General features: G+C 59.5%; 60 protein-coding genes, 1 pseudogene and 1 other annotated feature (1 of these 62 running past the window's edge). Of the genes and pseudogenes, 31 read left to right on the forward strand and 30 right to left on the reverse strand.

Annotated elements, in window-relative coordinates; all coding sequences use genetic code 11:
* Both WA367_RS02195 and WA367_RS02200 read left to right on the forward strand, forming a co-directional pair.
* Window positions 1-3097: Ig-like domain-containing protein (locus tag WA367_RS02195; protein WP_336055166.1), on the forward strand; the 3097-nt coding region annotated here is incomplete at its 5' end.
* 410 nt (window positions 3098-3507) lie between these two features.
* The gene (locus WA367_RS02200; RefSeq protein ID WP_336055167.1) at window positions 3508-3891 is read left to right on the forward strand and encodes a DUF2794 domain-containing protein; all 384 of its coding nucleotides are present in this window, start codon (window positions 3508-3510) and stop codon (window positions 3889-3891) included.
* 36 nt (window positions 3892-3927) lie between these two features.
* Here WA367_RS02200 and WA367_RS02205 read toward each other — a convergent pair whose 3' ends face one another.
* The gene (locus tag WA367_RS02205; protein ID WP_336055168.1) at window positions 3928-6141 is read right to left on the reverse strand and encodes an esterase-like activity of phytase family protein; all 2214 of its coding nucleotides are present in this window, start codon (window positions 6139-6141) and stop codon (window positions 3928-3930) included.
* Between the two features lie 218 nt (window positions 6142-6359).
* On the opposite strand from WA367_RS02205, the gene WA367_RS02210 reads away from it, so the two are divergent.
* Entirely contained in the window at window positions 6360-7052 is a 693-nt protein-coding gene (locus tag WA367_RS02210) for a DUF1013 domain-containing protein (RefSeq protein ID WP_336055169.1), read from the forward strand.
* Window positions 7053-7066: 14 nt separating this feature from the next.
* On the opposite strand, the gene WA367_RS02215 is transcribed toward WA367_RS02210, so the two are convergent.
* Window positions 7067-7522: a thermonuclease family protein gene (locus WA367_RS02215; protein ID WP_336055170.1), complete on the reverse strand. Its 456-nt coding sequence runs from the start codon at window positions 7520-7522 to the stop codon at window positions 7067-7069.
* A gap of 55 nt (window positions 7523-7577) precedes the next feature.
* A complete protein-coding gene (locus WA367_RS02220; protein WP_336055171.1) occupies window positions 7578-7802 on the reverse strand; it encodes a DUF1674 domain-containing protein in 225 nt (74 codons plus the stop codon).
* Between the two features lie 127 nt (window positions 7803-7929).
* Here WA367_RS02220 and htpX point away from each other — a divergent pair, with 127 nt between their 5' ends.
* The 4 genes from htpX (at window position 7930) to purH (ending at window position 13789) form a co-directional block, all read left to right on the forward strand.
* On the forward strand, window positions 7930-8907 hold the full coding sequence (gene htpX, locus WA367_RS02225) for a zinc metalloprotease HtpX (RefSeq protein ID WP_336055172.1): 978 nt from the start codon (window positions 7930-7932) through the stop codon (window positions 8905-8907).
* Window positions 8898-10274 (forward strand): RsmB/NOP family class I SAM-dependent RNA methyltransferase, encoded by a 1377-nt coding sequence (locus WA367_RS02230; RefSeq protein ID WP_442935515.1) that lies wholly within the window; start codon window positions 8898-8900, stop codon window positions 10272-10274. Before htpX ends, WA367_RS02230 begins: the two co-directional genes overlap by 10 nt.
* 97 nt (window positions 10275-10371) lie before the next feature.
* Window positions 10372-12090: a heparinase II/III family protein gene (locus WA367_RS02235; protein ID WP_336055174.1), complete on the forward strand. Its 1719-nt coding sequence runs from the start codon at window positions 10372-10374 to the stop codon at window positions 12088-12090.
* Window positions 12091-12175: 85 nt separating this feature from the next.
* Window positions 12176-13789, forward strand: a complete 1614-nt coding sequence (gene purH / locus WA367_RS02240; RefSeq protein ID WP_336055175.1) for a bifunctional phosphoribosylaminoimidazolecarboxamide formyltransferase/IMP cyclohydrolase — start codon at window positions 12176-12178, stop codon at window positions 13787-13789.
* Between the two features lie 69 nt (window positions 13790-13858).
* Here purH and WA367_RS02245 read toward each other — a convergent pair whose 3' ends face one another.
* The 14 genes from WA367_RS02245 to WA367_RS02310 form a co-directional block, all read right to left on the reverse strand.
* Entirely contained in the window at window positions 13859-14710 is an 852-nt protein-coding gene (locus WA367_RS02245; protein ID WP_336055176.1) for a universal stress protein, read from the reverse strand.
* Window positions 14711-14712: 2 nt separating this feature from the next.
* The gene (locus WA367_RS02250) at window positions 14713-16197 is read right to left on the reverse strand and encodes a SulP family inorganic anion transporter (protein ID WP_336055177.1); all 1485 of its coding nucleotides are present in this window, start codon (window positions 16195-16197) and stop codon (window positions 14713-14715) included.
* Between the two features lie 66 nt (window positions 16198-16263).
* Window positions 16264-16319: a sequence feature (sul1 is cis-regulatory element that is thought to sense ions involved in sulfur or methionine metabolism; They are found in Alphaproteobacteria), on the reverse strand.
* Between the two features lie 68 nt (window positions 16320-16387).
* A complete protein-coding gene (locus tag WA367_RS02255; RefSeq protein WP_336055178.1) occupies window positions 16388-16780 on the reverse strand; it encodes a DUF4112 domain-containing protein in 393 nt (130 codons plus the stop codon).
* Window positions 16780-16938: a YqaE/Pmp3 family membrane protein gene (locus WA367_RS02260; RefSeq protein WP_036485617.1), complete on the reverse strand. Its 159-nt coding sequence runs from the start codon at window positions 16936-16938 to the stop codon at window positions 16780-16782. The genes WA367_RS02255 and WA367_RS02260 overlap by 1 nt, the downstream gene beginning before the upstream one ends.
* A gap of 69 nt (window positions 16939-17007) precedes the next feature.
* The gene (locus tag WA367_RS02265) at window positions 17008-18780 is read right to left on the reverse strand and encodes a DEAD/DEAH box helicase (protein ID WP_336055179.1); all 1773 of its coding nucleotides are present in this window, start codon (window positions 18778-18780) and stop codon (window positions 17008-17010) included.
* 128 nt (window positions 18781-18908) lie between these two features.
* Window positions 18909-19313, reverse strand: a complete 405-nt coding sequence (gene arsC / locus WA367_RS02270; protein ID WP_336055180.1) for an arsenate reductase (glutaredoxin) — start codon at window positions 19311-19313, stop codon at window positions 18909-18911.
* An 11-nt stretch (window positions 19314-19324) separates the two neighbouring features.
* Entirely contained in the window at window positions 19325-20389 is a 1065-nt protein-coding gene (arsB, locus tag WA367_RS02275; protein WP_336055181.1) for an ACR3 family arsenite efflux transporter, read from the reverse strand.
* Window positions 20386-20910 (reverse strand): arsenate reductase ArsC, encoded by a 525-nt coding sequence (locus WA367_RS02280; protein WP_336055182.1) that lies wholly within the window; start codon window positions 20908-20910, stop codon window positions 20386-20388. The genes arsB and WA367_RS02280 overlap by 4 nt, the downstream gene beginning before the upstream one ends.
* Before the next feature lie 10 nt (window positions 20911-20920).
* Complete coding sequence (locus WA367_RS02285; protein WP_336055183.1) at window positions 20921-21253, reverse strand: ArsR/SmtB family transcription factor; 333 nt, start codon at window positions 21251-21253, stop codon at window positions 20921-20923.
* 136 nt (window positions 21254-21389) lie between these two features.
* Window positions 21390-22217, reverse strand: coding sequence for a ferredoxin--NADP reductase (locus tag WA367_RS02290; RefSeq protein WP_336055184.1), 828 nt, complete (start codon window positions 22215-22217; stop codon window positions 21390-21392).
* Window positions 22218-22487: 270 nt separating this feature from the next.
* Complete coding sequence (rpsP, locus tag WA367_RS02295; protein WP_336055185.1) at window positions 22488-22895, reverse strand: 30S ribosomal protein S16; 408 nt, start codon at window positions 22893-22895, stop codon at window positions 22488-22490.
* An 87-nt stretch (window positions 22896-22982) separates the two neighbouring features.
* Window positions 22983-23303 (reverse strand): chorismate mutase, encoded by a 321-nt coding sequence (locus WA367_RS02300; RefSeq protein WP_336055186.1) that lies wholly within the window; start codon window positions 23301-23303, stop codon window positions 22983-22985.
* Between the two features lie 12 nt (window positions 23304-23315).
* On the reverse strand, window positions 23316-24869 hold the full coding sequence (gene ffh, locus WA367_RS02305) for a signal recognition particle protein (RefSeq protein ID WP_336055187.1): 1554 nt from the start codon (window positions 24867-24869) through the stop codon (window positions 23316-23318).
* 287 nt (window positions 24870-25156) lie between these two features.
* Window positions 25157-25834 (reverse strand): DUF1236 domain-containing protein, encoded by a 678-nt coding sequence (locus WA367_RS02310; protein WP_336055188.1) that lies wholly within the window; start codon window positions 25832-25834, stop codon window positions 25157-25159.
* Between the two features lie 195 nt (window positions 25835-26029).
* Here WA367_RS02310 and WA367_RS02315 point away from each other — a divergent pair, with 195 nt between their 5' ends.
* Window positions 26030-26845: a lytic murein transglycosylase gene (locus tag WA367_RS02315; protein WP_336055189.1), complete on the forward strand. Its 816-nt coding sequence runs from the start codon at window positions 26030-26032 to the stop codon at window positions 26843-26845.
* A 251-nt stretch (window positions 26846-27096) separates the two neighbouring features.
* Here the strand turns inward: WA367_RS02315 and WA367_RS02320 are convergent, their stop codons facing one another.
* The 4 genes from WA367_RS02320 to WA367_RS02335 all read right to left on the reverse strand — a co-directional run bounded on the left by WA367_RS02320 (window position 27097) and on the right by WA367_RS02335 (window position 29941).
* Window positions 27097-28320 carry an argininosuccinate synthase gene (locus tag WA367_RS02320; protein ID WP_336055190.1) on the reverse strand — a complete coding sequence of 408 codons (1224 nt, stop codon included), beginning with the start codon at window positions 28318-28320 and terminating at the stop codon, window positions 27097-27099.
* 146 nt (window positions 28321-28466) lie between these two features.
* On the reverse strand, window positions 28467-28967 hold the full coding sequence (locus tag WA367_RS02325) for an invasion associated locus B family protein (protein ID WP_336055191.1): 501 nt from the start codon (window positions 28965-28967) through the stop codon (window positions 28467-28469).
* Between the two features lie 258 nt (window positions 28968-29225).
* Window positions 29226-29603, reverse strand: a complete 378-nt coding sequence (locus WA367_RS02330; RefSeq protein WP_336055192.1) for a YkvA family protein — start codon at window positions 29601-29603, stop codon at window positions 29226-29228.
* 47 nt (window positions 29604-29650) lie between these two features.
* On the reverse strand, window positions 29651-29941 hold the full coding sequence (locus WA367_RS02335) for a 4a-hydroxytetrahydrobiopterin dehydratase (RefSeq protein ID WP_336055193.1): 291 nt from the start codon (window positions 29939-29941) through the stop codon (window positions 29651-29653).
* A gap of 39 nt (window positions 29942-29980) precedes the next feature.
* Between WA367_RS02335 and WA367_RS02340 the strand changes: the two genes are divergently transcribed.
* Window positions 29981-30499 carry a low molecular weight protein-tyrosine-phosphatase gene (locus tag WA367_RS02340; RefSeq protein WP_336055194.1) on the forward strand — a complete coding sequence of 173 codons (519 nt, stop codon included), beginning with the start codon at window positions 29981-29983 and terminating at the stop codon, window positions 30497-30499.
* On the opposite strand, the gene thpR is transcribed toward WA367_RS02340, so the two are convergent.
* Both thpR and WA367_RS02350 read right to left on the reverse strand, forming a co-directional pair.
* Complete coding sequence (thpR, locus tag WA367_RS02345) at window positions 30403-30999, reverse strand: RNA 2',3'-cyclic phosphodiesterase (RefSeq protein WP_336055195.1); 597 nt, start codon at window positions 30997-30999, stop codon at window positions 30403-30405. The two genes, WA367_RS02340 and thpR, sit on opposite strands and share 97 nt — an antisense overlap.
* A 39-nt stretch (window positions 31000-31038) precedes the next feature.
* Window positions 31039-31746 (reverse strand): arylesterase, encoded by a 708-nt coding sequence (locus tag WA367_RS02350; protein ID WP_336055196.1) that lies wholly within the window; start codon window positions 31744-31746, stop codon window positions 31039-31041.
* Between the two features lie 77 nt (window positions 31747-31823).
* On the opposite strand from WA367_RS02350, the gene WA367_RS02355 reads away from it, so the two are divergent.
* From WA367_RS02355 to WA367_RS02370, 4 genes are all read left to right on the forward strand, one after another.
* Window positions 31824-32519, forward strand: coding sequence for an ABC transporter ATP-binding protein (locus tag WA367_RS02355; RefSeq protein WP_336055197.1), 696 nt, complete (start codon window positions 31824-31826; stop codon window positions 32517-32519).
* A gap of 112 nt (window positions 32520-32631) precedes the next feature.
* Window positions 32632-35130 carry an ABC transporter permease gene (locus WA367_RS02360; protein WP_336055505.1) on the forward strand — a complete coding sequence of 833 codons (2499 nt, stop codon included), beginning with the start codon at window positions 32632-32634 and terminating at the stop codon, window positions 35128-35130.
* 210 nt (window positions 35131-35340) lie between these two features.
* Window positions 35341-36081 (forward strand): Bax inhibitor-1/YccA family protein, encoded by a 741-nt coding sequence (locus WA367_RS02365; RefSeq protein ID WP_336055198.1) that lies wholly within the window; start codon window positions 35341-35343, stop codon window positions 36079-36081.
* A 100-nt stretch (window positions 36082-36181) separates the two neighbouring features.
* Complete coding sequence (locus WA367_RS02370) at window positions 36182-36760, forward strand: GNAT family N-acetyltransferase (protein WP_336055199.1); 579 nt, start codon at window positions 36182-36184, stop codon at window positions 36758-36760.
* 3 nt (window positions 36761-36763) lie between these two features.
* On the opposite strand, the gene WA367_RS02375 is transcribed toward WA367_RS02370, so the two are convergent.
* Entirely contained in the window at window positions 36764-37744 is a 981-nt protein-coding gene (locus tag WA367_RS02375; protein ID WP_336055506.1) for an NAD(P)H-quinone oxidoreductase, read from the reverse strand.
* Window positions 37745-37899: 155 nt separating this feature from the next.
* Here WA367_RS02375 and WA367_RS02380 point away from each other — a divergent pair, with 155 nt between their 5' ends.
* Together WA367_RS02380 and WA367_RS02385 are read left to right on the forward strand one after the other, a co-directional pair.
* Window positions 37900-38094: a DUF1192 domain-containing protein gene (locus WA367_RS02380; RefSeq protein WP_336055200.1), complete on the forward strand. Its 195-nt coding sequence runs from the start codon at window positions 37900-37902 to the stop codon at window positions 38092-38094.
* Window positions 38095-38194: 100 nt separating this feature from the next.
* Entirely contained in the window at window positions 38195-39445 is a 1251-nt protein-coding gene (locus WA367_RS02385; protein ID WP_336055201.1) for an MFS transporter, read from the forward strand.
* Between the two features lie 116 nt (window positions 39446-39561).
* Here WA367_RS02385 and WA367_RS02390 read toward each other — a convergent pair whose 3' ends face one another.
* Entirely contained in the window at window positions 39562-39741 is a 180-nt protein-coding gene (locus tag WA367_RS02390; protein WP_336055202.1) for a YdcH family protein, read from the reverse strand.
* A gap of 163 nt (window positions 39742-39904) precedes the next feature.
* Here WA367_RS02390 and WA367_RS02395 point away from each other — a divergent pair, with 163 nt between their 5' ends.
* The 3 genes from WA367_RS02395 to WA367_RS02405 all read left to right on the forward strand — a co-directional run bounded on the left by WA367_RS02395 (window position 39905) and on the right by WA367_RS02405 (window position 41855).
* Complete coding sequence (locus WA367_RS02395) at window positions 39905-40162, forward strand: YdcH family protein (protein WP_336055507.1); 258 nt, start codon at window positions 39905-39907, stop codon at window positions 40160-40162.
* Between the two features lie 128 nt (window positions 40163-40290).
* A complete protein-coding gene (gene purE, locus WA367_RS02400) occupies window positions 40291-40782 on the forward strand; it encodes a 5-(carboxyamino)imidazole ribonucleotide mutase (protein WP_336055203.1) in 492 nt (163 codons plus the stop codon).
* Window positions 40779-41855 (forward strand): 5-(carboxyamino)imidazole ribonucleotide synthase, encoded by a 1077-nt coding sequence (locus WA367_RS02405; protein WP_336055204.1) that lies wholly within the window; start codon window positions 40779-40781, stop codon window positions 41853-41855. Before purE ends, WA367_RS02405 begins: the two co-directional genes overlap by 4 nt.
* 16 nt (window positions 41856-41871) lie before the next feature.
* Here the strand turns inward: WA367_RS02405 and WA367_RS02410 are convergent, their stop codons facing one another.
* Window positions 41872-42267 (reverse strand): lysozyme inhibitor LprI family protein, encoded by a 396-nt coding sequence (locus tag WA367_RS02410; RefSeq protein WP_336055205.1) that lies wholly within the window; start codon window positions 42265-42267, stop codon window positions 41872-41874.
* Between the two features lie 209 nt (window positions 42268-42476).
* Between WA367_RS02410 and ykgO the strand changes: the two genes are divergently transcribed.
* The 3 genes from ykgO to WA367_RS02425 all read left to right on the forward strand — a co-directional run bounded on the left by ykgO (window position 42477) and on the right by WA367_RS02425 (window position 43668).
* Window positions 42477-42602, forward strand: a complete 126-nt coding sequence (ykgO, locus tag WA367_RS02415) for a type B 50S ribosomal protein L36 (protein ID WP_007008283.1) — start codon at window positions 42477-42479, stop codon at window positions 42600-42602.
* An 80-nt stretch (window positions 42603-42682) separates the two neighbouring features.
* On the forward strand, window positions 42683-43267 hold the full coding sequence (locus WA367_RS02420; protein ID WP_336055206.1) for a hypothetical protein: 585 nt from the start codon (window positions 42683-42685) through the stop codon (window positions 43265-43267).
* A gap of 80 nt (window positions 43268-43347) precedes the next feature.
* A complete protein-coding gene (locus tag WA367_RS02425) occupies window positions 43348-43668 on the forward strand; it encodes a hypothetical protein (RefSeq protein ID WP_336055207.1) in 321 nt (106 codons plus the stop codon).
* Window positions 43669-43736: 68 nt separating this feature from the next.
* Here WA367_RS02425 and pyk read toward each other — a convergent pair whose 3' ends face one another.
* Together pyk and WA367_RS02435 are read right to left on the reverse strand one after the other, a co-directional pair.
* Complete coding sequence (pyk, locus tag WA367_RS02430; RefSeq protein ID WP_336055208.1) at window positions 43737-45173, reverse strand: pyruvate kinase; 1437 nt, start codon at window positions 45171-45173, stop codon at window positions 43737-43739.
* On the reverse strand, window positions 45170-45679 hold the full coding sequence (locus tag WA367_RS02435) for a DUF1036 domain-containing protein (RefSeq protein ID WP_336055209.1): 510 nt from the start codon (window positions 45677-45679) through the stop codon (window positions 45170-45172). Before WA367_RS02435 ends, pyk begins: the two co-directional genes overlap by 4 nt.
* Window positions 45680-45854: 175 nt before the next feature.
* Here WA367_RS02435 and WA367_RS02440 point away from each other — a divergent pair, with 175 nt between their 5' ends.
* Together WA367_RS02440 and WA367_RS02445 are read left to right on the forward strand one after the other, a co-directional pair.
* Window positions 45855-46664, forward strand: a complete 810-nt coding sequence (locus tag WA367_RS02440; protein ID WP_336055210.1) for an N-formylglutamate amidohydrolase — start codon at window positions 45855-45857, stop codon at window positions 46662-46664.
* Window positions 46664-46966, forward strand: coding sequence for a DUF1244 domain-containing protein (locus WA367_RS02445; RefSeq protein WP_336055508.1), 303 nt, complete (start codon window positions 46664-46666; stop codon window positions 46964-46966). The genes WA367_RS02440 and WA367_RS02445 overlap by 1 nt, the downstream gene beginning before the upstream one ends.
* 3 nt (window positions 46967-46969) lie before the next feature.
* Here the strand turns inward: WA367_RS02445 and WA367_RS02450 are convergent, their stop codons facing one another.
* Entirely contained in the window at window positions 46970-48175 is a 1206-nt protein-coding gene (locus WA367_RS02450; protein WP_336055211.1) for an NAD(P)/FAD-dependent oxidoreductase, read from the reverse strand.
* 171 nt (window positions 48176-48346) lie between these two features.
* On the opposite strand from WA367_RS02450, the pseudogene WA367_RS02455 reads away from it, so the two are divergent.
* From WA367_RS02455 to WA367_RS02465, 3 genes and pseudogenes are all read left to right on the forward strand, one after another.
* A pseudogene (locus WA367_RS02455) lies at window positions 48347-48460 on the forward strand (GapR family DNA-binding domain-containing protein); the annotation flags it as partial.
* A gap of 168 nt (window positions 48461-48628) precedes the next feature.
* A complete protein-coding gene (locus WA367_RS02460; protein ID WP_336055212.1) occupies window positions 48629-48886 on the forward strand; it encodes a DUF2312 domain-containing protein in 258 nt (85 codons plus the stop codon).
* Between the two features lie 343 nt (window positions 48887-49229).
* Window positions 49230-49520 carry a hypothetical protein gene (locus WA367_RS02465; protein WP_336055213.1) on the forward strand — a complete coding sequence of 97 codons (291 nt, stop codon included), beginning with the start codon at window positions 49230-49232 and terminating at the stop codon, window positions 49518-49520.
* 118 nt (window positions 49521-49638) lie between these two features.
* On the opposite strand, the gene WA367_RS18140 is transcribed toward WA367_RS02465, so the two are convergent.
* Window positions 49639-50064 (reverse strand): DUF6634 family protein, encoded by a 426-nt coding sequence (locus WA367_RS18140; protein ID WP_442935516.1) that lies wholly within the window; start codon window positions 50062-50064, stop codon window positions 49639-49641.
* 180 nt (window positions 50065-50244) lie between these two features.
* Here WA367_RS18140 and WA367_RS02470 point away from each other — a divergent pair, with 180 nt between their 5' ends.
* The 5 genes from WA367_RS02470 to qatD form a co-directional block, all read left to right on the forward strand.
* The gene (locus WA367_RS02470) at window positions 50245-50478 is read left to right on the forward strand and encodes a helix-turn-helix transcriptional regulator (RefSeq protein WP_336055509.1); all 234 of its coding nucleotides are present in this window, start codon (window positions 50245-50247) and stop codon (window positions 50476-50478) included.
* 467 nt (window positions 50479-50945) lie between these two features.
* Window positions 50946-52712, forward strand: coding sequence for a KAP family P-loop NTPase fold protein (locus tag WA367_RS02475; protein ID WP_336055214.1), 1767 nt, complete (start codon window positions 50946-50948; stop codon window positions 52710-52712).
* The gene (locus tag WA367_RS02480) at window positions 52709-53473 is read left to right on the forward strand and encodes a hypothetical protein (RefSeq protein ID WP_336055215.1); all 765 of its coding nucleotides are present in this window, start codon (window positions 52709-52711) and stop codon (window positions 53471-53473) included. Before WA367_RS02475 ends, WA367_RS02480 begins: the two co-directional genes overlap by 4 nt.
* Window positions 53466-54785, forward strand: coding sequence for a Qat anti-phage system QueC-like protein QatC (gene qatC / locus WA367_RS02485; protein ID WP_336055216.1), 1320 nt, complete (start codon window positions 53466-53468; stop codon window positions 54783-54785). Before WA367_RS02480 ends, qatC begins: the two co-directional genes overlap by 8 nt.
* Window positions 54782-54995 carry the beginning of a Qat anti-phage system TatD family nuclease QatD gene (gene qatD, locus WA367_RS18145; RefSeq protein WP_442935517.1) on the forward strand. The gene runs 530 nt beyond the window's last position, so 214 of the gene's 744 nt are visible here — the first part of the coding sequence; its start codon is at window positions 54782-54784; its stop codon lies beyond the right edge, outside the window. The genes qatC and qatD overlap by 4 nt, the downstream gene beginning before the upstream one ends.

A 54995-nucleotide genomic window follows, 5' to 3' on the forward strand; every position in this document is an offset into this window, starting at 1 on the left:
GCCGGCCACAAGTGTGACCATCGACACCAATGAAGGCGGTGCTGATGTCACCCCGCCGCCGGTGATCGAGGCAATTGTTGAGGACACGGGTCATGCGAATGATGACGGCATCACCAAGGAAAATGTGATTCTGGTTACGGGTTCTTCTGATGAGGATGACGGAGCCGAGGTTGCCGTAACGATCCGGGATAGCGCCAATGCGGTGGTCGCAACGCTGACGGCGACCGTTTCCGGTGGAGTGTGGTCAACCGGCCAGACCGGTATCCTGAGCGACGGTGCCTATACGATCACAGCCACGCAGCGCGATGCCGCGGGCAATGATCCGTCCGCTGCATCAGATCCGTTCACCATGGTGATCGATACCAATAATGGCGGAGCCAATCCGACGCCCGCACCGACGGTGACGGGAATAGACCAGGATGATGGTCTTGATCCCAATGACGGCATCACGAGCGACCAGACGCTGTACTTCCTTGGTACTGCCGAGGCCAATGCGGTTGTTCATGTTTTCCTGGATGGGGTGGAGATCGGGTCAGTGATCGCCGAACCGACAGGTGCCTGGCGCTACGATCACACCGGTACAACGTTGAATGACGGAGTTTATCAGGTATCCGCACAGCAGGTGGATGCTGCGGGCAATGACGCTTCCCCACGCTCGGAAGAGTTCCAAGTCGTGGTCAGTACCGCGCTTCCGACGGTCTCCATAGAGATGATGTCCAATGATTTTGGCCTTCCGGGAGACTTCATCACCCATGCGACCGAAACGCAGATCAGCGGATCAGCCACACCAAATTCTCTAATCGACATTCAGGTCGACGGAGTTTCGGTCGCAACAGCTGTTGCTGACGGCAATGGGTTCTGGACTTCCGATCTGATCGATCTTTCAGCTTATCAGGTAGGGGATCAGCCCGAAATCACGGCTGTAGCCACCGGGCCGAACGGCAAGACGAATGAAGACGTTCAGGCGATAACCATTGAACGCAATATCTCTGACATCGGGCTGTTGCCGGAGGGTATGGTTCGCAAGCTGGTTGGCGATCATGCAGCTGACCAGTTGGGTAGCAGCATCTCTGCAATTGGCGACATCAACAATGATGGCTTCGAGGATTTTATCGTCGGCGCGAGAGGAGATGATCTGGCCGGAACCAATGCCGGTACAGCCTATGTGGTCTTCGGGAAAGCCGATGGCAGGTTCTTTGAAGGGTCTGTTGCCGATCTGACACCTGAAGACGGCTTCGTCTTCAGAGCATTTGAAGGTGGAAGCCGCTTTGCAGAGACGGTGTCGCGGTTGGGCGATATCAATGGGGATGGCATAGACGATTTCGGGGTCGGCTCCCCCGGCGAAAACGCGCGGAACAGGACAGATTCAGGTGTAGGCTATGTGATCTTCGGCCAGGATTCGGCAGATGCCAGCGCCTGGGGAAGTCTTGAAGGCGGTCGCCAGGTGCTGCGGGCAAGCAACATCCGTGCTGCGCACGGCTTTGTCGCCATGGGGCGTGAGGGCATAAACTCCGACGAAACCCGCGGTGACCAGTTACGCATTGCCGGATATGTCGGTGACATCAACAATGATGGCATCGCCGATATCGTGATGAGTGCACCTGGCGCGGATTTCGGCACGCGGCTCAATTCTGGCGACATCGTGGTGATATTCGGCAAGTCGGGAGCGAATGGATCTGCCTGGGTGACCGATGGAACGCCCGCCCGCCCTACTTACGGCGCTGGCACCGTTTCTTCAGCGAACGGTTTCAACATCACGGGAGATTTCGATCTCGCAAATCTGAATTCCTTCATGAACTCGGCGGGGGACATCAATGGAGACGGCATCAATGATCTCGTTTTCGGTTCCTACAAGGGATCGATAGGGGCCGCAAATTCGGGAACACTGTATGTCGTATTCGGCAAGGCGGGTGCCGGTGGCGGTGCTGCTGTGGGAAATGATTTTGCCAATGCACAGTGGAATGGTCCCCGGCTCAATCTTCGCCAAATGTCTTCATCCGATGGTTTCCTGATAGCCGGCGACACGCCGAATGCCGCCATGCGGCACGGCTGTATCGGCGACCTGAATGGCGACGGAATTGCAGATGTGCACGGGTTCTCCGACTCGGCACTTGGTGGACGGGGAGCTGTCTATGTGGTCTGGGGTCGGACCGATGGCAGCTGGGGCAGTATCGAAAATGGCCGGGCAGTTGTGCGAACAGCCAATCTGGCTCCAGAAGACGGGATGATCGTACGCGGCATCTCCGGCATCAACATCAAATCCGTGTCGGTAGAGGGGGATGTAAACGGCGACGGGCTGGATGACATGGTGATCGGTGCCGAAACATCTTTCGGCAAGGGTGTGGTCTACGTGCTTTACGGGGACAATGACTTCAGCTGGGCGCCAACTGAAAATGGCCGTCGCATCGTAGATCTGATCGATCTGCCCCGAGACAAGGGCTTTCTCATCCGGGGAGAGAGCGACGGCGATTTGACCGGCAGCTCGGTGGATGTCGCCGATCTCAACGGAGATGGATATGCCGACATACTCATGGGTTCGCGTGGCCTGGATGAGGGAGGGCTGGCCGACCGCGGAGCCGCCTATGTCGTGTTCGGTCAATCTGGTGACTTTGCAGTAGGCATAACCGACGTGGGAACGGCGGGTGCAGACTGGCTGGCAGGCACGGACTATGGTGATGTGCTCATTGGTGAGGGCGGTGCCGATCATCTGCTTGGCTTTGGTGGTGACGACATGATTACCATCAGCGATCTCGAATTCGCGAAGATCGATGGCGGGTCAGGCCAGGACGTGCTTCGCCTTGATGGTGGCGGGCTTGATCTCAACCTTTCGGAAATCGAGAACGAAAGGCTGACTGGCATTGATGGTATCGATCTGACCGGTGCTGGCACTGACAGCGTACAGCTGAGCGAACAGGACGTGCTCGACATGTCGGATGCGGGGCTCGTGAAGCTTCGTGGCGACATCGACGACAGTGCCACTGCCTCGGGCTTCACGGATAGTGGCGCTGACCAGACCGAGAATGGCGTCACCTATGATGTCTACACTTCCGGCGCCGCTACGCTCTGGATCGATCAGCAGCTGAGTGTGACGATCTGACCTGGTTTTAATGGCGGCGCGTTCTGTGCCGCCATTTCAGGACCCTTTGCTCCACTCAAAAAAACGCCGGTTCGGCCATTTGGCCACCGGCGTGATGGGAGATCGATGCCCGGCAATCATGGGCATCAGGTTGCCAGAGAATGGTTCGACCCGGCTGCAGCCCCGTGGGCGGGGGGGCTTGGGGGGTACGGAAGCCACATCCGAATCGAACCGTCTCAGGCAACAATTGGATCGTGGCTGCAGAATTTGGCGGGAGATTGGGCAGATCAAGGCGAGAATGTGGTGGCCCATCACCAAATCATTCGCTTCATTTCACGTCGTGAGCCGACCTGTTATCGGTGCAAAGTCTTGCAATCGACTGCATGAGAGGTCACCTTTTACATGACAAACTCATGAAAGGTGCGTGCTTCATGACAGATTTTGCGAGCGGCGAGGACGCTCAGCCATCCTCCAACCTGGTGCGCCTGTCGGAGGCCCGGGCGCAGCGGTTTCAGCCACCGGTTACCTTTCATCGCCGCGAGCTCGACCAGATCCTGCGGCTTTACGGCCAGATGGTGGCCGCGGGCGAGTGGCGTGATTACGCAATCGATCATCAGAAGGATCTTGCGGTGTTTTCGGTCTATCGCAGAACAAGCGAAGTGCCGCTTTTCCAGATCGTGAAGAACCCGAAACTGGCGCGCAAGCAGGGCGCCTATAGCGTGGTCGCAGCCGGGGGCGCGATCCTGAAACGCGGGCATGAACTGCCGCGGGTGCTTTCGGTGTTCGACAAGAAGCTGAAAGTCGTACGCGCCTGAGTGAGGAAGGGGCGGCCCGTGACCGCCCCGTAATGATCAGTTGACCGCGTTGATCGGACCCAGATTGACGAAGATGGTCTCGCCGGAGGAATCGTCCACGCCGTCATTGTCGGTGACGAAATATGCCGTGCCGGCGCGATCGATGGCAAAGCCTTCGATCTTGTCGACCACATAGCCGTTGGTTGCAGCCTTCATGTCGGGCAGAAGGTCGCGCACGAGCGTCTTTTCCACCACCGGCAATTCCCCGCCGAGTTCAGCGGGCTCGAACCCTTCCAGCTCAACCGCGTAAAGTCGCTTGATGCGGGCGGCATCGCCGATCTGGTTGTCACGCTCGACAATATAGAGCTTGCCTTCATGGGCCGTGACTTCGGAAAGACCGACCCAGCCGGCTTCCGGCTTGTCCAGCGGGTAGTGGACGGCAGCCCAGCTTTCATCGGACGGCTTGTAGGTGACGAGCTTGACCAGACCTTCCGCGTCGTCATTCCATTCGCGCTGGATCGCCATGACGAGCATTCTATCCTCACCTTCACCCACAATGGTTACGCCTTCCATCCCGAAGCGCTTTTCCTGGGAGAGGAGGGCTGCGGGCAGGGCGATTTCCTCGCTGATCTCGCCGTCGGCATCAACATGCAGAAGAGCGTGTGGCGTGAGTTTCGCGTTGTTGCCTTCCGAGGCCAGCCAGAAGCCGCCATTGCCGTCGGCCACGATCCCCTCAAGATCAAGCTTCTGGGCCGGATTGCCATTGCGCGTTACCACCAGCTTCCCGGTGATGCGGGCTGGTTTGGTCGTGGCATCTACCGTGAAGATCGCCGGCTGGTTGGTGTAGAAGGAGTCGTTGATGGCATAGAGCTTTCCATCGGTGGCCGGATCGGCGGACAGGCCCGAGAGCGCGCCCCAGCCGATGGGCTGGCCGTCCTTCATCTGCGAAACGATAGTCGGATAGGCGGTTTCGCCGTCCTGAAGCTCGTAGATCATGACGTGGGAACGGGCAGCGCCATCCTCGACCAGATCGGCCTCGTTTGCCGTCACCAGAAGGTTGCGCTGCGGGATCGCAACAAGGCCTTCCGGACCGACGCCAGACGGCAGAACCTGAACGAATTCCGGTGCCTCGCCTGTATCACGATAAACGGCAACGAGCGAAGCGCGCTCGAGAGCGACGAAAATGTAGGTCTCGCCGCCGATTTCGGCGACTTCCAGACCTTCCGGCTCGGCACCCTTGGCGTCGGAGCGCTTGTCGGGATAGTGGCCTGCAAGGGCTGCCTGATGTTCGAGGTCCGATCCGGAATCAAACAGCACGTCTCCGTTTTTGGAGAAGATCGTGAAGCCGCGCGATCCGCCCTGGTAATCGCCCTCATTGGCGGCGACAAAGCGGTCATTGTCCAGCCACTTCACCGCATCCGGTTCGCGGGCGGTTTCCGGCATGGTCTCGGTGAAGAGGATGGCACCGTCGTCCTTGAGATCGATGTTCTGAGCCGAAGACTTGCCTGCCGAAAAGTGGCTGACGATCTCGCCGCTCTCGGCGCTGACAACGGCAAAATGGTTGTTCTCCTGCAGAGAGACAACGATCTCGTTGGCGTCGTTGAAGTCGACAAATTCCGGCTCGGGATCCTGTGCGCCGACTTCGGCAAGACCGGTCAGTTCCACCGTCTTGACGCTGTCGCAATCGGGAGCATTGTTCTCCATGTTGAAGACCTGCAGCACGCCTGCAGGAAGCTGCGGCAGGGCGCCGTCATTCAGATCCTCATCGCGCTCGTTTTCGATGGCGACAGCCAGGAACCGGCCATCCTTGCTGAGAGCAAGCGAATCCGGCTGGCCTGCCAGTTCGCAGGTCATTTCGGCTTCACGTCCCGCAATGTCGATGACGGCCAGCCTGCCGGAGGGTGCGGTGTAGCTTTGCGAGGTGTTGATGCCGGCAAGCGCCTTGTTGCCGGAAACGACGACCGAGGTCGGTTCGCCTTCAAGCTTCACCACGCCACCGGCCTTCGGGTTCTGCGCATCACTGATGTCGACAAAGCCAATGGCACCAAGCGGGCTGTCGGAATAGATCAGGGTGTTGCCGTCGGCGGTCGCTGCGATGATTTCCGACGAGGTTTCGGTCGCCTGATCCATGTCCGCGGGCAGATTTGCCGCGACGGGAAATGTTGCGATGCGATTGAATGCCTGTTCCGCCATTGCGGGACTGGCAGTGCCGGCAAGCAAGGTGGCTGCCATTGCGCCGAGCATGAATTTCCTGGTGTAGTAGCTGGACATTGTCGTCTCCCTCGCCAATTTGAAGATGGCGGAATCTGGAAGACGTGAATTGCAGTTGCGTGACCGGCGATGACAGATCGATGACAGCGCACAACAAGCGCGCGACGCCAGTCATTGCGATACCGGGCAAATGCGGTTATAGGTGAGGCGATTTCCCTACATTGGTGGTTATACCACCGTCCGCCCCGGGAAGGCGGGCGAAGAGAAGGATTTATGCCATGGCCAATACGCTACTCATGCCCAAGGCAACCGCCGTCTGGCTGGTGGACAATACGGCGCTGAGCTTTGACCAGATTGCCGAGTTCTGCAAGCTGCACCCGCTTGAAGTCAGCGCCATTGCCGATGGCGATGCCGCGCAGGGCATCAAGGGCATGGACCCGGTCATCACCGGCCAGCTGACGCGCGAAGAGATCGCGAAGGGCGAGAACAATCCCGATTACAGGCTGAAGCTTTCCGAGCCGAAGGTTCGCGTACCGGAGACCAAGCGCAAGGGCCCGCGCTACACGCCGCTTTCCAAGCGCCAGGACCGCCCCAACGCCATTCTCTGGCTGGTGCGCAATCATCCGGAACTGAAAGACGCCCAGATTTCGCGCCTGGTCGGCACGACCAAGAACACGATCGAGCAGATCCGCAACCGCACGCACTGGAATTCGGCCAATCTCACGCCGATGGACCCGGTGACGCTGGGGCTCTGCTCGCAGATCGATCTCGATATCGAGGTGCAGAAGGCAGCCCGCTATGCTCCGCAGACCGAGCAGACGGACGAGACGCTGCTTCCGGCATCCGAAACCGAGAAGCTGTCGCTTGACGATCAGGCACCGGAAGAGAAGGAGCTGGATGCAGACGCGGTCTTCGCCAAGCTGTCATCGCTTCGCGGCAACACGGATGACGAGGACGACAGCGAAAGCTGATCGTCCCTGCCTGCTCAGCCACCTGCAAACAGGTGACAGGCGCGTTCACGCTTGCCGCCCTCATAAGGGCGCACGGCAGCGTTTTTGAGCAGGTATGAACTCACCGCCAAACCATTCCTAGTGGCCGCGTCAGCTATGACGCGGCCATAATATTTTCCGCCCTCGATATTGCTGATGGTGATGCGGCGGCCGCCAATAAGCTCTTCCAGAACAGTGCGAGAGGTTATGCCGGCGAGCTTTTCAGGTGCGCAGGAGCTTCTGATCTCGGGCGCATCAATCCCGCGCAACCGCACGAGCACCTGCACTGTCTGGCCCGGCCAGATATGAGCACGAGCCTCGAACGTATCGCCATCTAGAACACGAATGACATCCGCGGGTACCGGACCCGGCAGCACATCATCATCGCCTGCGAGGGAGAGAACGGGCTGGCCGAGCAGGATGAGGACGGGAATCAGAAGGCGAAACAGCATGATAGGACCATATTCCTATCATGCCCCCTCTGCAAGCAACTTCAGATCACGCTTGTCAGAAATCCGTCGCGATGCCTTTTACTTCCCAATCGCCATAGCGAACGGGCTCAGGACCCTTGCGGCCGCCCAACTCGCGGGGCATGGCCTTCAACTCCGCCTCACGTGCGGCACGACGCGCTTCGGCTTCTGCCAATGCCCGCCTGGCTGCGGGGGTCAGCGCGCGGGGCGCCTTCTGGTCGGTATCGGCGCCGTTCTGGGGCTTTTCAGGTTCGTTCATCATGAGATCGGCCCAATATTGATAAACAGTCTGCCTCTGGCCATCTATAGGTCAGGTGTCTGCAGGCGTCGAGCATTGCAGACAGGTTTCAGCCGGTGGGGGCTTCTCAGCCTTATTCTGGAGTGTCCTTATGAACATGATGCGCACCGCAATGCTTCTCGCCGTAATGACGGCCCTTTTCATGGGGGTTGGCTACTTGCTGGGCGGGACCGGGGGCATGATGATCGCGCTCGCGATTGCCGCCGCGATGAACCTTTTCAGCTACTGGAATGCGGACAAGATGGTTCTGCGCATGCACCGCGCGCAGGAGGTGAGTGAGCGCAATGCGCCGGAATATTACGGCATCGTGCGCGACCTCGCGAAGAATGCCGGCCTTCCCATGCCCAAGGTCTACATCATCGACAATCCGCAGCCCAATGCCTTTGCGACGGGACGCAACCCCGAAAACGCCGCCGTGGCTGCCACGACGGGGCTTCTCCATGCTCTGAACCATGAGGAAGTGGCGGCGGTCATGGCGCATGAGCTGGCGCATGTTCAAAACCGCGACACGCTCATCATGACGATCACCGCCACGCTTGCCGGTGCAATATCCATGCTCGGCAATTTCGCGCTCTTCTTTGGCGGGGGGCGCAACAACAACAATCCTTTCGGCTTCATCGGCATTCTGGTCGCGATGATCGTTGCGCCTTTCGCGGCGATGCTGGTTCAGATGGCGATCAGCCGGACGCGTGAATATTCCGCCGACCGTCGTGGTGCGGAAATCTGCGGCAACCCGATGTGGCTGGCTTCGGCCTTGCGCAAGATCGCCATGGGTGCGAAACGGCAGGTGAATGTGGATGCTGAGCGCAATCCCGCGACTGCGCACATGTTCATCATCAATCCATTGAACGGACAGCGCATGGACGGCCTTTTCTCCACCCACCCGAATACCGAGAACCGTATTGCCGCCCTGCAGGCCATGGCGCAGGAGATGGGTCCGGCACCGCAAGGCTGGTCCCATAGCGGGTCGCAGCAGAGCGGCCCGTCGGGGCCATGGGGCGCAGGCCCGGCTGGTGATGAACGCCCCGCGCAGAAGCGCGATACCGGCTTCAAGGGGCCGTGGTCGTGAGCAAGGCGCACGGGCGCGAGAACAGGCAAAAGCAAAAACCGGTCTCCAGCAAAAAAAAACCCGGACTTGATGCGCGTCGCGTGGCAACGCGGCTGTTGGGAGCTGTCGTTGATGCGCGGTCTTCCCTTGACGCGCTGACCGACAGCGAGCATGGCCATCCGCAATATGTGGCGCTGGAGCCGCGTGATCGCGCTCTCGTGCGCGCGATGCTGGTGACGGCACTGCGGCGGCGTTGCGGCATCGAAAAGGCGATCACGCAAAGGCTTGACCGGCCCTTGCCGGGCAATGCCCGCTCGCTGAGCCACATCCTGCATATTGGCGCGGTCCAGATATTGTTTCTCGACGTGCCGGACAGCGCTGCGGTTGATCTTGCGGTCACGCAGGCGAAATCCGACCCGCGCAACAGTCGGTTTAGCGCGCTGGTCAATGGCGTGCTGCGCAATATTGCGCGGCGCAAGGATGCCATTCTGACAAAAATTGATGCTGTCATGGATGCGCCGGAATGGTTCGCCGAGCGATTGCGGCAGGCTTACGGGCCAGAGACGGCGGAGGCCATTCTTGCCGCGCATCGCGTGGAAGCGCCAGTTGATTTCACGGTCAAGTCATCCCCTGAGCGCTGGGCGGAGGCTTTCAGCGGTACGGTCTTGCCCAATGGTTCGGTACGGGTGAACAAGCTGGAAAAGGCTGTCCCGGAACTCGAAGGCTTCGAAGAAGGCGAATGGTGGGTGCAGGATGCAGCGGCAAGTTTGCCTGCCATGCTGGTGGATGCAAGGCCCGGTATGCGCGTGCTCGACCTTTGTGCAGCGCCCGGCGGCAAGACGGCACAGCTTGCACATGCGGGTGCCAGGGTCACCGCAGTTGATCTTTCAGCAAGCAGGCTGAAGCGACTGGATTCCAATCTTCAGCGCCTGAGGCTTGAGGCCGAGACGCTGAAGGCAGACGGCCTGACGCTGACGGCGGATGAGCCATATGACGCCATCCTGCTCGACGCTCCGTGTTCCTCGACAGGCACCGTGCGGCGGCATCCGGATGTGCCATGGACGAAGACTCTTGAAGACATCGAGAAACTGGCAGAACTACAGCGCAAACTGCTTGAACATGCCGCAACTCTGGTGCGCACGGGTGGTCGGCTGGTCTTTGCAAACTGTTCGATCGATCCCCTTGAAGGGGAAGAGGTTGTGCGTGCGGTTCTGGCCGGTGAGCACGGATTGGAGCTTTCTCCGATCACGCCATCCGAACTGCCGGGGGCGGCCCATTTCATCACCACGGAAGGCTATCTGCGCACGCTGCCAGGCATAGCGCCTGCGCATGTCGACGAGCTGCAGGCGGTGGATGGCTTCTTTGCCGCAAGGTTCATCAAGCGGTAGCGCGTTTCTGCCCGACATGTTTTGCCTTCGCACAACTGCTTGAATCATATAGAGTCTTGTGCGGATACGGGGCAATTGATTCAAATAGGTGTGGCCAGTGCAGACGGCAGGGAGCCAAGCTCCTGTTCTTTGGGGTCTTGCGGCACGCCAGGCTTGGCGGCGCCTGCGCCGTCGTCTGCGCACGGGCCCGGTCTATCGCTGGCGCTATACGGGACGCACGCCGGAGCGTGTGCTGATCGCGCCCCCCGATCTGCGCCTGGCCGATCCGGAAGTTGCGCGCGAGATCTATCATGGGCGATTTCTGCTTGCGGGGCAGTTGATCGAGACCGGCGGCCAATCGCCTTTTCATCTTGATGTGCGCCACCGCGGCTGGCTTGAGGAGCTTCACGGTTTTCGCTGGCTGCGTCATCTCAATGCGGCCCAGTCGGATCTGGCATCGGCCAATGCACGTGCGCTGGTGGGCGACTGGATAAGCCTTTACGGTCGGCGCATTGGCGGTCTTCCGTGGGACCCGGCGATCACCGCCCGTCGTATTATTGCCTGGCTGCAACATTCGGCCGTCGTCTTGCAAGGCGCGGATCTCGCCTTCTACCGGCTCTATCTGAAGATGCTGGCAATCCAGATGCGCTATCTGCGGGCCATGACGCCAGAAATGGGGGAGGGTGAAGAAAAGCTCAGGGCACGGATCGCGCTGGCTTTTGCCGCACTTTCCCTGCCCACGCCGGTTTCCTCCCTGCGGTCGGCAACGCGCAATCTGAATTTCGAGCTGGAAGAGCAGATATTGCCCGATGGCGGACACATATCCCGCAATCCGCGGGCGGTGATGGAGCTGTTGGCCGATCTTCTTCCGCTACGCCAAACCTATGCCAGTCAGGCCGAACCGCCGCCGCCTGCGCTGCTTGGGGCGGTGGAGCGCATGCTGCCCTGCCTGCGCTTCTTTCGCCACGCAGACGGATCGCTTGCCCGCTTCAATGGCATGGGCATCACCGTTCATGACCGGGTGGCGGCGATCTTGCGTCACGACGATACCGGCGGTGCTCCGCTGCTGCATGCCACCCATTCAGGCTATGAGCGTCTGCATATGGGCGGCACGACGGTTCTGGCCGATACCGCGGCCCCTCCGCCTGCCGAACTTTCGGAAGTTGCACATGCGGGTTGCCTCTCCTTCGAGATGTCGTCCGGCCGCCACCAGTTCATCGTAAATTGCGGTGTGGACAGTTTTGGCGCGGACGCCTTCCGCGCGCTTTCGCGAGCAACGGCTGCACATTCCACGGCCACGATCAACGACACCTCGCAGGCGCGGTTCACGCTAGCCTCCGGTTGGGAGGGCTGGGTCGGCACGCCGCTGGTCGGCGGGCCGAGAAAGGTAGAATGCGAGCGGCTGGATAATGATGGCGTGCATGCCTTTGTGGCGAGCCATGATGGCTATGTCTCACGCTTCGGCCTCGTCCACGAGCGGGAACTGGCGCTTTTGCAGAAAGGCGCGCTGTTGCAGGGCGTGGACCGATTTCACCTGCCTGACGGGACACCGGCTGCGCGTGGTTCCAGCCACTCGATCGCGGTGCGCTTCCACATCCATCCCGATATTGAACTTTTCAAGGATGATGAGGGCCGTCTGATCCTGGCGGGTGAGGCAACCGATACCTGGGTCTTCACCTCAGAGGGGGTCGAGCCGGTTGTGGAGGAATCCATCTTCTTCGCCGCCATTGCCGGACCGACCAGAAGCCGCCAGATCGTGCTTCACTTCAAGGCGGCCGAATGCCCGGAAATCCGCTGGCAGTTTCTCAAGACCAACAGCTTTTCTGCCGCAGGGTAAGCTCAGGCCCGCGGCAGCCTTGATTCGAGGGGGAACTGTGCTAACCCGTGCCCTCGCGAACCTGCCTGCCGACCGGAGTACCCTGATGGCCGTCCAATCCAAGAATATACCCGCCCCTGATCTCGTTCCCGTACGCCGCGCGCTGCTTTCGGTTTCCGACAAGGAGGGCATCGTCGATCTGGCGCGGGCACTGGTGGCCAAGGGTGTGGAGCTCGTCTCGACAGGCGGAACCTCCAAGGCGCTGTCAGATGCCGGTCTGGCCGTGCGCGATGTCTCCGATCTGACGGGCTTCCCGGAAGTCATGGATGGACGCGTCAAGACGCTGCATCCGGGCGTGCATGGCGGTCTGCTTGGCATCCGCGATGATGAAGAGCATCGCCAGGCCATGGCCGAGCACAATATCGCGCCGATCGATCTGGTGGTGATCAATCTCTACCCCTTCGAGGAAGTGCGCTTTTCAGGTGGCGATTATCCGGCAACGGTGGAGAATATCGATATTGGCGGCCCGGCCATGTTGCGCGCGGCGGCAAAGAATCATGCCTATGTCGCGGTGGTGACCGATCCGGCTGATTATTCGCGCGTTCTGGAGGCGCTGGAGGAGGGCGATGGCAAGTTGCCCTATCGCTTGCGTCAGGAGCTCGCAGCAAAGGCCTATGCGCGGACCGCGGCCTATGACAGCGCTATCTCGCAATGGTTTGCCGAGCAGCTCGACATCGAGCAGCCGACATGGCGCGGTTTTGGCGGGCGCCTGAAGGAAGTCATGCGCTATGGCGAAAACCCGCACCAGGCGGCCGGCTTCTATGTCACCGGTGACAAGCGGCCGGGTGTCGCCAATGCGCGCCAGCTTCAGGGCAAGCAGCTGTCCTACAACAATATCAACGACACGGATGCCGCATTCGAGCTGGTGTCGGAATTCGACCCGGCGAAGACCGCTGCCGTTGCCATCATAAAGCACGCCAATCCCTGTGGTGTGGCTGAGGCTACGACGATCGCGGAAGCCTATCGCAAGGCGCTCGCCTGTGATCCGGTTTCGGCTTTTGGCGGCATTATCGCCTGCAACCGCGCCCTTGATGCGGAAGCGGCGAGCGAAATCGTGAAGATCTTCACCGAGGTCATCATCGCGCCGGGTGCCAGTGACGAGGCACAGGAGATCATTGCGGCGAAGAAAAACCTGCGGCTGCTTCTGACGGATGGCATTGCGGATCCCCGCGAAAAGGGTTTGACGGCCAAAACCGTGGCTGGCGGTCTTCTGGTGCAGACGCGGGACAATGGCAGTGTGGACGATCTGGACCTGAAGGTCGTGACCAAGCGCGCGCCAAGCGAGCAGGAAATGGCGGACCTGAAATTCGCCTTCCGCGTCGCCAAGCATGTGAAATCCAATGCCATCGTCTATGTGAAGGATGGTGCGACTGTTGGCGTGGGTGCAGGCCAGATGAGCCGCGTCGATTCCGCCCGCATTGCCGCACGCAAAGCGGAAGATGCCGCGCGCGAGGCCGGTGGCGAGCCGCTCACCAAAGGTTCGGTCGTCGCCTCCGACGCATTCTTCCCCTTCGCCGACGGGCTGCTCTCAGCCGTGGAAGCAGGCGCCACCGCCGTCATTCAGCCCGGCGGATCAATGCGTGACGACGAAGTCATCAAGGCGGCCGACGAGCACGGCATCGCCATGGTCATGACAGGCATGCGCCATTTCCGGCATTAGTTTGCTTTCATAGGAGCGAAAAAAAGGCCCGCATAGCGGGCCTTTTTGCATGCAGAAAAGTTACTGCGCCTAGCGATAGAGCATTACCGGGATCTTGCAGGAGCGCAGCATTTCGGTGGTTGTGGAGCCGATGATGAGGCTGCGGATGCGGGAGTGGCCGTGGGTGCCCATGACCAGGAGGTTGATGCCTTCCTGTTCGACGCGTTCGGCGATGACCGCCTCCACGTGGCCTTCAACGATCTCGGCTTCTGCGGCTATGCTGCCGCCGGAAAGCGTGGCGCGGGCGTCTTCGATGCGCTTTTCGTTCTCGGTGGTCTTGTCGCCGACCATCAAGAGCTTGATCTGCAGGCCCGCATAGAGCGCGCTGCGGGACATGGCGTCCACCGCCTTGAGGCTGTTGACGCTGCCATCGAAGGCGACCAGCACCTTCTCGATCGGCTTGAAGGCGCGTGAAGCGACAAAGACGGGCTTGGTGGCCGCGCGCACGACGCGCTCCAGATTGGAGCCCAGATGCAGCTTGGCGAAATCTGCCGCCTCGCCACGCTTGCCGATCACGAACATGTCGGTTTCGGCTTCCAGGGCTTCGAGCGTTTCCAGCACGTCGCCGTGGCGCAGCTTGGTGGTGACCTTGTCTGCGCCGGAAAGATGCGCCATTCCGGCTGCATCTTCGAGAATGGCACGGCCACGTTTCTGGGCGAGTTTCGCGCGCTGCTCATCCAGCTCGGAAAGCTCCTGCAGCAGGGTCGTGCGTGCGCCGAGCGCCAATGCGCCGGACAAGTCTGACGGTACGCTGGCTGCCTCGCGGCGGCCAAGAACGTGCATCAGCTCAAGTTCCGCCTGCAGGCGGCCCGCAGCCCAGGCGGCGTGGTCACACACGCTCTGAGAATAGATGGAGCCGTCTACGAATGCTCTGATCTTCATGGTCAATGCCCCATCAGTTTTTCCAATGCGCCCGGTTTGTCATGGACACCAAGCTTGTCGACGATTGTCTCGGAGGCCTCGTTCATGCCGATGATCTCGACCTCCGCGCCATCGCGGCGGAATTTGAGCACGATCATGTCCAGTGCCGCAACGGAAGAAATGTCCCAGATATGGGCGCGGGAGACGTCGATGACGACTTTCTCGAGCGCTTCCTTGAAGTCGAAGGCGGCGTTGAAGTCTTCAACTGAAGCAAAGAAGAGCTGGCCTTCCACGACATAAGTCCGCTTGCGCCCGTCCTCGGAGAGCGAGGAGGTGACGCGGAATATCTGCGCGATCTTGCCGGCAAAGAAGATGCCCGAAAGGAGCACGCCGACCAGCACGCCGATTGCCAGATTATGCGTGAAGACAACGAAGATGACGGTCGCCAGCATCACGATGGAGGAGGAAAGCGGGTGCTCGCGCAGGTTCTTGATCGAGGACCAGGAGAAGGTGCCGATCGAGACCATGATCATGATGGCCACCAGTGCGGGCATCGGGATCTGGCTGACCCAGTCGCCCAGCACCACCACCATGATGAGCAGCAGAACGCCCGCCGCGAAGCAGGAGAGGCGTCCGCGACCACCGGACTTCACGTTGATCATCGACTGGCCGATCATGGCGCAGCCTGCCATGCCGCCGATGAAGCCGGTTGCCGTGTTGGCCAGGCCCTGGCCGATACATTCCTGGTTCTTGTCGGACGGGGTGTCCGTCAGTTCGTCGACCAGCGAAGCGGTCATAAGCGATTCAAGAAGGCCAACTGCGGCAACCGCTGCCGAATAGGGCAGGATGATCTGCAGCGTCTCGAGGTTCAGCGGGATGTCCGGGATCAGGAAGATCGGGAAAGTATCGGGCAGATCACCCATGTCGCCGACCGTGCGTACGTCAAAGCCGAAATACATGGAAAGCGCGGTGAGAACGACGATGCAGACCAGCGGCGAGGGGATGGCGGTCGTCACGCGCGGGAATAGATAGATGATGGCAAGCCCGGCAGCGACCAGCACGTAGGTGAGGTTCGGCACACCGATCAGTTCGGGAAGCTGCGCCATGAAGATCAGGATCGCCAGCGCATTGACGAAGCCCGTCATCACCGAGCGGGAGACAAAGCGCATCAACTGGCCGAGCCTCAGGAAACCGGCAAGGATCTGCAGAAGACCGGCAAGCACGGTGGCTGCCAGCAGATATTGCAGCCCGTGCTCCTTCACCAGCGTGACCATGAGGACAGCGGTTGCAGCCGTTGCCGCGGAAATCATGCCGGGACGCCCGCCGGCGATGGCGGTGATGACGGCGATGGAGAAGGAGGCATAGAGCCCAACCTTCGGGTCGACGCCCGCAATGATCGAGAATGCAATGGCTTCGGGAATGAGCGCAAGCGCCACGACGAGACCGGAAAGAAGGTCGGCGCGGATATTGCCGAACCATTGGTCGCGGTAATGGGTGAGTGAAAACATCTGTCGTCCAGCACAGCTTGAGCCCCGCCGCGCTTCATGCGCAGAAGTAGACGAGGCATATATCTGATTATGCCGGCGGATAAGCGGCCGGCAGAGCCACCCGGAATTTCACCGGGTCCAGGATGGATGGCAGATGTTTAGCGGCAACTGTTTTGCAGCGCAACAAGGCAGGCTGCATGGCTGGGTTGCGTTAGGTGTTTCGGGAGTGTTGCCGCTCCAGATGGGTGCGTAGCAGGCGGATATTGCGTTTGTTTGCCTTGAAGAAGACGTCGAAGACGGTGCCGGCCACGGGTATCGAGCCGATCACGAAATCGAGGCCTGCATTGCCGGCCATTTTCACCAGCACATTTTGCGGTGCGCCCATTTTGGCGGCACGGTAGATTATATAGGCGGAGATCAGGCCCGTTGCTCCGTCGCCGATGACCGGCAGAAGGCTGGCGACGCCGTCTATGCCGAAGGTGAAGGGTGTGCCCTTGATGCCCCAGCGTGAATCCAGAAGTGTCGCCAGGCGATCAAGTTCGGCGAGGCGGGGATCTTCGATCGGCTGTGGTGAGCGGGTTTTGTGGGACACGCGGCTGTGCATCACTTCTTCACGATTACCCAGATGGCGTGAATGATGCCCGGGACATAGCCCAGCAGGGTCAGGAGCAGGTTCAGCCAGAAGTGCAGGCCGATACCGACCTGCAGGAACACGCCAAGCGGCGGGATCAGGATGGCGAGGAGTATGCGGATGACGTCCATTGCTGTTGCTCCATTTCAGTTGAAGCTACAACGCATGTCATCCGATTTTGCTCCGATGCCTGCGGTTTCCTAGTCGAAGCTCTTGCGCGCCTTCTTGGGGCGGCCTGCGTTTTCGCGCGGGCGGTCCTTCCAGTCGGACTTGCCTGCACCACCCTTTCGGTGGGGCTTCTTGGCAGGTTTCCCACGGGGACCGTCATTGTCGAAACTGCGCCTGGGACCGCCGGGACGACCGCCAGATGGAGGGCCATCGACTGCTTTGACGCGAATCGTGTCTTCCAGCATCTTTTTCGGGCCGATGGCCTTCAGGAAACTGTCGGCAGAGCCAGCCTCGATCTCGACAAAGGTCTCCTGCTGCTCCATGCGGATCGCGCCGATCTCGCGTTTGGAAATCTTGCCTTCGCGGCAGAGGAGCGGGAGGAGCCAGCGTGGCTCGGCATTCTGCTTGCGGCCCACCGAGAGGGAGAACCAGCGGCTTTCCGCAAAGCCGTCGCGCATCTTGCGTTCGGGACCGGTCGAGGGCGCGCCGGGCGCGACTTCCATGATGTCTTCAGGCGCAGAGCGGTTGCCGCGATAAAGCCGAACGAATGCCGCGGCCACCTGTTCGGCGCCGTGGCGCCTAAGAAGCTGGCTCACGAAATCCTGCTCTTCTTCCGCGATTGGCTGCGAAAGCGATGGATCTGCCAGAAGTCGCTCATTGTCGCGTTCGATCACCATTTCGGCGGAGGGCGGGGTTGCCCATTCGGCCTGGACCTTGGCGAATTTCAGAAGACGCTCGGCCTTTCGCTGCGCATTCTTCGGAACGATGATGGCACTGACGCCCTTGCGGCCGGCACGGCCGGTGCGGCCCGAGCGGTGAAGGAGGGTCTCGGCATTGGTCGGCAGATCGGCGTGGATGACCAGTTCCAGATTGGGCAGATCAATGCCGCGGGCGGCAACGTCTGTTGCAATACAGACGCGGGCGCGACCGTCACGCATGGCCTGAAGCGCGTGAGTGCGTTCGTTCTGGCTCAACTCGCCGGAGAGAGCGACAACGGAAAAGCCGCGATTGTTGAAGCGGGCCGTCAGGTGGTTTACCGCAGCACGCGTTGCACAGAAGACGATGGCATTGGCTGCCTCGTAGTAGCGCAGGACATTGATGATTGCGTTTTCACGGTCGGCGGGAGCGACAGTCAGCGCGCGATACTCGATATCGACATGTTGGCGCTGCTCGCCCTGTGCCGTGATGCGAAGCGCGTCGCGCTGATAATTGCGCGCGAGATCGGCAATGGCGCGGGGCACCGTAGCGGAGAAGAGGAGTGTGCGACGGTCTTCGGGCGATTCGCCGAGGATGAATTCCAGATCCTCGCGAAAGCCGAGATCAAGCATCTCGTCTGCTTCGTCGAGCACGACCGCCTTCAGTTCCGAAATATCCAGCGCGCCGCGCCGGATGTGGTCGCAAAGACGACCGGGCGTGCCGACCACGATATGGGCGCCGCGCTGCAGCTCGCGCCGCTCGGTGCGCATGTCCATGCCGCCGACGCACGAGACGACGCGCGCACCGGTGTCGGCATAGAGCCACTCAAGCTCGCGCATGACCTGGAGGGCCAGTTCACGGGTGGGAGCGATGGCCAGCGCCTTGGGTAGGCCTGCAGGGCCGAAGCGTTCTTCGTCGCCGAGCAGGGTTGGCGCGATGGCAAGGCCAAAGGCCACGGTCTTGCCGGAGCCGGTCTGGGCGGAAACAAGCGCGTCGCGGCCGGACATTTCCGGCTCGAGCACCGCCTTTTGCACCTGGGTGAGGGTTTCATAGCCACGATTGGCCAAGGCCCGGCCAAGGGCAGGCGCGATGCCTTCAAATTCAGTCATATATCCACTTTCGGAAAGGGTTCCGCGCGGGCCTGACGCGCCGCGCCCACGCGTCGTCAAACGCGCGTGTTGGCGCTCATGTAGTGCCTATCGTGACAAATGTACAGGCAAATCGCGCGTGGCCCGCCTCAACGTGGGCGGACCACCTCGCCATCTTCCTTGGTGAAGGACGCGATCGCGCCCTCGTCCAGGAGCTCGAGAACCGTCTCGGAGGGACGGCACAATTTCGCACCCTTGTTCGTCACGACGATGGGGCGATTGATGAGGATCGGGTGCTCCATCATGAAGTCGATGAGCTGGTCATCGCTCCACTTGTCTTCGCCAAGACCCAGTTCCTCATAGGGCGTGCCCTTCTGGCGCAGGAGCTCGCGGGGCGTGATCTGCATTTCTGCCAGAAGCTGCACGAGACGCTCCCGCGTCGGCGGCTCCCTCAGATATTCAATCACTGTCACGTCTTCGCCGGCTTCCTGCAGCATGGCGAGCACATTGCGGGAGGTGCCGCATTTCGGGTTGTGGTAGATGGTTGCGGACATCTTAGTTTTCCTTATTCGAACCAGTGGCGGGTGCGGTTAGCAAAGGCAACCAGCGACAGCATGACGGGTACTTCGACCAGCACACCCACGACGGTTGCAAGTGCCGCACCGGAATTCAGCCCGAACAGGCTGATGGCGACGGCAACCGCCAACTCGAAGAAGTTCGAGGTGCCGATGAGGGCACAGGGGGCGGCCACGTTGAAAGGCACGTTCCAGGCCTTGGCTGCGCCATAAGCAAGGAAGAAGATGCCGTAGGACTGGATGAGAAGCGGCACCGCGATCAGGACGATGATGAGCGGTTTCTCCACAATCACATCGCCCTGAAAGCCGAAAAGAAGCGTGACGGTGGCAAGCAGGCCGAGGATCGACCAGGGCTTCAGCGTTTCCGTAAAGGCAGAGACGGCTGCCGCGTCGCCGTTGGAGCGCTGGAGCAGGCGATGGCGCACATAGGCACCGGCAGCAAGCGGGACCACGACATAAAGCAGCGTGGACAGGATCAGCGTATCCCACGGCACCGCGATGTCGGTCACGCCAAGCAGCAGTGCAACGATGGGTGCGAAGGCGAAGACCATGATGACATCATTCACCGAAACCTGCACGAGCGTGTAGGTCGCATCACCGCGTGTTAGCTGGCTCCAGACGAAGACCATGGCCGTGCAGGGAGCCGCACCAAGCAGGATCAGGCCAGCGATATAGTGTTCGGCGTCTGCGGGCGGGATCAGGCCGGAGAAAACATAGGTGAAGAAGAAGACGCCAAGGGCGGCCATGGTGAAAGGCTTGATCAGCCAATTGACCACAAGGGTCAGCACCAGCCCCTTTGGTCGGTCACCGATATGTTTGAGGCTGGCGAAGTCGACATTCACCATCATCGGGAAGACCATGGCCCAGATCAGGATGGCCACGACAAGATTGACCGAGGCAAACTCAATCTCCGCCAGAAACTCGAAAAGGCCGGGCAGCAGATTGCCGAGCAGGATGCCTGCCAGGATGCAAAGCGCGACCCAGACCGAGAGATATTTCTCGAATGTGCCGATGCCGCCGGCGGGCGCGTCAGAGGAAAGGGCGTGGTCGGTCATGCGGGCTCCGGAGCGTCCTTGGAGGAAGTCTGGCTGCCGATTTCATCAAGGCGGCGCTGGAGAGACAGGCGGTCCAGCGTGGCGAGCGGCAGGGCGGTGAAGATGGAAATGCGGTTGTTGAGCATGCGATAGGTATCGGCGAAGGCGAGGCGCCGTTCCGCCTCGGTGCCGGTTGCAGCGGCCGGATCTGGCAGGCCCCAATGGGCCGTCATCGGTTGGCCTGGCCAGACGGGGCAGGCCTCTTCGGCGGCGCTGTCACAGAGGGTGAAGACGAAATCGAGTTTCGGCGCATCGGGATTGGCAAACTCGGCCCAGTCCTTGGAGCGGGCAAAACTGATGTCGTGATTGAGCTGGACAAGGAGGTCGACTGCGAATGGGTGGACCGTTCCCTTCGGATTGGAGCCGGCAGACCAGGCCTTGAACCTGTCCCGTCCGACGCGGTTGAGGATGGCTTCTGCCAGAATGGATCGGGCAGAGTTGCCGGTACACAAAAACAGGACATTGAAGGGTGTCTCACTCATGATGGTGTTCCTAGCACTCGCAGGTAATGGCCTCGATGACAGGGCGGCACAGTTCAGGCTGGCCGTTGCAGCAGTCTTCCATCACAAAGGAAAGCAGGCTGGCGAGCCCGCTCATGTCGGCGCGATAGATGATTGTGCGGCCGTCGCGTTCGGCGGTGACCAGTTCCGCCTGCACAAGGATCTTCAACTGGGCTGACAGCGTGTTCTGCAAAATGCCGGCACGCTCGGCGAGGCGGCCCGCTGATATGCCTTCAGGACCCGCCTTTATCAGCAGGCGGAAGACATGCAGTCGAGTTTCGTGACCGAGCGCGGCGAAGGCTGAAACTGCTTTATGCTGATCCATCGATATATCCAGAAATATGGAATAATTGGATTGCTAGCAGTGCCGAGACTGTTGCGCAAGGAAGATTTGGCGGGAAAGCAAAAAAGGCGCCGTGCCGGGGCACGACGCCAGATCCAATGGCAACCTGTTTTGCGGTTCAGCCGACGAAAGCGCGCTCGACCACGAAGTCGGCGGGAGCGGCATTGGAGCCTTCCTCGAGGCCGGCCTTTTCAACCAGGTTCTTTACGTCCTTCAGCATTTCCATAGAGCCGCAGATCATGACGCGGTCGTTCTCGCGGCTCAGGGGCTCTGTTCCAAGATGGCGGAACAGTTCGCCATTTTCGATCAGGGTCGTGATGCGGCCCATTACCGGCGATTCCTCGCGGGTGGTGGAGGTGAAATGGTGCAAGCGACCTTCGGTCAGTTCGCCGATCAGCGGATCGTTGCGGGTCGCCTCGATCAGTTCCTTGCCATAGTCCAGCTCCGCGACATCGCGCGTGGTGTGGGTCAGGATGATCTGATCGAACTTCTCATATGTATCCGGATCGCGGATGAGGCTTGCGAAAGGCGCAATCCCGGTGCCGGTAGAGAACATATAGAGGCGCTTGGCCGGGGTGAGCGCATCATTGACCAGCGTGCCTGTCGACTTCTGGCGCATCAGCACCGTGTCGCCGGGCTGGATCTTCTGCAGATGCTGGGTCAGCGGACCTTCAGGCACCTTGATGGAGAAGAACTCCACTTCCTCGTCCCAGCTCGGGCTTGCGATGGAATAGGCGCGGAAAACCGGCTTCTCGGCATTGGGCAGGCCGATCATCACAAATTCGCCGGAGCGGAAGCGGAAGGTCTGCGGGCGCGTGATGCGGAAGGAGAACAGCCGATCCGTGTAATGTTTCACCGAAACGACACGCTCGGCATAGACGCCAGCGGGAATGGGGAATTCCAGCTTCTGGTCGGACTCGATCTTGTTCGTCACGGCGGTGTTCATCGCTATTGTTTTCCTTTCGGACGATCGGCTTTGGGTCGCATTTAGGACGTCTGCGCCACTTTGCCAGAGATCGTCGGGATCATCTTAGGCATGAGGGGCGCGACCATACCCGCGCCAAAATCGCAGAAATGCCTATACCAGCTCTGCCGTTGAAAGAAGGTTTGACTTTCCAGCTTTGAGCTGCCCGGCGGAATAATCGTCGTTTTCGAGGGGATACAGCCCCTGAAACGGAAGATGGCGGGTGATTGACCCGCCATCAATACCTGCAGCTTATTCGCTTGCAGCTTCTTCGGCAGGAGCCTCGTTGGCTGCTGCTTCCGCTTCGGCTGCTGCAGCCTTGGCTTCTTCTTCAGCCTGCTTGGCAGCGTCGATGCGCTCCTGAGCCTTCTTGCCCGGCTTTGCCTTGTTCGGGTTGGAGCGCTCAGGACGCTCTGCAAGGCCGGCATCTGCGAGGAAGCGCAGCACGCGGTCAGTCGGCAGGGCGCCGTTTTCGAGCCAATGCTTGATGCGCTCTTCGTTGAGCTTCACACGCTCGCCATCCTTGGGCAGCATCGGGTTCCAGGAACCGACCTGCTCGATGAAGCGACCGTCGCGCGGTGCACGAACATCAGCCACAACGAGGTGGTAGTAAGGACGCTTCTTGGAGCCCGCGCGGGCCAGACGGATTTTCAGTGCCATGTTTTCTTCCTTTCGATAATGGCTGTTCCGGCCTCTTGGGCCGGGATTGCGCTGGGGCGAGCCAAGCTGCCCCGTATAGTTGCGGGGTCAGGTCGCAGCCTTCTCCCCTTCGCCGTTCCCGTGGCTCTCAGCGATTGCCTCGTGGTGGCGGATGACTTCCTTCACGATGAAGTTCAGGAATTTTTCTGCGAAATCGGGATCGAGATTGGCGTCGTCGGCCAGACGGCGCAGACGCTCGATCTGCTGGGCCTCGCGGGCCGGATCGGCAGGCGGAAGGTCGTGCTCGGCCTTGAGGTGGCCCACCGCCTTGGTGCAGCGGAAGCGCTCCGCCAGCATATGGATAAGGGCGGCGTCGATATTGTCTATCGATGCGCGCAGTTCCAGAAGCTTTGCCTTAGCCTGATCCATGCCCTCTCCCCCTTATTTCTTCTTCGGCAGGCCGGGTAGGCCGCCTGGAAGTCCTGGAAGACCACCGCCGCCAATGCCGGGAAGGCCTTTTGGCAGGCCGCCCTGGGGCAGGCCCTTGCCAAGACCTGCGGCTTCGGCCTGTTTTTGCAGGGCTTCAAGCTGCTTGGGGTCCATCTTGGACAGGTCGGGCATGCCGCCCATGCTGCCAAGGCCCATCTTGCCGGCCATGCCGCCCATGAGGCCGCGCATCATGCCGCCCTTCTTGCCCTTGCCGCCCATGGCTTTCATCATGTCGGCCATCTGGCGGTGCATTTTCAGAAGCTTGTTGATCTGGGCCGCATCCGTGCCGGAGCCGGCGGCAATGCGCTTTTTGCGGCTATGCTTCAGGAGTTCGGGATTCGAACGCTCCTTCGGCGTCATCGACTGGATGATGGCGATCTGGCGGCCAAACATCTTGTCGTCGAGACCGGCGGCAGCCATCTGATCCTTCATCTTGCCCATCCCGGGCATCATGCCCATGATGCCGCCCATGCCGCCCATTTTCTGCATCTGGCGAAGCTGATCGGCGAGGTCGTTCAGGTCGAACTTCCCCTCCTGCATCTTCCTCGCCATCGCGGCGGCTTTTTCCTGGTCGATGGTCTCGGCAGCCTTTTCGACGAGGCTGACAATATCGCCCATACCGAGAATGCGGTCTGCGATGCGCTTGGGATGGAATTCCTCCAGCGCGTCCATCTTCTCGCCGACACCGATCAGCTTGATCGGCTGGCCGGTGACCGCACGCATGGAAAGCGCGGCACCGCCACGGCCATCACCGTCCATGCGGGTGAGGACGAGGCCGGTTATGCCCACGCGCTCGTTGAAATTGGTCGCGAGATTGACTGCGTCCTGACCGGTAAGCGAATCGGCCACCAGCAGGATTTCATGCGGATTGGCCGACTTCTTGATGTCGGCCATCTCGACCATCAGCGGCTCGTCGATATGGGTGCGGCCGGCGGTATCGAGAATGACGACGTCATGACCGCCGAGCTTTGCTGCCTGAACGGCGCGCTTGGCGATGTCGACAGGAGTCTGACTTGGCACGATGGGCAGGGTGGCCACATCGATCTGTTCGCCGATCTGCTTGAGCTGCTCCTGGGCTGCGGGACGACGGGTGTCGAGGGAGGCCATCAGGACCTTCTTGCCCTGGCGCTCCGTCAGGCGCTTGGCGATCTTGCCGGTGGTGGTGGTCTTACCCGAACCCTGCAGGCCGACCATCATGAGGACAACGGGGGCAGGCGCATTGAGATCGATGGTCTCGCCTTCCGATCCCAGCATCTCGACAAGCTCGTCATGGACGATCTTGACGACCATCTGGCCAGGCTTCACCGACTTCAGAACTTCGGCGCCGACCGCCTTCTGCTTCACGCGGTCGGTAAAGGAACGCACGACATCAAGCGCGACATCCGCCTCGATCAGCGCACGGCGCACTTCGCGCAGCGCGGCGGAGACATCGGTCTCCGAAAGTGCGCCGCGGCCTGTCAGGCCATTCAGGATGGAGCCAAGGCGCTCCTGAAGCGATTCAAACATCCGCGTTCCTCATGATCTCGAGTCAGTCTGACCCGAGAAGTAATGGTTCCGCGCTCAGGCTTAAACCCTTGCGAACAGCCGAAAAGCACCCGGGGGCGCATCGCGCTGCCGGGTGTTGACCTCCAGGATCACCATCGATGTCATCGAAGACAGGCGCCCTGGTCGGTTGCTCGGAGTTTGCACTCGTCGCGGAAAGTTCAGCGCTCTAAACAGGAATTGCGCGCTTGAGTCAAGAAAAACGCCGCCGAAGGGAATCCGGCGGCGCTTTTAGCTCAAGTTGGAACCGATTAACGCATCACATAGACGATGCGGCGGCTCTCCGGCTCAACCAGTACCGGCTGACCGTTCACATAGACATACCGGTACTCGTAGTCCGGGATCTCACGGATCTCGACCGTCTCCGGCAGGCCTGCGCCGACAACCACTTCACCTTCGAGATAAACCGGCTCTACGGCGTTGGATTGAACATAGGTACGAACCTCGGCCGGTGGTGCGGAGATCGTATCGACTGCGCCACCTGCAACAGCACCTGCTGCGCCGCCGACAACTGCCCCAACGGGGCCACCAATGATCGCGCCTGCAACTGCGCCTGTGGTGGCACCGGCTGCAGCGCCGGCACCGGTGCTGGCGGTGGATTCATAGGTTACAGCCGGTACGGCGGTGGCCGGACGTTCGGTTAGAACAATGGTCTCGCCGCTATCGAAGGATGCGGTGAGATAGTCGGAATATGCCCAGCCCTCGACACCGTCATGCGAAACACGGCACCACTTGCTGCCGTCGATGCAGCCACCGACATTTGCGTCTTCGCTGGCGCCGATTACACCGACCACCTCATACTGCGGACCGGGGCCTGAACGGATATTGAGGTCGGTGGTGGCCTTGGCCATGACCTCGGCGGCAGCCATACCGGACATGGCTACCAATGCCGCACCGGCAATGCCGGCCTTGAGTGCGAAAGTCTTCATGAGAATTCTCCTTCTCCAGAACCAATGAGCCATCGAACTATCTTGAGGGGCTTCCGGTTCCCTGTGTCTCGAAGAAGTCACGCCTGAAGCACAATCGCGCCGCAATCGGAGGTCATCTGCCGCACTTCTGGTGACTTTGTGCCAGAAGGCTGGCAACATCGCGACAAATCAATTTCATCGATCAAGGAGAGAATCATGGCTTTGCGGGGCAGGATGGCACTTGCTGCCACAGTGGTAGCAGGTGCGTTGCTTGCGTCAGGTGGGGCATATGCCGCGCAATGCGGCAACAACGCTGCAGGCTTTGAAAACTGGAAAGCGCAGTTCACCCAGGAAGCGGCAGCTCGTGGTGTGGGCCAGCGCGCCCTGGGCGCGTTGAAGCAGACGCGCTATGCTAAGAAGACCATTGCCGCCGACCGCGGCCAGAGAAGCTTCAAGCTTTCGCTGGAAAGCTTCATGCAGAAACGCGGAGCCAATGCGATCATCTCTCGTGGCAAGAGCATGAAAAAGAAGCATGGCAAGATGCTGGCCAATATCGAGCGCCGCTACGGCGTACCGGCCGGCCCGCTTCTGGCGATCTGGGGCATGGAAACCGGCTTTGGCGGGTTTCTTGGCAACCAGAACATCCTCTCTGCGGTTGCAACGCTTGCTTATGACTGCCGCCGTTCAGAGTTCTTCACCGGCCATCTCTATGGGGCGCTGACCATGATCGACCGCGGCATGATGAGCCCGGATGCCAAGGGTGCTGCTCATGGCGAAATTGGTCAGACGCAGTTCCTGCCCGGCAATGCGCTCAAATATGGCGTTGATGGCAATGGTGATGGTCGCGTCGACATGATCCGTTCGTCAGCCGATGCACTGGCCTCGACCGCAAACTTCTTGCGCGCCCATGGCTGGCGTGCCGGTGCCGGTTACCAGCCAGGTCAGCCGAACTTCCGGGCTATCCAAGGCTGGAACGCCGCTGGTGTCTACCAGAAGGCCATCGCCATCATCGCCAAGGAAATCGATGGGTGAGGAGCGGTCGGCCCGGCAGGGCCGATCAATCGACAAAGATTTGTCGATTTAAGCGACGAACGCCCGGAGCCATAGCGTAGGGCCGGCAGAGCGCTCCGCGCAGCGGACAGAAAACCAATGATTTGGCTTTCTGAGCGACGAACGCCCGGAGCCATAGCGTAGGGCCGGCAGAGCGATCGGCCCGAAGGGGCGACAAAAAAAGCCGGGGGCATCGCCTCCGGCTCTTTTCGTTGAGTGCTTGAGCCTGCCGATTACCGGCCGCGCTTTCTTGCCGCCAGCGTACGCAGGCGCAGGGCGTTCAGCTTGATGAAGCCGGCTGCGTCTTTCTGGTCATAGGCGCCCTGATCGTCCTCGAATGTCACGAGGGCGTCGGAATAGAGGGATTTGTCGGACTTGCGGCCGGTAACGATGACATTGCCCTTGTAGAGCTTGAGGCGGACTTCGCCTTCCACGTCTTCCTGGCTCTTGTCGATGGCTGCCTGCAGCATCTCGCGCTCAGGCGAGAACCAGAAGCCGTTATAGATGAGCTCTGCATAGCGCGGCATCAGCTCGTCCTTCAGGTGAGCAGCGCCACGGTCGAGCGTGAGCGATTCCATCGCGCGGTGGGCTGCGAGCAGGATGGTGCCGCCGGGGGTCTCGTAGACGCCGCGGGACTTCATGCCGACAAAGCGGTTTTCGACGAGGTCGATGCGACCGATGCCGTTGTCGCGGCCCAGATCGTTCAGGCGGGCGAGGAGCGTTGCCGGCGACAGCGCTTCTCCGTTGATGGCAACCGCATCGCCCTTCTCGAACTGGATCGTGATCTCGGTCGGCTCGTCGGGAGCGTCAAAGGGCGAAACGGAGCGCTGGTGAACATATTCCGGAGGCTCGGCCCATGGATCCTCAAGCACCTTGCCTTCCGAAGAGGAGTGCAGAAGGTTGGCATCTACGGAGAAGGGGGCTTCGCCCTGCTTGTCCTTCGGCACCGGAATCTGATGTGCCTCGGCGAAGTTCAGAAGGTCGGTGCGGGACTTGAAGGTCCAGTCACGCCAGGGGGCAATCACCTTGATGTCGGGGTTCAGCGCATAGGCGGAAAGTTCGAAGCGAACCTGATCGTTGCCCTTGCCGGTTGCACCGTGAGCAATAGCATCAGCTCCGGTTTCTTCTGCGATTTCGACGAGGCGCTTGGAAATGAGGGGGCGGGCGATGGAAGTGCCCAGCAGATAGACGCCCTCGTAGAGCGCATTGGCCCGGAACATCGGGAAGACGAAGTCGCGTACGAACTCCTCGCGAACATCCTCGATGTAGATTTCCTTGATGCCGAGCAGTTCGGCCTTCTTGCGCGCGGGCTCCAGTTCGTCGCCCTGACCAAGATCGGCGGTGAAGGTCACGACCTCCGCGCCAAGCTCCGTCTGAAGCCATTTGAGGATGATGGAGGTGTCCAACCCGCCCGAATAGGCAAGCACGACCTTCTTTACGTCTTTGAGATCAGCCATGGTCTTTTCCGGTATTGTGGTGCCTGGTGCCCCAGATCGCCGGTGCGGCGAGTGAAGAATTCGGCCCGACTTTTATCAGGAAAAGACGCGGGAGCAAGACAAGCTGCCCGTGCAAGGGTTCGGGGCGCCGGGGCGCCCCGAAGGATTTACTTGCAGTTCTGGATCGCGTTGAGTGCTGCAGTGACACCTGAAAGCGAGAAGGTGTAGCCGGTATCATTGCCTCGGCCGGACTTGGCAGCGATCTTCATGTCGGCACCGGCCTTCATGGCCGCAACAAGCTGCGGCTCCTCAGCAGCATTTTCCAACCAGGCGGACTTGCCCTGGGTAAACATGGTGAAGCTGCGGTTGCCGACCGTGACGGTGACCTTGGAGCCTTCCTGAAGAGTGTAATCGGCAATGAACTGCGGCTCGTACGCCACGTTCTGGCCCGGCTTCTGGCTGACGAAGAAGAAGATATCGCCGTGATTGAGGCTCGCCGGGGTCTTTGCCTTCGGCACGCTCATGACATAGCAAACCTTGCCGTTGTCGGACTGGTAGCTGTAGACGCCCCAGTCATTGTGCTGGGAAACCGCCTTGGCCTGAGCGAATGCCGAACCACCCGTGGCGACAGCGGCGAGAAGAATGAGCGACGAGATAATTCCACGCATTTTTGTTGACCGTATCTTTGTCTGCCGTGAATGACGAGTGCGGGACGGGAGTGTTTGTCCGCGATGAAGTTCACTTCATCATTATTTAATCAGGGTTACCAAAGGGTGAAGCAGCATCCGCACCTGCCGCATCGCGCCCCCAAAGTTTCGATTCCGACGCTCATCGTGAACGCCCCTATGCCCCATATCAACCGTTCAAGCGGATGAAAAAGGCAAGAATTTGACTGGTTTGCGCGAGAAACGCCGCAGCCGGGGTGCTCAGCTCTGCTCGTCTTCCAGCGCCTGTCGGGCTGCAAGGCGGTGGGCGGGCGTAATGTGGTTTCGCACCATGTTGAGCGCAGCCGCCAGAACGGCCGCATCATCGGTGAAGCCCAGGCCCAGGATGAAATCGGGCACGGTATCGAACGGCAGGACGAAATAGGCAAGCGCCGCCAGAAGGATTGCGCGAACACGCGTGGGCGTCTGGCGGTCCAGAGCGCAGAAATAGCCGGCAACCAGGTCTTCCATGAAGGGGAGCTGCCGCGCAGCCTTGCGTGCCGTCTTCCAGAACTTGGCGCGTACGCGATCTTCGCGCGCACGGTTTTCGTGCTCGTCGCCAGGCTCGAGGATTTCGCCGATCTTTACTTCATCCGTCATGGGGCAAATGTGGGTGGCGCAGTTTAATATGCAAGATCATGCGGCGCCTAAGACAGCTTGTTTATGGCGCGGGCCATCGCGATATCGCGTTCGCTCAGCCCGCCTGCATCATGGGTCGTGAGCCGGATTTCGAGACGGTTATAGACATTCGACCATTCCGGATGGTGATCCAGTTTCTCCGCTATCAGCGCCACGCGGGTCATGAAGGCGAAGGCTTGGGAAAAATTGCTGAACTTGTAGGCGCGGCTCAGGGCTTTGCCGTCGGGCGACAGCTCCCAGCCCTCCAACTCCGCCATCACGCTTTCGATAGCTTTCGCATCCAACTTCTTTTGTGCCATTGTAGGAGTATTCCATCTAAAAACTGGGTTGGGGCGCTCGTGCTTGATCAGAATATTTCAGTGCTTTTTGTCTGCCTTGGCAATATTTGCCGCTCTCCATTGGCTGAAGGCATATTCAGGGAAGTCGCGAGTGAACGCGGTCTGGCGGATGCCGTTCGCATCGATTCAGCGGGTACCGGCGCCTGGCATATTGGCTGCGCCCCTGATCCTCGTGCCATCGCGGTGGCAAAGCGTCATGGCATCGACATAAGCGCGCTGCGCGGACGACAGGTGGAGGCTGCCGACTTCAGCCGCTTTGACCTCGTCCTGAGCATGGATGCTCGCAATCTGAGAGTTCTGCGCCAGCTGAGCCCCCTCAATGCGCCCCGCAAGGCGCATCTGTTCATGGAGTATGCGGGTCTGGGCGAGCAGGATATCCCCGACCCCTATTACGGTCGTGACGAGGGTTTTGAAGCCGTCTATCAGATGATCCGCGAAGCGTCCGAAGCATTGGCCAGAAGACTTGTCGAGCGGGGAACCTCCGCTGCCATCAATGGCCACGCTTCCTCGATGACATAAGGGCCACCTCCCACCGAGTCTCGTGACGACATCAAAACGAAGCGCCCGATCCTGAACGGTGCTGTCAGGAAGTTCCCGCGAGCCGACAGATAATGTGCCACCTCATGCGGGTTGGAATTTCTGAGCCTTGCCAGCGTGATATGCGGGGTGAATTTTCTCGGATCGGGGGTGAGCCCCAACCGCTGGCAGATGCGGGCAATTTCGCCTTGCAGAGCATATAGATCGGGTGATGCGGCCACGCCCGCCCATATGGAGTGCGGCTTCTTCTGGCCGAAGGCGCCGACGCCTGACAGCGTCAGATTGAAGGAAGGCCGCCGAACCCTATCCAGCGCATTGGCAACCTCGTCGGCGACGTGCCCTTCCACATCACCGATAAAGCGCAATGTCAGATGGTAGTTTTCGACATCGATCCAGCGGGCTCCCGGCAGACCACCTCGCAAGAGCGAGAGTGACAGCGCGGCATCGCGCGGAATCTCGAGGGCGGTAAACAGGCGCGGCATGGCGGCCTCCTCGAATCTTTATGTCTGATAAGGAGCGAATCATTCTTCCGCGGGTGGGGCAAGCAGTTTCTTGCTCTCGGCCGAGTTGTCCGCAGACTGTTTCACAAGCAAGGGCTCGATATGGGGCAGGAGGTTCTCAACGATCTTCGCGACGCCGGCCTCGTTGGGATGCATGCCGTCAGATAGAAGCAGGTCACGCTCGGCCGCCACGCCTTCCATGTAAAAGGGCATCAAGGCAACGTCCTTCTCCTCTGCCAGGCGCGGGAAAATGGCGTTGAATTTGTCCTGGTAGTCGGACCCAAGATTTGGTGCCGCATACATGCCCGCCAGCAGCACTGTCTGCCCACGCGACTTCAGACGGTCGATGATCTGAGAAAGGTTCTTCTCCGTCGAATCAGGCGTGATGCCGCGCAGCATGTCATTGGCACCCAGTTCCACGATCACGAGATCAGCATCTTCGGGCACGGACCAGTCGAGGCGGGACAGGCCGCCGGAGGTCGTGTCGCCGGAGACACCCGCATTTGCGATCTCGACCTCGTATCCCTTGTCGCGAAGGGCCTCTTCCAAGCGATCAGGCACGCTTTCGCCGGGTGGAAGCTGATAGCCCGCCATGAGGCTGTCGCCCAGTGCGACGATCGTGATAGGCTCAGCTCTTGCAGCGAAGGGCGCTGTCGAGAGAAGCGCGACAAGAAGTACCAGAATGGCCGCTCTGGCCGAATTAAAACTGCGGAAGTCTTTCAATAGCATCTGGCACATCCCATATTTGCCGGGTTCTGACGTCAGCTTACAGCCCGACCCTTCTGTCTATATAGGACGACCCGCCAGTGACAGTACCCGTGATCGCCCTCAAGAATCTTCGCTTGCGCCTTGGAGAAGGTGCTTCATCGGTAGACGTACTCAAGGATGTCAGCCTGCAGGTCGAAAGAGGCCAATCCACGGCAATCGTGGGGCCTTCGGGCTCCGGCAAGTCGACGCTCCTGATGGTCATGGCGGGGCTTGAGCGGGTTGATCGCGGGGAGGTTCATGTTGCCGGACAGGGACTGCACGGCATGACGGAAGACGAGGTTGCCGCGTTTCGCGGGCGCACCATCGGCATCGTCTTTCAGTCCTTTCACCTGATTCCGAACATGACGGCGCTGGAAAATGTAGCGGTTCCGCTGGAGCTTGCCGGGCATCGCGATCCGTTCGGGCAGGCTGCACAAGAGCTTGCTGCCGTCGGGCTGAAGGATCGCGTGACGCATTATCCTGGAGAGTTGTCAGGTGGTGAGCAGCAACGCGTGGCAATCGCCCGTGCTCTCGCGCCGGCTCCCGCCATCATGATTGCGGATGAGCCGACAGGCAATCTCGATCAGGCGACGGGGCGGCAGATTGCCGATCTTCTGTTCGAAAAGGCGCGTGAGCGAGGAACGACGCTTGTGCTGGTGACGCATGATCCCACGCTGGCGCAACGTTGTGATCGCCAGGTCTCCATGCGCTCGGGCCGTATCGAGGCCGAGCAGGCGAAAGAGGCGGCGGAGTAGGCGAATGGCCGAGACACACACTGCCGCGCTGCAGGGCGATTATACGACCGGTGGTTTTCGCACTGGCGGATTGACCGGTGCGCGCCTGGCGCTTCGCTTCGCGCTGCGAGAGATGCGCGGAGGGCTTTCGGGCTTTTTCATTTTCCTCGCCTGTATTGCGCTTGGTGTTGCCGCCATTGGCGGGGTCAATTCCGTTGCAAGTTCCATCCAGAGTGCTGTGAACGAGCAGGGGCAGGAGCTGCTGGGTGCCGATATCCGCTTCGAGCTCAATCAGCGCATCGCAACTGAAGATGAGCTGGCGTGGCTGACCAGCCTCGGCGAGGTCGCCGTCAGTGCCCATATGCGCTCCATGGCGCGCCTTCCCGATGGCACGGATCAGACGCTGGTCGAAGCCAAGGCTGTCGATGACGCCTATCCGCTTTACGGCACGCTCGAGACAGCACCTGTGCTCTCACATGAGGCCCTCTTCGGCGCGAATGGAGACGTCTTCGGTGCAGCGGTGGCACCGCTTCTGCTTGACCGGCTCGGGCTTCAGATCGGCGACCAGCTTCTTTTGGGCAATGCGACCTTCGAGCTGCGTGCCGTGATCGAGAGCGAGCCGGATGCCGTGTCTGACGGTTTCGGTTTCGCGCCGCGTCTAATGTTGTCGGTCGAGGGACTGGAAGCTGCCGGTCTCGTTCAGCCGGGCAGTCTGGTGGAACATACCTACAAGATACGGCTCGCAGATGCTGCTTCGGATGCTGAGCTGCGTGAGCTGCGCGACGAAGCGAGCCGGCTTTTCCCCGAGGCAGGTTGGAGCGTTCGAACGCGCCAGAACGCAGCGCCTTCGCTTGCCTCCAATGTCGAGCGGTTTTCGCAGTTTCTCACGCTTGTCGGGCTGACAGCGCTGGTGGTCGGCGGTGTTGGCGTTGCCAATGCGGTTCGCGCCTATCTTGACGGCAAGCGAACGGTCATCGCCACTTTCAAGAGCCTTGGTGCTTCTGCCGGGTTCGTGGTTTCGGTCTATCTGATCCAGATCATGATCATCGCGCTGATCGGCATTGCCATCGGCCTTGTGTTGGCGGTTCTGATGCCTTTTGCGGCCAGTGCGGCCCTTGCTTCCGTGCTGCCGGTGCCCAGTGAGGCAAGCATCTATCCCCTGGCGCTCGGGCTTGCTGCGGTATTTGGCATTCTCACGACGCTCTCCTTCGCACTGTTGCCACTGGGGCGTGCGCGTGATGTGCCCGCGACCGCACTTTTCCGTGAGATGGGAATAGCGCCGGGGCAGTGGCCGCGTCTTTCCTATCTGATTGTTTCAGCCGGGCTTGCAGCCCTTTTGGCAGGGCTTGCGATCGCCTATGCGGAAGACAAGCGCGTTGCCGGTGTCTTCGTCGGCGGCATGATCGCAGCCTTCCTGATACTTCGCGTGGTTGCCATAGGTGTGCAGTGGCTTGCGCGACGTGCGCCACGGATCCGCTCCACGGCGCTAAGGCTGGCGGTAGGCAATATCCACCGCCCCGGTGCTCTCACACCTTCCGTGGTGCTGGCGCTCGGTCTCGGCCTAACGCTTCTTGCCACGCTTGCCATGATCGACGGCAATCTGCGCCGGCAGATCTCCGGCAATCTGCCGGACATCGCGCCGAACTTCTTCTTTGTCGACATCCAGTCCCATGAGGTCGACCAGTTCACGCAGATCGTCGAGGAGCAGACGCCTGATGGCAAGCTGATCAAGGTGCCGATGCTGCGAGGTCGAATCACGGCTCTCAATGGTGTCGATGTGCGCGAAATCACGCCACCGGCCGAAGGCGGCTGGGTTCTGCGTGGCGATCGCGGCCTGACCTATGCGATCAACCAGCCTGAAAACTCGACCTTGAGCGAAGGCGAGTGGTGGCCGGCGGACTATGCCGGTGAGCCGCTTGTATCGTTCACCGCGGAAGAGGGCAGCGAGCTTGGGCTCGAGCTTGGCGACACCATTACCGTGAATGTGCTTGGCCGCAGCGTGACGGCGAAGATTGCCAGCTTCCGGCAGGTGGAATGGGAAACGCTGGCGATGAATTTCGTCATGGTTTTCTCGCCCAACACCTTTGCAGGCGCACCTCACGCATGGCTTGCGACGCTGACGGACGAAAGCGCGACGCCCGAGGATGAGGCCGGTTTGCTCAACGCGGTCACCCGCAATCTTCCGACCGTTACCACAGTGCGGGTGAAGGATGCGCTGGATGTGGTGAACTCTCTGGTGGGGCAGCTTGCAACAGCTATCCGTGCCGCTGCGGCGGTGGCGCTGATCGCCTCGGTTCTGGTGCTGTCCGGCGCGCTGGCAGCGGGAAATCGTGCGCGTGTGCATGATGCGGTGGTGCTCAAGACGCTGGGCGCCCCACGGCGCACGCTTATTTCGGCCTTCGCGCTCGAATATATGCTGCTGGGGCTTGCTACCGCCGTGTTCGCTCTCCTGGCCGGAACGGCTGCCGCCTGGTTTGTTGTGGCGCAGATCATGACGCTGCCCTGGGTGTTCCTGCCCGACGTGGCACTGTTCACGATCCTGCTGGCGCTGGTCATGACGGTGGGCTTCGGTCTCATCGGCACCTGGCGCGTGCTAGGCCACAAGGCGGCACCTGTGTTGCGCAATTTGTGAGGCTGGCGCGGCAGGATTTCGTTAACCCTGTCGCGAATTGCGCGGATGAAGTGCAAGAAGATGTCGCAGCCCCGCGAAATGCGCGGTTGAAGGTCTTGTCGCGGACACAAACAGCTATCATATTTACAACACGCATGCTGGACTCCCGCCAGCGGCGAGCGGCTGATCGAGCCGACACCGGACGGGAGAGTAGCTAGAAAGAGGAATTCAATGGCTGACCTTCGCAATTACCAGGCGCGTGTGGCCACCGGCGCTCGTGCCGACGCGGCCATAGACGAGGGCCTGCGCGCCTATATGCTCAAGGTGTACAACCTGATGGCAATTGGCCTGGCTCTGACAGGCGTTGCCGCATTGGCCACCTACAATATGGCTGTGTCTGATGGCCAGCTGACGGCATTCGGACAGTTGATCTATGCCAGCGCGTTCCGCTGGGTCGTGATCCTTGCACCGCTCGCGCTCGTGTTCTTCATGAGCTTCCGCATTGACAAGCTGAGCGTACCGGCAGCGCAGACGACTTTCTGGGTCTATTCGGCGCTGGTTGGTCTGTCGCTCTCCACGATCTTCCTCGTCTATACGGGCGAGAGCATCGTGCGCACCTTCTTCATCACGGCGGCATCCTTCGGTGCGCTGTCGCTTTGGGGTTACACGACGAAGCGTGACCTTTCGGGCATGGGCTCGTTCCTGTTCATGGGCCTGATCGGCATCATTATCGCCTCGATCGTGAACATCTTCCTGGGCTCCAGCGCCCTGCAGTTTGCGATCTCCGTGATCGGCGTGCTCGTATTTGCCGGCCTCACCGCCTATGACACGCAGCAGATCAAGGAAATGTATTACGAGGGTGACAGCAAGCTTGTCGCCGGTCGCAAGGCCATCATGGGTGCACTGCGGCTCTATCTCGACTTCATCAACCTGTTCATGTTCCTGCTCCAGTTCCTGGGCAATCGCGAATAGCAGGTTGGTATAGGCATTCGATGAGGGCGGCCTTCGGGCCGCCCTTTTCTTTTGGCGGTGATGGTGCGAAATAGCGGCGTACCTCATCCAAGAGAGCGCCATGAACATCTCCATCCGCCCCGCAACAGTCGATGATATTCCGGCTATCACCCGCATCTATGCCCATTCCGTGGACCATGGAACGGCGACCTATGAGCTGGAAGCGCCGGATGTGGCGGAGATGCGTCGGCGCTTCGACACGCTGACGGGCGAGGGGTATCCCTTCATCGTGGCCTGTGAGGATGATGTGGTTCTGGGTTACGCCTATGGCGGACCGTTTCGCGCGCGGCCGGCCTATCGCTTCATGGTGGAAGACTCGATCTATCTGGCACCGGACGCGCAGGGGAAGGGCATCGGCAAGAAGCTGATGCATGCGTTGATCGAAGAGTGCCGCGAACGCGGCTACCGCCAGCTTCTGGCGGTGATCGGGGATGGTTCGGAGAAGAGCCCGTCAGTGCGCCTTCACACGGCCTGCGGCTTCACCCATTGCGGCGTTCTGATCGGCAGCGGCTACAAACATGGCCGCTGGCTCGACACCACCTTCATGCAGCTTGAGCTTAATGGCGGTAACACGACCGCCCCTGATCCAGACAGCGTGCCGGAACTCCATTTCCGCAAGAGCGAGCTTGCAAGGGCCTGATCGTCAGGCCACGTCGAGCACGATCTTGCCGATATGGTTGCTCTCTTCCATGTGCTCATGCGCCCGCCATGCTTCCGTGAGCGGATAGATCATGTCCATCACCGGTGCGATCTTGCGCGCAGCCAGAAGCGGCCAGACATGAGCTTCCAATTCGGTTGCGATACGGCCCTTGAAGGCTGTCGAGCGGGGGCGAAGTGTTGAACCGGTATGGGTCAGGCGCTTGACCATGAGCTTGGAGAAATTTACTTCCGCCGTTGCTCCACCCAAAAAGGCGATCTGAACGATGCGGCCGTCCAGTGCCGCGGCAGAATAATTGCGGTTCACATAGTCCCCGCCAACCATGTCGAGGATGACATCCGCGCCGCGACCGTCGGTTTCGGTCTTGATGACCTCGACGAAATCCTCCGTCTTGTAGTTGATCGCGCGGTCGGCCCCCAGTTCCCTACAGGCATGGCACTTCTCGTCGGAACCGGCAGTGGTAAAAACCCGCGCGCCGAAGGCCTTTCCAAGCTGTATGGCCGTTGTGCCGATGCCCGACGAGCCGCCATGAACAAGAAAAGTCTCACCATCCTTGAGAGCACCGCGTTCAAAGACGTTGTGCCAGACAGTGAAGTAGTTTTCGGGAATCCCCGCTGCCTCGGTGAAGGTGAAGCCGTGGGGTATGGGTAGCGCATTGGTCTCATGCGTCAGGCAGTATTGGGCATAGCCGCCGCCGGGAACCAGCGCCGTCACCTCATCACCCACCTGCCAGCGGCGGACATTGGCGCCGCATGCCGCAACCACGCCGGAAACTTCGAGCCCGGGAAGTTCGGAGGCGCCGGGGGGCGGGGGATAGAGCCCCTGCCTCTGCGCAACATCTGGCCTGTTAACGCCTGCAGCCTTTACCTGGATCAGGATCTCTCCCTCGCCCGGACGCGGCACGGGGCGCTCCACCGGCTTGAGCACGCGAGGGCCGCCGGGCTCGCTGATCGCGATTGCGGTCATCTTCTCTGGGAGACTGGCTACTGGCATCAGGACCATCCTTGCATTGCTGGCAGGCGTCGGGGCTGCCAAACTGGCACCACATTCCGCGCGAATTGAATCGTGCGGACTTGCCTATTTATGGTGCAAGCTGCCACTCGGCAAATGGAGGGATGAACATGGCAGACCCGGACGACGAAACCACACGCAGTGCGCGGCGTTTCCAGCCAGGGCAGGATCTCTACGGCATCTCCGTCGGCGAACTGGAGCAGATCGCTCAGTTGCTGAGAGAAGAAATCACGCGAATCGAGAAGGAAATTGCATCTCGAGACACGACAAAGGCGGCGGCGGAGGCGCTGTTCAAGAACGGCTAGATATGCGAGGGCAAGCAACCAGATCGCTTTGCCTGCACTCGTGCCCCGCAGCCACTGACATTTTTCATCGCCGTACAGGCCTCAATTTCACGGTACGCTCATGATTTCCTCCATCGGCTCCATTGTTGCACTGCTTTTCGGTACCGCCTTTCTGCTCAGTGCGTCCGGCCTGCATGGACTGTTGCTCCCGTTGCGCGGGCAGATTGAAGGATTTTCGACAGCTTCACTGGGCCTTTTGGGTACGGCCTGGGCCGGAGGTTTCATCGCAGGCTGCTTCCTGGCGCCGCGGCTGGTGCGGCGCGTCGGGCATGTCCGTGCATTCGGCGCATTTGCAGCGATGGCCGCCATCATCGCGTTGCTGTCCGGCATGTTCATCGATCCCATCTTCTGGTTCGTGCTGAGGGTGGGGACCGGGTTCACCATGGCTGGAGCCTTCATGGTGATCGAAAGCTGGCTCAATGAGCGCGCCACCAATGAGACGCGCGGCAGCGTTTTCGCCGTCTACATGATGGTAACCCATGCCGCGATCATGGTCGGGCAGATGGTCGTGACGCTGGGCGATGTGTCGAATGCGCTGCTCTTCATGTTCACGGGTATTCTGTTCTGTCTGGCACTATTGCCGACGGCCGTTTCCACCGCCATCACGCCTGCGCCGCTGGCGGATGTCTCCATTGATCTGAAAGGGCTCTATGCCAATTCGCCGGTCGCCTTTGTCGGCTGTCTCCTGATTGGCATCGCAAATGGGGCGTGGGGCACGCTTGGTGCGGTCTATGGCGCGGAAGTCGGCATAAGCACGCTTGAGATCGCGGTGATGATGAGCATAGCGGTGCTTTTCGGCGCGTTGGCGCAGCTGCCAGCCGGTCGTTTATCTGACAGGACGGACCGTCGCTATGTGCTGGCTGGCGCGGCAATCGGGTCGGCGCTGGTCGCATTAGTCATCTTTGCCATGGCGCCACGCTCAGGGACAGTCATCATTGGCCTCGTAGCTTTTTACGGTCTGCTGGCCTACACGCTCTATTCCATCGTAGTGGCCCATGCGAATGACCACGCGGATGCCAGCGATTTCGTGAAGGTCTCCAGCGGCCTGCTTCTGCTTTACGGGGCGGGCACGATGGCAGGGCCAATCCTTGCGGGTATCCTGATGCAATTCCTGCGCGCCGAGAGCCTGTTCCTGGTGACGGGTGTCGCCCATCTGGGTGTGGCCGGTTACGCGCTCTTCCGCGTTGCACAGCGTGCGCCCGTACCGGTGGAAGAAAGGGAAGCGTTTACCGCGTTGCCTTCGGAGCGCACGGTCACGCCGCAGACCATCGTGCTCGACCCGCGTGTGGACGAAGAAGATCAGCAATTCTAGGCGGACGCGGCAACGGCCACATGCGCTGTCACACGGATGTATAAAAACCGCGGCACGGGTGCCGTACCGCGGTGGAAATGGTCCGGACAGTCACGTGCCCGGCTTGGTTGGCTATGTCAGTGGTGAGTATGCGGTTTTCGCAGATTTTCAAGCTGGTCCTTGATCGCCAGCTTGCGCCGTTTGAGCTTGGCTATTTCAAGCTCGTCCACCGAGGGATGCAATAATGCTTCGTCGATTTCACGCTGAAGATCACCGTGCTTGCGCTGCAGTTCTTCAAGATGTGAATCAAGCGACATGGTAGGCTCTCCTTCCGTTCCTCGTGGTCCGTCTGAACGCCAACCCGCCCCAGATCAGACGGTAGATTTCAAGTGTGCCATTCGTGTGGCCGCTTGTCGAACATTCCGTGGTAGGATTCCGCTCGTCGGCAAAATGTGATATGGGGCCATGGCCCGCGCGGCGATGCGTGCTGCGGCAGGGTTTTCAGCACCGAGCGGAGCTTTTCGTACCGTGAATCATTCGGATCAGGATCAGGCCGATATCCGGCTGGAATTTGCCCGCCTCAAGCAGGAGCATGCGGATTTTGACGCGGCCATCAACGCAATGATGGCGACGGGTTGCGACCCGCTCCAGATCCAGCGCATGAAGAAGAAAAAGCTGTCCCTGAAGGATCGCCTTCAGGAACTGGAAGACCAGATCATTCCCGACATCATCGCCTGATTCGCGCTTCATGCGCGAGTTTCGGTGCATTTTCATCGCTTGCGAGGCGCTTGCGCGGCCCTTCAGACATTTGCCTCGCGCGCGAAATGCGCTAAGCGATCTCCAAATTCGGGCGGATGAGGATCATCATGAAGCGTAACGATGTCGCCATCATCATGGGCAGCCAGTCGGACTGGGCCACAATGCGTCATGCGGCAGAGACCCTTGAGGCGCTTGAGATCGGTTTTGATGCGCGCATCGTTTCGGCTCATCGCACACCCGACCGTCTTTATGAGTTCGCCAAGGGCGCGCGGGATGAAGGCTTCAAGGTCATTATTGCAGGCGCAGGTGGTGCCGCCCATCTTCCCGGCATGGCGGCAGCGCTGACGCCGCTACCCGTCTTCGGCGTTCCGGTACAAAGCAAGGCGCTGTCGGGACAGGATTCGCTGCTTTCGATCGTGCAGATGCCGGCAGGTATTCCGGTTGGCACGCTTGCGATCGGTCGCGCGGGTGCCGTCAACGCGGGTTTGATGGCGGCAGCAGTGCTTGCGCTTAATGATGCCGCGCTGGCCGACAGACTCGACAAATGGCGCGCGGATCAGGCGGCGAAGGTTGCGGAAACACCGGTGGATGACGCATGAGCAAGCCGCTTCCCCCCGGTAGCACGATTGGAATTCTAGGCGGCGGCCAGCTCGGGCGCATGCTTGTTACCGCCGCGGCGCGGCTTGGCTATCGCACTGCCGTTCTCGAACCGCAGGAAGACTGCCCTGCCGGTCAGGTGGCGGGGGAGCTGATCGCGACGGCTTATGATGACCCTCATGGACTGAAGCGCCTGTCCGAAATCAGTGATGTCATCACCTACGAGTTCGAGAATGTGCCCGTCATCACCGCGCGCAGTCTCGCCGAGGCGAAACCGGTCTATCCGCCGCCGGAGGCGCTGGAAGCTGCGCAGGACCGTCTGGCCGAAAAACTTTTTCTCAATTCCAGCGGCATCGAAACGGCACCCTTCAAATCGGTGGACGATCAGGCGGGGCTTGAGGCCGCACTTGAGGCGTTTGGGGGAAATGGCGTCCTGAAGACGCGCCGCTTCGGCTATGACGGGAAGGGGCAGCGCGTCTTTCGCGATGCTACTGTCGCAGAGGCGAATAACGTCTTTGCCGAGATGGGGAGTGTTCCGCTCATTCTTGAAGGTTTCGTGCAGTTTGACCGTGAGATCTCGGTCATTGCGGCGCGCGGCACGGATGGCTCTGTCGCAAGCTATGATCCGGCAGAGAACATTCATCGGGGCGGCATTCTGCATCAATCAATCGTACCGGCAGCCTGCAGCGCCGACACGGCTGCGGCTGCGCGAAGCATAGCCGAGCAGATCCTGACCTCACTTGATTATGTGGGCGTGATCGGCGTCGAGTTCTTCGTTCTTCCAGACGGTAGGCCGATCGTGAACGAGATCGCTCCGCGCGTCCATAATTCTGGTCATTGGACGGAAGCGGCCTGTAGCTGCTCACAATTCGAGCAGCATATCCGCGCCGTTGCCGGCATGCCGCTTGGCACGACGCGCCGGCTGGCCGATTGCGAGATGGAAAACTTCCTCGGCGCTTATGAGCATCGTCTGCCGATATTGGCGAGCGAGCCGGACGTCGTGCTCAACCTTTACGGCAAGGCCGAAGCCCGGCCCGGCCGCAAGATGGGGCACTTTACGCGATTGAAGCGCTAGCCTTTGGCGCTGCCTGTCAACGGTTGCAGGACAGGTCGCCTTCCTCGCATTGTCCTGCTTCGCGCAACTGTTCGGTGCGTGCTCGGGTCAGGTCTTCAAGACAGCCGGCGCGCAAGGTGGGATAAATGGAGCCCATGCGACTGGAGAAGGTGCGGAAATCACATTCCGCATCGCGGAACCTGATCCAGGCACGCTGGGCCTCGCGCAGCGCTTCTTTCAGGTCCTCCTGTTCGCCGTAGCCCCCGATCAGATCGCCATAAGCCTGGTTCAGAGCCTGATCGGCCTCCTGAAAGCTCTCGCCGGCGCACTGGTTCATTTCCGCTTGCGTATTCGCATTGGTGCAATCCAGTGCGGCCGCAGGGGCAAGTGTTGAGAGCAGAAGGCTCGCGGTGGCGAAGAAGCGGTAGGTCATTGAAAAGTCCTTGTTCGATAATGAAGAAGCCGCATATCCGGCTGCCAGGGACTTAAAGCCGGTTTGTGTGCCGGGGCAAGCTTGACAGAAGGGCGGAACCTCCGTTAAAGCCACATGCGAATTCAGGCGCGCCCGCAATTCAAGGCGCGCTTTGTTGTGAGGCGCTGGCCACGGCCACGTGCCGCAGGGCTGATGGACAGGCAAGAACAATGAAGATCAAGAACTCGCTCAAGGCGCTCAAGACCCGCCATCGTGAAAACCGCATGGTGCGTCGCAAGGGCCGTATCTACATCATCAACAAGTCCAACCCGCGCTTCAAGGCGCGCCAGGGCTGATGCTGCGGCTGGCATCTTTGCCAGCCTGATTATGCAGATTTGACTTTTTTTGGACATGAGGGGCGGCTAGGCTGCCCCTCATGTCTTTGATGCGCTCAATATTCGCTTCTCTTCTTCTCGCGGTGCTGCCCGCAACCTTCGCCCATGCTCAGGTCACGGGAGAAGAGACCTCCGGCTTCACTGCGGGTGAGCGGCTCGACGGGCTCTATGCGCGCCTGCGCGCCGAACGCAATGAAGCCGCTGCCCGACGCATTGCCGAGCAGATCCGCGATGCATGGGACGATCAGGGCGGTGCAACGGCGGAGCTTCTGATCGGCTGGGCGCGGGAGGCGGCGCGCGAAGACCGCTTCCATGTGGCGCTTGATCTCATCGACCAGGTCACGCTGCTCTATCCCGATTATGCCAACGGCTATAATGCACGCGCGACCATCCACCTGATGCAGGGTGAGACGGGCCAGGCGATGGCCGATTTCTATCGCGTGCTGTCCATGGAGCCGCGGCATTTCGAGGCAATGGCAGGTGTGGCGGGCATCCTGCGCTCGCAGGGGCTGGAAGAGCAGGCGCTTGGCGTCTATCGGCGCATGCTTGACGTCTATCCGATGCAGCGCAATGCGCAACGCGCGCTCATCGAGATCACTGATGATCGGACGGATGAGCGGCTGTGACGCGGGATTGAATGGCAAATTAAGGTTGTAATTTTGGTGTGAGATTCTACCCTGAACTTATCAGGTGAGGGGTCCACGCCATGAGAAACTTTCTCACGATACTGCTGATTGTTGTTGCCAGTGCCGCAGCAGCACAGGGCGTGAATGACGCGAAATATACCGGCTTGAAGGGAATGATCCGGAGTGAGGTGAAGAAGGCCTGCGTCGCAGGCTCCGGGCTGAGCGAAGACCCCGGAACATTTTCCCTTGCCGCGAATGGCAATGTCATTGTCCGGCTTGGCGGCTTCAACTGCCAATGGGAGTTCGTCAACCACTATTATTGTGGTGCCCGCGCCTGTACCACACGGGAATACTCGGTACAGGGTACCAAAATACGGCTGGTCAGGGAGTATCTGGAGTAGGCGCTGGCGGTAAAAAAGCGCCGAGGCATGCCCCGGCGCTTCGTGCGTTCAGTTTATGGCTGGAGCCACTAGATGCCGCTCAGGCCGTCGGAGCCGACATAGGCGATGCGCAACATGTTGGTGGCGCCGGGCGTGCGCAGTGGCACGCCTGCGGTGATGATGACGCGGTCGCCGGGCTTTGCGAATTTTTCCTCAAAGGCAATACGGCAGGCGCGGTCCACCATGTCGTCGAGATCGCTCGCATCGGCAGAGACCACGCAATGCGTGCCCCAGACAAGGCTCAGGCGGCGAGCGGTTTCCACGACAGGCGACAGGGCAATGATCGGTACATGCGGACGCTCACGCGCTGCACGAAGGCCGGTGGTGCCGGAGGAGGTGTAGGTGATGATCGCCGACAGGTTGAGCGTCTCGGCAATCTGACGTGACGCGAGCGAGATTGCATCCGCACCGGTGGATTCCGGCTCTGAGCGCTGCGCATTCAGGATGTTGGCGTAGGTCGGATCACGCTCCACCTTGGTGGCGATGGCATCCATCATGGACACGGCCTCGACTGGATATTCGCCAGCTGCCGATTCGGCGGAAAGCATCACGGCGTCCGCACCCTCGAATACCGCGGTCGCCACGTCGGAGACTTCCGCGCGGGTTGGCACCGGAGCGGTGATCATTGATTCCAGCATCTGGGTGGCAACCACCACAGGCTTGCCTGCACGGCGGCAGGCGCGGGTGATCTGCTTCTGGATGCCGGGCACCGATTCGATCGGCATTTCAACACCCAGATCTCCGCGTGCGACCATCAGCGCATCCGAAAGCTCGAGGATTTCGCTGAGGCGCTTCACGGCCTGCGGCTTCTCGATCTTCGCCATGAGAGCAGCGCGACCACGGGCGACCTTGCGCACATCGGCCAGATCCTGCGGGCGCTGCACGAAGGAAAGGGCAATCCAGTCGACGCCGGTTTCCAGAACCGCCTCAAGGTCCTTGCGGTCCTTCTCGGTCAATGCGCCGAGCGGCAGGTCCGTGTCGGGAAGGCTGACGCCCTTGCGGTTGGAAATCTTGTTGCCGGCGACAACGCGGCATTTGAGGGCCGTGCCGGTGGTCTCGACGCAGACAAGCTGCAGACGTCCGTCATCGATCAGCAGGCGGTGGCCTGGTTCCACGGATTTGAGGATCTCGGGATGCGGCAGGTGCACACGTGTGGTGTCGCCCGGCGCTTCATCGTCGTCCAGCGTGAAGTCCTGGCCTACTTCCAGTGTCACGCCCTTGTCGGCAAAAGTTCCAACGCGCAGCTTTGGCCCCTGAAGGTCAGCCAGAATGCCGATGGGGCGGCCAGCTTCCTTCTCCACGTCGCGGATGCGGGCAACAAGTGTGCGCATCAGGTCATGGTCGGCGTGGCTCATATTGATGCGGAAGACGTCAGCGCCAGCCTTGTGTAGTGCCGCGATCTGTTCCTTTTCGGAAGATGCAGGCCCCAGGGTGGCGAGGATCTTGACCTTGCGATTGCGCTTCATTGTGCGGATGCCCCCGTGGCTGGTGCAGCCGCAGCGGGGCCCGCGCTTTCCTGATCAACCGTCGAAGGTCCGCCATCCGTCAACTGCACCATCCAGTTCTCCTGTTCGCCTGTGTCATATTCCTGAAAGCCTGCGCGCTGGAAGCCGCGGGCAAAACAATCGTTCACGCCTGAAATCTTGAATTCCTTGTCGGCCACGCACATCTGCACCGGCCCTTCCCAGCGCCCGCCGCGTGTCGCGTCTTCCGCGTAAAGATAGTAGTAGCGGGACTCCAGCCTGCCCTCGATCAGCGTCTTGCAGGTGGAGCCCTCGATGTGCCACCAACCTTCACTGATCCAGCCCGTTGCCGCGCGGTACCCGATCGCCACGCCCACCAGGTTCTGCGTCGCGTTGCAAACACGAAAATCCGCAAGGCCTGGCTTCGCGCCCAAAAGCAGGAAGCCGGTCGCTGCAGCGGCAAGCAAAGCGGCCGACCGCACCATTTTATTCGGTTTAGCGGACAGCATGATCACGCTCTATCCATGAAAATCAGCATGGATACCTTTTCGGCAATGTCCGTGTCAGTGTCAACGCAGCGGCAAGATCAGGGAAGCCAAAAGCGTCTTTTCCATCAAAAGATTGCATGCGCGCACGAGTTTTGGAAAGAAGGGCCCTTTCCAACCGATGCCTTGCCAGAGCCATATGACAGCCGCTTCACAATTCCAGCCCCATGAGAGAATCGATGGTGACAGCGCCCTGGGGCTCGTCTTCATTGCCGATCACGCATTCAATCTGATGCCCGAGGAGTATGGATCGCTGGGACTTCCCTCATCGGAGATGGAGCGGCACATCGCCTATGACATCGGCATTGAAGGGCTTACGCGTGCACTGGCGCGGCTTACCGGTGCGCCGGCCATCATGGCGCGTTTTTCGCGCCTCCTGATCGATCCGAATCGCGGCGCGGATGATCCGACGCTGATACGCCAGCTTTATGATGGTACGGTGGTGCCGGGCAATTATCCCATGAGCGAGGAAGAGCGGGCGCTGAGGCTGGCGCGCTACTATCAGCCCTATCATGAAGCGGTTGATGCGCTGCTTGACGAGGTGGAGGAAAGGGCTGGCAAGCCGCCTCTCGTCATCTCGCTGCATTCCTACACGCCGCGCATGCAGGGGCGCGAGCGCCCGTGGCATGTCGGTATATTATGGGATAGCGATGCGCGCGCGGTGACGCCTCTTCTGAACATGCTTCGTGCCGAGCCGGGTCTCGTTGTTGGCGACAACGAGCCTTATGACGGAGCGCTGGCGGGTGACAGCATGTTCAAGCATTGCACGGTAAAAGGCTACGCCCATGCCTTGATCGAGGTGCGTCAGGACCTGATATCAGGGGAAGCGGGCATTCAGGAATGGGCAAACCGCCTCGCGCCGATGCTGATGGATCTGAACGCGCAGCCCGAGCTGCATGAAAGCATCATCGGGCCGTCGCGGACCGGACCGGTGCCAGGGAGAGAATGATGGACAAGCTGACGCCTGAACAGACACGCGATCTGGAAGCTGCGGCCTTTCGAAGGCTCGTTTCGCATCTGCGCGAGCGCACGGATGTGCAGAATATCGACCTGATGAATCTCGCCGGCTTCTGCCGCAACTGCCTGTCGCGCTGGTATCAGGAAGCGGCGGAAGAGGGTGGCACACCGCTCACGAAGGATGAGGCGCGCGAGATCGTCTACGGCATGCCGTATGAGGAATGGCGCTCACGCTACCAGACCGAAGCAAGCCCCGAGCAGCAGCAGAAATTTGCCGAGCGGCGCGAGGATTAGCGACTAGGGTCTTTCCGCGATGGCCGTGCCGGCTGCCCAACCGGACGACCAAGCCCATTGGAAATTGTAGCCGCCAAGCCAGCCGGTGACGTCCACGACTTCCCCGATGAAATAGAGCCCCGGCACGGCCTTCGTCTCCATCGTCTTTGAGTGAAGGCCCGCGGTATCAACGCCACCAAGTGTCACTTCGGCAGTGCGATAGCCTTCGGTGCCGATCGGGTATAGCTCCCAGTTTCTCAGCGCTTCCGCGATCGCATTGAGCGTGCGGTCGGGCAGTTCGCCCAGCACGCCGTTCCAGCCATGCGCTCGGGCCAGATAGGCGGCGAGACGTTTGGGCAAGATTTCTGCCAGAGCGGTGCTCACGGTTCTGCGCGGGAACTCGCGCTTCATTTCGACGAGTCTTGCTGCGATGTCGATCTGTGGTTCGAGAGAGATACGGATCGGCTGCCTTTCACGCCAGTAGGACGAGATCTGAAGTATGGCCGGGCCAGACATACCCCGATGGGTGAAGAGTATGGCTTCATCGAAACGGGTCTTGCTGCTCGCGACTGTCGCATTGGCGGATATACCAGCGATTTCGCGAAAGCCTGCAAGAACATCCTCGCCGAAGGTCAGGGGCACGAGCGCGGGCCGTGTTTCGGTAACGGTAAGGCCAAAACGCTCGGCAAGCTGATAGCCAAAGCCGGTCGCTCCCATCTTGGGAATGGATTTACCGCCACATGCGACCACGAAGTTGCGCGTGCTGATTGCGCCCGGCCAGTCTCCACCGAGGGTGAGCGAAAAGCCGCTATCCGTCTTCTCGATCTTTTCCAGCGTTGTGCGCAGTCTCAGCTCGGCCCCTGCCTGCTTCATCTCCGTGAGCAGCATCTCGATGATGTCCTTGGCGGATCGATCGCAGAAGAGTTGCCCAAGCGTTTTTTCATGCCAGGGGATGCCATGTTTTTCGACGAGGTTCAGGAAATCGCGCGGCGTATAGCGACCAAGCGCCGACTTGGCAAAATGCCGGTTGCCCGAGATGAAGTTCTCCGCACGCGCACCGATATTGGTGAAGTTGCAGCGCCCGCCGCCGGAGATACGGATTTTTTCGCCCGGCGCTTTCGCATGGTCCACCACCAGGACACGGCCGCCGCGGGAAGCGGCGTGGATCGCGCACATCATTCCGGCCGCGCCTGCACCCAGAATCACCGTGTCGTAATGATCAACTCTCATCGCAGCTCGCGCATCCTTCATCATAAAGCGCAGCCCTTAGCATTGCCCGGCAGGCAGAGCCAATGACGCAGGTCGCGTTTCAAGCCTTGACCCGCAGGGGCGGCTGGGGCATCGAACCGCAACCCAGTTTTCTCCCGCGAGTCGGGCATCACATTACATTCGGAGAGTGTCATGGCAGACGATATCACCAGCGAGACTTCCCAGACCGTTGCCGCCGGCCAGCTGCGGGCCTTCATCGAGCGCGTGGAGCGGCTTGAGGAAGAGAAGAAGACGATCTCGGAAGAATTTCACACTAGCGAATAGTCTCCTGTTACAAAAAGTCGAGACGAACCAGAGACTTGCGGATCAGCATATTATCGGGAGGACTCCAGATAACTCCTGACGGGTTACGCGATCCGCGGTGAGAGCTCTTGGTTGCATATTAGGCGTGACGGTGCACAGAAGGATTGAACAATGGACGAAGTTACGGCGGACACCCAAACAGTAGCCGCAGGCCAGCTCCGTGCTTTCGTGGAGCGAATTGAACGGCTCGAAGAAGAAAAGAAAAACATCAGCGATGATATTCGAGAGGTATATGCAGAGCTAAAGGGCAATGGCTTCGACCCAAAGGCGGTCCGAGCTTTGGTGCGGCTTCGGAAGCAGGACCAGTCGGAACGCCAGGAAGCAGAGGCTATGCTTGAGCTTTACAAACAAGCTTTAGGAATGGCGTAGTATTGGTGCTGCATATACGCGATGTAGGTTCCACGATCGCCGTTTGAGGTTATTACCACATTTGAGAAATAGCTCTTGCCCTACCTTCGCGCCTGCTTTTCCCTGTGGGCGCGGAGCGATGAAGGGTAGGGTCGCTCGCTGCGCGGCAAACAGGGTTGATTGGTCTTCGAGGGCTAAATCTGCGTTGCACTAGTTGAACTGTCGCTGGAAATAGCAAGCAGCTGCGTGGCAGTGTTCGCGGAAAGAGAGCCTATCTTGTTTATCATCGGGGCCTATATGCATGTGTGGTCCGTTGACGCTTCGCCGTGCCTCCTTATAGGCTACTCCTATTGGGGAGGGGAGCATGAACCAAAAAACTAAAGCAACACGTGTGCGTTTGAGATGTAAAGGGCCAGTCGAGATTGACGTTAATCCTACGATTACGCTCCCGCCAGGAACCTATGAAGCTGAAGCCAAGCAGTTCGGCGTGCCTACGCTAGGTGGACGTATAAGTTGGACCGACCCTGAGTACCTCATTGAACTATCGGGTGACCAAATCCAGCAGTATGGTGGCAAACCAAACGCCACTCCCCTGATCTCTGCCGAATATGACGTCACGCAATTTGTGAAAAAGGGCGTACTGACGCTGGATTGAGCTGCCTCCGCTAAAGGAACTGCGATCGGTTTATTGCTGATCGAGTCCTCTCTGCGGCCTTCATTGCTTTCGCCCCGCCGACCCGTCGACACCATTGATCGGCCTAGGCGAGCTGTCGCTAGTCACTATCGCTATTTTCACGCAAGTCGAAACCTCGATCCCCCCAAGGGTCGAAACCAGTATCCGCAAGATCGTGTGAAGAGTTGCGAGCTTTGCTCCCAAGGCGATACCAGCGGGAGTATGTTCTAGCTAATTTTAGTTCTTCCGAGACGGCCCATAGTTGCGATGTTCGCACTCTATGTGGCCCTTCACCGAGACTTGGATGATCCGTTACGCTTCCGGTGAGGCATGGTACCCATCTTTCGGAAAAATGCCACTGCTCAATGGGAATGGCATTCTTGTGCACGCTCTCAAAATGCCGATCAAGAAGAACCGGAGGGCTTAGAAGAATTCGTAGCTGCGCGACTAATTCCTCAAGCCTCTGAATCTCTTCCCATAGTTCCTGCGCTACCTGAGGTCTGAGCGGTGAGCCAATTCTGAACATCTTCTAGATTCCTCGCGTGGGAGAGCGGCGATTCGTGGTGACGCTTCACCAAGCTGCCGGCGCAGTGTGTCCAAAATATCTAGCATGAAGTCAACTGAGTGAGCAAGATGTCCCAAATTTGACTTGTAGCTGGTTGTCGCTCCTGTAGGATTTATGGAATCCTTTGCCGAAATCCTTCAGATGTTGAGGGCTGCACGTGTCGCACTGGGGCTCAGTCAAGCGGAGCTCGCCATTCGTGCGGGCGTAAGCCGACAGACGATAGTGCGCCTAGAAGCAGGGGGAAAAGGTGTCGCGCTCGATGTTGTGGATCGTGTGCGAGCGGCGCTGGAAAGAGCAGGTATAATTTTTCTGCCCGCATCGTCAGAACACGGTCCTGCTGTTGCTGTACGTCGACCGCGTAGATCAGCCAGCTAAGAACGCTAGTTCCAACACCATTCCGCATTGACATGATTAAGAGGCGAGATCAAAAGTCCTGCTTAACTAGAATGATAGACGTTGTGGTTTCTTTGACGAGCTAGTCTTTTACTCGACACGACAACGGGCAGGTTCTGTGTCCGAGAAAAGCCCGTAGAGGACCATCACAGTCCTCTGAATGACTCTCACCACAGTCTGAATAGGTGAGACACTCGGGGTGAAGCCGCTATTGTTGTGTCGTCTTAAGGATTCCCCTGATCGTCTGAGCATCTAACCGGATACCACGCCTCAAACACTTGGCTGACTTCAAGCATCTACCTTCCCTAGTCGCGCTTTTCCGGACAGGCCGCGCCGCCAGATCCCGAGGCTGAGCAATCCTGTGCATACATTGCAAGGCTTGTTTAATAGATGAATTATCCCGTATAGGTTGATTTCATTGTCTGCGGGCACCCGCAGTGGGGGGGCGAATGTGGGCAGATAGCGAAAACAGCGTTGATTACCTCAACTATTCTGAAGTCTCCGAGATGATCTGCGAGATGATATCGGACGACACGATGCTTCCGATTTCGATCGGAGTTTACGGTAGCTGGGGTATGGGCAAATCAACGGTCCTGCAGTTGGTTGAAAAGGAGCTTTCAGCCGACGATAAAAATCTCATCATTCCCTTTGATGCTTGGCTCTACCAGGATTTCGATGAAGCGAAAGCTGCGCTTATGGCGGTCATCGCCACAAGTCTTTATCGGGCAACTCCCGAGACCTTCAAAGAGAAGGCAAAAAGCTTCCTCGAACGAACCAACAAGCTGAAGCTACTTGGGTTAGCAGCTGATATGGGCGCGTTTGCTTTTGGCATCCCGACAATGGGCGGCTTTAGCAGAGCGGCTGGCGCTGCAACGAATATAGCTGAAGGGAAATCTACCGAAGCCGACGTACAAGCAGTCAAAGATGGAATTAGTCAAGGAAGAGAACTGCTCAGTGGACTAGTTCGTGAGAAGCAGGAGCGCAGTCCTCCTGAAGAAATAGCTGCCTTTCGGTGCGAGTTCAGTGACCTCCTGGATACTATTGATCGCAAAATTGTTGTCTTCGTTGACAACTTGGATCGCTGCCTCCCCTCGAAAGCGATTTCTACGCTGGAAGCTATGCGCCTATTCTTGTTTCTTCCGCGGACAGCTTTCGTTGTAGCTGCTGATGAAGAAATGATCCGCCACGCCGTAGCAAAGTATTTTTCTGATCCCGGCGAACGGCATGTGTCCGAATATCTCGACAAGTTAATCCAGGTTCCAGTCAGACTGCCTCAGGTGGGGCTGCACGAGGTTCGGGCGTATCTCTTCATGCTTACCGCTACCCGCGCCGAAATAGATCCCTCTAAGGTAGAGGCTCTCCGTGTGCATCTGATCGAATCCCTGCGGCGGTCTTGGTCGGACGAACCTCCCTTCGACGTAGATCAGGTGGTAGAGAAGCTCGGCTTATCCAGGGATTCCGAAATTAGACGGTCGTTAGATACTATGGACCGTCTCGCGAGCATACTCGCATTTTCTCAACGCGTGAGCGGCAATCCTAGGATCATCAAGAGGATGCTGAACGTCATCCGCATGCGGTCATCCGTGGCCCGGCGACGGAAAATGGAAATCGACGAGGCAATAATTGCGAAGCTGCTGCTTTTTGAGCGCTGCACAAGTGAAGAGGCGATTCGAGGCCTTAGCACGCGTGTAGGAGCTGCTCCTAATGGTAAGGTTTCGATACTTAGTGAATTGGAAGCGGCTGATCGCTCGGAATTAAAGAAGCTGCTGCCGGATGAGTGGGTTAATTTCTCCGAATTTTTGGCTGAATGGCTAAGTATGGACCCCTCCTTGGGGGATACGGACCTACGTCCGGCTGTGTATCTTGCCCGTGAGACACTCCCCGTCCAGTTCGTACGCTCGCGGTTGAGTTCTACTGCGAAGGAAGCGGTTGATATCCTTCTGAAAACTTCGACGGTGCATTCAGCGATCTCAGCTAGTGCTGCTGAACGTATAGGCGCTGATGAAGCCGGTCTGGCAATGGAGGAGATTATCTCCGCCTTTAGCAGGAACCCCGATTGGAGCCGGGCGCGCAGCGACTTCCGAGGTGCAGTGGTTCTGGCGCGGCGGTGGAATGACGCGCACGCGAAACTGGTCCGGTACGTAGAAGGGATGTCGGAAGCCCCACGCTGGGCGAAGCGCTTAATGCGCATTGGTTCTAGTGAAGGAGAACGATGATGGGGACGTCCGCGTCTGCAAAGGGTGGCGGCAAGGACCAGCCCATGGTCCCTCCTTGGGCAGATGATCAGCCTGGAGCTGCACTGCCTAAGGGGCCAGAAAAGCGCTTCCAGTCTTTCCGCACTGCATTTGGAAAGCATTTGAGAACGGGGGAGGAGCGCTATCTGCGCCGAGCGCTCGGGCATTACGCTCGCACTACTACTGGCGGCAACAGTGTAGCTGCGCGGCGTTTCGGTAATTTCTACGCGGCTAGTGGGGAATTATATTCCGTCCTCTCATCACTTGCCGGAACCGGTTCCGATGCAGCAGAGAGAGGTCTAGCCAAAGAATCGCTGACTGGACAGGCATTGGATGTTGTGTGCCAGCGACTAGCCGATGCATTAGCACCTACGAATGCAGATGCTGATCCCATTCGAGAAGCTATAAACGAGGCGATGGCGGAAGTCCTGGATGAGAATGAGTTATTCGATCCGCAGCGACTGGATGAAACTACTATTCACCGGATTATTGCCGAATTCCTGTCACAGGCGATCTTCCAGGACATCACCAGAGAAGCTGGAAACTCTTGGAATAACGCTTCCGATCCAGCTCGTGCTGCTAGGGCTGAACAAGACTTACTCGAACTTATACGCGTAATTGTAGACGATAAGCTTGGGTCACACTTCAACGGTCGTTCGGGCTTGAGTGCGTCGGCAGTTAAGCAATTCACTAGAAGAGTTGTGATTGAGGTCTGGCAAGACTGGGAGGGATACGGTGACTAGGCTCGTATTTCATACGAATGTCGAATCCATCCCTGCTTCTGATTGCATTGGTACAAAGCACGTCTTCCTCTACGGCTCAAGACCACCGCGCGAAGGTACAGCGTCTGTCGGAGGTCAACTACGAGATAGGATAAAGCGTCTTGGCGCACCTTTAGGCACTAGAGCGTTAGATTTCCTTTCGATTGCTCTGGCGGTTACTGCAGCAGATACATTTGTCAGTAGAGAAGAGTGTTCTGGTGACGGTTGGGCGAGAGACTTTACCTTGAGAATTCCGCTCGCAGAACCTGACCCGTGGCGAGGCGTGTCCGGCGAGCTCGAGCGCGCCCTCGCGTTTCTAAGCGGCGATGCATGGAATTTGGAGTTCACCAACGGCGGGCTGCCGCCTCCAGGGAAAGATGAAATCCGTGCTGTTAGGAACCGCCTAGAGATTGGATCCGCGGATAGCGTGTGTCTATTTTCAGGTGGCCTCGATAGCATGATAGGCGCGCGACAGCTGATTGAAGAGGGCCGTACTCCTATCCTCGTGAGCCACTCTTACCGCGGTGACCGCAAGTACCAGCAGTCGGTTGCACTTGGCTTAGGTGGGAACCTGCCTCGTTTCGAAGCGAACGCCAATCCCGTCTTCAAAGGGCAAAACCGGAACGATACTACAATGCGGACGCGTAGCATCGGATTTCTCGCGTACGGTGTGGTTGCCTCGAATGCGCTTCATGTGCTGAGAGGCGAAAGTAATTCAATCAAGCTATATGTGCCGGAGAATGGGTTCATCGCGTTGAACGCTCCTCTTACGCGGAGAAGGATAGGTTCTCATAGCACGCGTACTACTCATCCACATTTTCTGGGTCTGTTGCAAACCGTACTCACGAAGGTGGGCATCCCCACCACAGTGGAGAATAGGTACAGGCACATGACCAAAGGCCAGATGCTCTCTGATCTAAGCTTGACGGCACCGTTAAGGCAGACCGCACTAAGGACGGTGTCCTGCGGAAAATGGAAGCGAGCGCACAAGCAGTGTGGGCATTGCGTGCCTTGTCTGATACGCCGTGCCGCGTTCCACGCTGCGGGTATCACAGATACAACAGAGTATCAGTTCCCAAATTTGTGGGATGTATGGGTGAGAAATGATTTGCGGGATGACCTTATGGCCGTTCTGATCGCTGTCTCGAGATCCGCTGCCAAAATCAAGCAGCGAGCCGCATCCAGTGGGCCCCTCCCGCTAGACGAAAAAGAACGAGAGGGTTGGCTTAAGGTGCATCAAAGCGGCCTTCAGGAGCTCCGCTCATACCTCAGTGCACAAGGCTTCGAGCTTTGATCGATTTTCATTGCCATCTAGACCTTTTCAAATCGCCGACGAAGGCTGCCGAAGAGGCGGACGCAGCTGGTGTGTATCTCCTCTCAGTAACAACCACTCCGAAGGCATTCCTAAAAACCGCACAGATAGGCAGAAACAAGAAACGCATTAGAACTGCATTGGGACTTCATCCGCAACTCGTACATGAGAGGCATAAGGAAGTTGCACTGT

This window comes from Nitratireductor sp. CH_MIT9313-5 (genome assembly GCF_037029545.1).
GTDB lineage: Bacteria > Pseudomonadota > Alphaproteobacteria > Rhizobiales > Rhizobiaceae > Chelativorans.

Bases quoted from the DNA above. Each gene is read 5' to 3' on its own strand.
- WA367_RS02250 (WP_336055177.1), bottom strand. From the start codon at position 16,197: ATGTTTTCACTCACCCATTACCGCGACCAATGGTTCGGCAATATCCGC.
- WA367_RS02425 (WP_336055207.1), top strand. From the start codon at position 43,348: ATGAGAAACTTTCTCACGATACTGCTGATTGTTGTTGCCAGTGCCGCA.
- WA367_RS02450 (WP_336055211.1), bottom strand. From the start codon at position 48,175: ATGAGAGTTGATCATTACGACACGGTGATTCTGGGTGCAGGCGCGGCC.
- WA367_RS02440 (WP_336055210.1), top strand. From the start codon at position 45,855: ATGACAGCCGCTTCACAATTCCAGCCCCATGAGAGAATCGATGGTGAC.
- WA367_RS02420 (WP_336055206.1), top strand. From the start codon at position 42,683: ATGTCTTTGATGCGCTCAATATTCGCTTCTCTTCTTCTCGCGGTGCTG.
- WA367_RS02395 (WP_336055507.1), top strand. From the start codon at position 39,905: ATGCGTGCTGCGGCAGGGTTTTCAGCACCGAGCGGAGCTTTTCGTACC.
- WA367_RS02370 (WP_336055199.1), top strand. From the start codon at position 36,182: ATGAACATCTCCATCCGCCCCGCAACAGTCGATGATATTCCGGCTATC.
- pyk (WP_336055208.1), bottom strand. From the start codon at position 45,173: ATGAAGCGCAATCGCAAGGTCAAGATCCTCGCCACCCTGGGGCCTGCA.
- WA367_RS02300 (WP_336055186.1), bottom strand. From the start codon at position 23,303: ATGGATCAGGCTAAGGCAAAGCTTCTGGAACTGCGCGCATCGATAGAC.
- WA367_RS02385 (WP_336055201.1), top strand. From the start codon at position 38,195: ATGATTTCCTCCATCGGCTCCATTGTTGCACTGCTTTTCGGTACCGCC.
- WA367_RS02285 (WP_336055183.1), bottom strand. From the start codon at position 21,253: ATGGATCAGCATAAAGCAGTTTCAGCCTTCGCCGCGCTCGGTCACGAA.
- WA367_RS02445 (WP_336055508.1), top strand. From the start codon at position 46,664: ATGGACAAGCTGACGCCTGAACAGACACGCGATCTGGAAGCTGCGGCC.
- purH (WP_336055175.1), top strand. From the start codon at position 12,176: ATGGCCGTCCAATCCAAGAATATACCCGCCCCTGATCTCGTTCCCGTA.
- rpsP (WP_336055185.1), bottom strand. From the start codon at position 22,895: ATGGCACTGAAAATCCGTCTGGCCCGCGCGGGCTCCAAGAAGCGTCCT.
- WA367_RS02435 (WP_336055209.1), bottom strand. From the start codon at position 45,679: ATGCTGTCCGCTAAACCGAATAAAATGGTGCGGTCGGCCGCTTTGCTT.
- WA367_RS02290 (WP_336055184.1), bottom strand. From the start codon at position 22,217: ATGAACACCGCCGTGACGAACAAGATCGAGTCCGACCAGAAGCTGGAA.
- WA367_RS02405 (WP_336055204.1), top strand. From the start codon at position 40,779: ATGAGCAAGCCGCTTCCCCCCGGTAGCACGATTGGAATTCTAGGCGGC.
- WA367_RS18140 (WP_442935516.1), bottom strand. From the start codon at position 50,064: ATGTTCAGAATTGGCTCACCGCTCAGACCTCAGGTAGCGCAGGAACTA.
- WA367_RS02475 (WP_336055214.1), top strand. From the start codon at position 50,946: ATGTGGGCAGATAGCGAAAACAGCGTTGATTACCTCAACTATTCTGAA.
- WA367_RS02375 (WP_336055506.1), bottom strand. From the start codon at position 37,744: ATGACCGCAATCGCGATCAGCGAGCCCGGCGGCCCTCGCGTGCTCAAG.
- WA367_RS02330 (WP_336055192.1), bottom strand. From the start codon at position 29,603: ATGACGGATGAAGTAAAGATCGGCGAAATCCTCGAGCCTGGCGACGAG.
- WA367_RS02410 (WP_336055205.1), bottom strand. From the start codon at position 42,267: ATGACCTACCGCTTCTTCGCCACCGCGAGCCTTCTGCTCTCAACACTT.
- WA367_RS02390 (WP_336055202.1), bottom strand. From the start codon at position 39,741: ATGTCGCTTGATTCACATCTTGAAGAACTGCAGCGCAAGCACGGTGAT.
- ffh (WP_336055187.1), bottom strand. From the start codon at position 24,869: ATGTTTGAATCGCTTCAGGAGCGCCTTGGCTCCATCCTGAATGGCCTG.
- WA367_RS02460 (WP_336055212.1), top strand. From the start codon at position 48,629: ATGGACGAAGTTACGGCGGACACCCAAACAGTAGCCGCAGGCCAGCTC.
- ykgO (WP_007008283.1), top strand. From the start codon at position 42,477: ATGAAGATCAAGAACTCGCTCAAGGCGCTCAAGACCCGCCATCGTGAA.
- WA367_RS02380 (WP_336055200.1), top strand. From the start codon at position 37,900: ATGGCAGACCCGGACGACGAAACCACACGCAGTGCGCGGCGTTTCCAG.
- WA367_RS02255 (WP_336055178.1), bottom strand. From the start codon at position 16,780: ATGCACAGCCGCGTGTCCCACAAAACCCGCTCACCACAGCCGATCGAA.
- WA367_RS02360 (WP_336055505.1), top strand. From the start codon at position 32,632: ATGCGCGGAGGGCTTTCGGGCTTTTTCATTTTCCTCGCCTGTATTGCG.
- WA367_RS02210 (WP_336055169.1), top strand. From the start codon at position 6,360: ATGGCCAATACGCTACTCATGCCCAAGGCAACCGCCGTCTGGCTGGTG.
- WA367_RS02365 (WP_336055198.1), top strand. From the start codon at position 35,341: ATGGCTGACCTTCGCAATTACCAGGCGCGTGTGGCCACCGGCGCTCGT.
- thpR (WP_336055195.1), bottom strand. From the start codon at position 30,999: ATGCCGCGCCTGTTTACCGCCCTCGAGATTCCGCGCGATGCCGCGCTG.
- WA367_RS02315 (WP_336055189.1), top strand. From the start codon at position 26,030: ATGGCTTTGCGGGGCAGGATGGCACTTGCTGCCACAGTGGTAGCAGGT.
- WA367_RS02260 (WP_036485617.1), bottom strand. From the start codon at position 16,938: ATGGACGTCATCCGCATACTCCTCGCCATCCTGATCCCGCCGCTTGGC.
- WA367_RS02470 (WP_336055509.1), top strand. From the start codon at position 50,245: ATGTTGAGGGCTGCACGTGTCGCACTGGGGCTCAGTCAAGCGGAGCTC.
- WA367_RS02325 (WP_336055191.1), bottom strand. From the start codon at position 28,967: ATGCGTGGAATTATCTCGTCGCTCATTCTTCTCGCCGCTGTCGCCACG.
- WA367_RS02320 (WP_336055190.1), bottom strand. From the start codon at position 28,320: ATGGCTGATCTCAAAGACGTAAAGAAGGTCGTGCTTGCCTATTCGGGC.
- WA367_RS02245 (WP_336055176.1), bottom strand. From the start codon at position 14,710: ATGAAGATCAGAGCATTCGTAGACGGCTCCATCTATTCTCAGAGCGTG.
- WA367_RS02205 (WP_336055168.1), bottom strand. From the start codon at position 6,141: ATGTCCAGCTACTACACCAGGAAATTCATGCTCGGCGCAATGGCAGCC.
- arsB (WP_336055181.1), bottom strand. From the start codon at position 20,389: ATGACCGACCACGCCCTTTCCTCTGACGCGCCCGCCGGCGGCATCGGC.
- WA367_RS02335 (WP_336055193.1), bottom strand. From the start codon at position 29,941: ATGGCACAAAAGAAGTTGGATGCGAAAGCTATCGAAAGCGTGATGGCG.
- WA367_RS02215 (WP_336055170.1), bottom strand. From the start codon at position 7,522: ATGCTGTTTCGCCTTCTGATTCCCGTCCTCATCCTGCTCGGCCAGCCC.
- WA367_RS02465 (WP_336055213.1), top strand. From the start codon at position 49,230: ATGAACCAAAAAACTAAAGCAACACGTGTGCGTTTGAGATGTAAAGGG.
- WA367_RS02280 (WP_336055182.1), bottom strand. From the start codon at position 20,910: ATGAGTGAGACACCCTTCAATGTCCTGTTTTTGTGTACCGGCAACTCT.
- WA367_RS02265 (WP_336055179.1), bottom strand. From the start codon at position 18,780: ATGACTGAATTTGAAGGCATCGCGCCTGCCCTTGGCCGGGCCTTGGCC.
- WA367_RS02310 (WP_336055188.1), bottom strand. From the start codon at position 25,834: ATGAAGACTTTCGCACTCAAGGCCGGCATTGCCGGTGCGGCATTGGTA.
- WA367_RS02200 (WP_336055167.1), top strand. From the start codon at position 3,508: ATGACAGATTTTGCGAGCGGCGAGGACGCTCAGCCATCCTCCAACCTG.
- WA367_RS02220 (WP_336055171.1), bottom strand. From the start codon at position 7,802: ATGATGAACGAACCTGAAAAGCCCCAGAACGGCGCCGATACCGACCAG.
- arsC (WP_336055180.1), bottom strand. From the start codon at position 19,313: ATGTCCGCAACCATCTACCACAACCCGAAATGCGGCACCTCCCGCAAT.
- WA367_RS02480 (WP_336055215.1), top strand. From the start codon at position 52,709: ATGATGGGGACGTCCGCGTCTGCAAAGGGTGGCGGCAAGGACCAGCCC.
- purE (WP_336055203.1), top strand. From the start codon at position 40,291: ATGAAGCGTAACGATGTCGCCATCATCATGGGCAGCCAGTCGGACTGG.
- htpX (WP_336055172.1), top strand. From the start codon at position 7,930: ATGAACATGATGCGCACCGCAATGCTTCTCGCCGTAATGACGGCCCTT.
- WA367_RS02350 (WP_336055196.1), bottom strand. From the start codon at position 31,746: ATGCTATTGAAAGACTTCCGCAGTTTTAATTCGGCCAGAGCGGCCATT.